50 protein-coding genes and 1 pseudogene (1 of these 51 only partly in view) are annotated in these 56,719 nt (G+C 72.4%); 19 read left to right on the forward strand and 32 right to left on the reverse strand.

The features are described 5' to 3' along the window. Positions 1-279: 279 nt before the first annotated feature. Together ACZ6R6_RS23830 and ACZ6R6_RS23835 are read left to right on the forward strand one after the other, a co-directional pair. Positions 280-1,650, forward strand: coding sequence for a vanadium-dependent haloperoxidase (locus ACZ6R6_RS23830; protein WP_470096683.1), 1,371 nt, complete (start codon positions 280-282; stop codon positions 1,648-1,650). 1,431 nt (positions 1,651-3,081) lie between these two features. After that, a complete protein-coding gene (locus ACZ6R6_RS23835) occupies positions 3,082-3,744 on the forward strand; it encodes an RICIN domain-containing protein (protein WP_470096685.1) in 663 nt (220 codons plus the stop codon). A 7-nt stretch (positions 3,745-3,751) separates the two neighbouring features. On the opposite strand, the gene ACZ6R6_RS23840 is transcribed toward ACZ6R6_RS23835, so the two are convergent. The 13 genes from ACZ6R6_RS23840 to ACZ6R6_RS23900 form a co-directional block, all read right to left on the reverse strand. Next, positions 3,752-4,864: a glycoside hydrolase family 26 protein gene (locus ACZ6R6_RS23840; protein WP_470096687.1), complete on the reverse strand. Its 1,113-nt coding sequence runs from the start codon at positions 4,862-4,864 to the stop codon at positions 3,752-3,754. A 338-nt stretch (positions 4,865-5,202) separates the two neighbouring features. After that, entirely contained in the window at positions 5,203-6,294 is a 1,092-nt protein-coding gene (locus ACZ6R6_RS23845) for a GNAT family N-acetyltransferase (protein ID WP_470096689.1), read from the reverse strand. Next, the gene (locus tag ACZ6R6_RS23850; protein ID WP_470096691.1) at positions 6,291-7,205 is read right to left on the reverse strand and encodes a glycosyltransferase family 2 protein; all 915 of its coding nucleotides are present in this window, start codon (positions 7,203-7,205) and stop codon (positions 6,291-6,293) included. Before ACZ6R6_RS23850 ends, ACZ6R6_RS23845 begins: the two co-directional genes overlap by 4 nt. Before the next feature lie 55 nt (positions 7,206-7,260). Then, entirely contained in the window at positions 7,261-8,499 is a 1,239-nt protein-coding gene (locus ACZ6R6_RS23855) for a cytochrome P450 (protein ID WP_470096693.1), read from the reverse strand. Further along, a complete protein-coding gene (locus ACZ6R6_RS23860; protein WP_470096695.1) occupies positions 8,500-10,668 on the reverse strand; it encodes a lipopolysaccharide biosynthesis protein in 2,169 nt (722 codons plus the stop codon). Continuing rightward, the gene (locus tag ACZ6R6_RS23865) at positions 10,661-11,485 is read right to left on the reverse strand and encodes a polysaccharide deacetylase family protein (RefSeq protein WP_470096697.1); all 825 of its coding nucleotides are present in this window, start codon (positions 11,483-11,485) and stop codon (positions 10,661-10,663) included. Before ACZ6R6_RS23865 ends, ACZ6R6_RS23860 begins: the two co-directional genes overlap by 8 nt. Then, positions 11,482-12,423, reverse strand: coding sequence for a glycosyltransferase family 2 protein (locus tag ACZ6R6_RS23870; RefSeq protein WP_470096699.1), 942 nt, complete (start codon positions 12,421-12,423; stop codon positions 11,482-11,484). Before ACZ6R6_RS23870 ends, ACZ6R6_RS23865 begins: the two co-directional genes overlap by 4 nt. 2 nt (positions 12,424-12,425) lie before the next feature. Beyond that, positions 12,426-13,256: a glycosyltransferase family 2 protein gene (locus tag ACZ6R6_RS23875; protein WP_470096701.1), complete on the reverse strand. Its 831-nt coding sequence runs from the start codon at positions 13,254-13,256 to the stop codon at positions 12,426-12,428. Between the two features lie 174 nt (positions 13,257-13,430). After that, positions 13,431-14,549: a GNAT family N-acetyltransferase gene (locus ACZ6R6_RS23880; protein WP_470096703.1), complete on the reverse strand. Its 1,119-nt coding sequence runs from the start codon at positions 14,547-14,549 to the stop codon at positions 13,431-13,433. Beyond that, entirely contained in the window at positions 14,546-14,917 is a 372-nt protein-coding gene (locus tag ACZ6R6_RS23885; protein WP_470096705.1) for a hypothetical protein, read from the reverse strand. Before ACZ6R6_RS23885 ends, ACZ6R6_RS23880 begins: the two co-directional genes overlap by 4 nt. Before the next feature lie 150 nt (positions 14,918-15,067). Beyond that, a complete protein-coding gene (locus ACZ6R6_RS23890; protein WP_470096707.1) occupies positions 15,068-16,816 on the reverse strand; it encodes an RNA polymerase sigma factor in 1,749 nt (582 codons plus the stop codon). A 180-nt stretch (positions 16,817-16,996) separates the two neighbouring features. After that, the gene (locus ACZ6R6_RS23895) at positions 16,997-18,760 is read right to left on the reverse strand and encodes a substrate-binding and VWA domain-containing protein (protein ID WP_470096709.1); all 1,764 of its coding nucleotides are present in this window, start codon (positions 18,758-18,760) and stop codon (positions 16,997-16,999) included. 176 nt (positions 18,761-18,936) lie between these two features. Beyond that, on the reverse strand, positions 18,937-19,572 hold the full coding sequence (locus ACZ6R6_RS23900; RefSeq protein ID WP_470096711.1) for a cation diffusion facilitator family transporter: 636 nt from the start codon (positions 19,570-19,572) through the stop codon (positions 18,937-18,939). 169 nt (positions 19,573-19,741) lie between these two features. Here ACZ6R6_RS23900 and ACZ6R6_RS23905 point away from each other — a divergent pair, with 169 nt between their 5' ends. The 4 genes from ACZ6R6_RS23905 to ACZ6R6_RS23920 all read left to right on the forward strand — a co-directional run bounded on the left by ACZ6R6_RS23905 (position 19,742) and on the right by ACZ6R6_RS23920 (position 23,157). Then, positions 19,742-20,515: a DUF4184 family protein gene (locus ACZ6R6_RS23905; RefSeq protein WP_470096713.1), complete on the forward strand. Its 774-nt coding sequence runs from the start codon at positions 19,742-19,744 to the stop codon at positions 20,513-20,515. Continuing rightward, positions 20,508-21,332: a TrmH family RNA methyltransferase gene (locus tag ACZ6R6_RS23910; RefSeq protein WP_470096715.1), complete on the forward strand. Its 825-nt coding sequence runs from the start codon at positions 20,508-20,510 to the stop codon at positions 21,330-21,332. The genes ACZ6R6_RS23905 and ACZ6R6_RS23910 overlap by 8 nt, the downstream gene beginning before the upstream one ends. A gap of 107 nt (positions 21,333-21,439) precedes the next feature. Next, a complete protein-coding gene (locus ACZ6R6_RS23915; RefSeq protein WP_470096717.1) occupies positions 21,440-21,970 on the forward strand; it encodes a GNAT family N-acetyltransferase in 531 nt (176 codons plus the stop codon). 95 nt (positions 21,971-22,065) lie between these two features. Next, positions 22,066-23,157, forward strand: coding sequence for a winged helix DNA-binding domain-containing protein (locus tag ACZ6R6_RS23920; RefSeq protein WP_470096719.1), 1,092 nt, complete (start codon positions 22,066-22,068; stop codon positions 23,155-23,157). A gap of 33 nt (positions 23,158-23,190) precedes the next feature. Here ACZ6R6_RS23920 and ACZ6R6_RS23925 read toward each other — a convergent pair whose 3' ends face one another. Beyond that, positions 23,191-24,126, reverse strand: a complete 936-nt coding sequence (locus ACZ6R6_RS23925) for a D-alanyl-D-alanine carboxypeptidase family protein (protein ID WP_470096721.1) — start codon at positions 24,124-24,126, stop codon at positions 23,191-23,193. A 97-nt stretch (positions 24,127-24,223) separates the two neighbouring features. Next, positions 24,224-24,703 (reverse strand): DedA family protein, encoded by a 480-nt coding sequence (locus ACZ6R6_RS23930; RefSeq protein WP_470096723.1) that lies wholly within the window; start codon positions 24,701-24,703, stop codon positions 24,224-24,226. A 207-nt stretch (positions 24,704-24,910) separates the two neighbouring features. Here ACZ6R6_RS23930 and ACZ6R6_RS23935 point away from each other — a divergent pair, with 207 nt between their 5' ends. Next, entirely contained in the window at positions 24,911-25,432 is a 522-nt protein-coding gene (locus ACZ6R6_RS23935; protein WP_470096725.1) for a hypothetical protein, read from the forward strand. On the opposite strand, the gene ACZ6R6_RS23940 is transcribed toward ACZ6R6_RS23935, so the two are convergent. From ACZ6R6_RS23940 to ACZ6R6_RS23950, 3 genes are read right to left on the reverse strand one after another with little or no spacing between them, the layout of a single operon-like run. Next, the gene (locus ACZ6R6_RS23940) at positions 25,422-28,805 is read right to left on the reverse strand and encodes a BTAD domain-containing putative transcriptional regulator (RefSeq protein ID WP_470096727.1); all 3,384 of its coding nucleotides are present in this window, start codon (positions 28,803-28,805) and stop codon (positions 25,422-25,424) included. The two genes, ACZ6R6_RS23935 and ACZ6R6_RS23940, sit on opposite strands and share 11 nt — an antisense overlap. 41 nt (positions 28,806-28,846) lie before the next feature. Continuing rightward, positions 28,847-29,908, reverse strand: a complete 1,062-nt coding sequence (locus tag ACZ6R6_RS23945) for a lysylphosphatidylglycerol synthase transmembrane domain-containing protein (RefSeq protein WP_470096729.1) — start codon at positions 29,906-29,908, stop codon at positions 28,847-28,849. 34 nt (positions 29,909-29,942) lie between these two features. Then, entirely contained in the window at positions 29,943-30,734 is a 792-nt protein-coding gene (locus tag ACZ6R6_RS23950; RefSeq protein ID WP_470096731.1) for a PIG-L family deacetylase, read from the reverse strand. A gap of 102 nt (positions 30,735-30,836) precedes the next feature. On the opposite strand from ACZ6R6_RS23950, the gene ACZ6R6_RS23955 reads away from it, so the two are divergent. Then, positions 30,837-31,946, forward strand: coding sequence for a glycosyltransferase family 4 protein (locus ACZ6R6_RS23955; RefSeq protein ID WP_470096733.1), 1,110 nt, complete (start codon positions 30,837-30,839; stop codon positions 31,944-31,946). Between the two features lie 174 nt (positions 31,947-32,120). On the opposite strand, the gene ACZ6R6_RS23960 is transcribed toward ACZ6R6_RS23955, so the two are convergent. Then, on the reverse strand, positions 32,121-32,507 hold the full coding sequence (locus tag ACZ6R6_RS23960) for a hypothetical protein (RefSeq protein WP_470096735.1): 387 nt from the start codon (positions 32,505-32,507) through the stop codon (positions 32,121-32,123). A gap of 134 nt (positions 32,508-32,641) precedes the next feature. Between ACZ6R6_RS23960 and ACZ6R6_RS23965 the strand changes: the two genes are divergently transcribed. Beyond that, positions 32,642-34,012 carry an APC family permease gene (locus tag ACZ6R6_RS23965; protein ID WP_470096736.1) on the forward strand — a complete coding sequence of 457 codons (1,371 nt, stop codon included), beginning with the start codon at positions 32,642-32,644 and terminating at the stop codon, positions 34,010-34,012. 199 nt (positions 34,013-34,211) lie between these two features. Here the strand turns inward: ACZ6R6_RS23965 and ACZ6R6_RS23970 are convergent, their stop codons facing one another. Further along, positions 34,212-35,270, reverse strand: coding sequence for a hypothetical protein (locus ACZ6R6_RS23970; protein WP_470096738.1), 1,059 nt, complete (start codon positions 35,268-35,270; stop codon positions 34,212-34,214). Between the two features lie 562 nt (positions 35,271-35,832). On the opposite strand from ACZ6R6_RS23970, the gene ACZ6R6_RS23975 reads away from it, so the two are divergent. Further along, positions 35,833-36,198 (forward strand): STAS domain-containing protein, encoded by a 366-nt coding sequence (locus ACZ6R6_RS23975; RefSeq protein WP_451930839.1) that lies wholly within the window; start codon positions 35,833-35,835, stop codon positions 36,196-36,198. A 129-nt stretch (positions 36,199-36,327) separates the two neighbouring features. On the opposite strand, the gene ACZ6R6_RS23980 is transcribed toward ACZ6R6_RS23975, so the two are convergent. Continuing rightward, entirely contained in the window at positions 36,328-37,434 is a 1,107-nt protein-coding gene (locus tag ACZ6R6_RS23980; RefSeq protein ID WP_470096740.1) for an ROK family transcriptional regulator, read from the reverse strand. A gap of 45 nt (positions 37,435-37,479) precedes the next feature. On the opposite strand from ACZ6R6_RS23980, the gene ACZ6R6_RS23985 reads away from it, so the two are divergent. After that, positions 37,480-38,661, forward strand: a complete 1,182-nt coding sequence (locus ACZ6R6_RS23985; RefSeq protein WP_470096742.1) for an MFS transporter — start codon at positions 37,480-37,482, stop codon at positions 38,659-38,661. A 229-nt stretch (positions 38,662-38,890) separates the two neighbouring features. Continuing rightward, entirely contained in the window at positions 38,891-39,862 is a 972-nt protein-coding gene (locus ACZ6R6_RS23990) for an alpha/beta hydrolase (protein WP_470096744.1), read from the forward strand. Here the strand turns inward: ACZ6R6_RS23990 and ACZ6R6_RS23995 are convergent. Together ACZ6R6_RS23995 and ACZ6R6_RS24000 are read right to left on the reverse strand one after the other, a co-directional pair. Continuing rightward, the gene (locus ACZ6R6_RS23995) at positions 39,804-40,913 is read right to left on the reverse strand and encodes a helix-turn-helix domain-containing protein (protein ID WP_470096746.1); all 1,110 of its coding nucleotides are present in this window, start codon (positions 40,911-40,913) and stop codon (positions 39,804-39,806) included. The two genes, ACZ6R6_RS23990 and ACZ6R6_RS23995, sit on opposite strands and share 59 nt — an antisense overlap. A gap of 121 nt (positions 40,914-41,034) precedes the next feature. Continuing rightward, the gene (locus tag ACZ6R6_RS24000) at positions 41,035-41,826 is read right to left on the reverse strand and encodes an acyl-CoA thioesterase domain-containing protein (RefSeq protein ID WP_470096748.1); all 792 of its coding nucleotides are present in this window, start codon (positions 41,824-41,826) and stop codon (positions 41,035-41,037) included. Positions 41,827-41,945: 119 nt separating this feature from the next. Between ACZ6R6_RS24000 and ACZ6R6_RS24005 the strand changes: the two genes are divergently transcribed. Further along, positions 41,946-44,210, forward strand: coding sequence for a polysaccharide lyase 8 family protein (locus ACZ6R6_RS24005; RefSeq protein WP_470096750.1), 2,265 nt, complete (start codon positions 41,946-41,948; stop codon positions 44,208-44,210). Positions 44,211-44,233: 23 nt separating this feature from the next. Here the strand turns inward: ACZ6R6_RS24005 and ACZ6R6_RS24010 are convergent, their stop codons facing one another. The 3 genes from ACZ6R6_RS24010 to ACZ6R6_RS24020 are packed head-to-tail and all read right to left on the reverse strand — an operon-like array spanning position 44,234 to position 46,408. Then, positions 44,234-44,371 carry a hypothetical protein gene (locus ACZ6R6_RS24010; protein ID WP_470096752.1) on the reverse strand — a complete coding sequence of 46 codons (138 nt, stop codon included), beginning with the start codon at positions 44,369-44,371 and terminating at the stop codon, positions 44,234-44,236. Further along, on the reverse strand, positions 44,368-45,789 hold the full coding sequence (locus tag ACZ6R6_RS24015) for a pyridoxal phosphate-dependent decarboxylase family protein (protein ID WP_470096754.1): 1,422 nt from the start codon (positions 45,787-45,789) through the stop codon (positions 44,368-44,370). The genes ACZ6R6_RS24010 and ACZ6R6_RS24015 overlap by 4 nt, the downstream gene beginning before the upstream one ends. Further along, positions 45,782-46,408, reverse strand: a complete 627-nt coding sequence (locus ACZ6R6_RS24020; protein ID WP_470096756.1) for a helix-turn-helix domain-containing protein — start codon at positions 46,406-46,408, stop codon at positions 45,782-45,784. Before ACZ6R6_RS24020 ends, ACZ6R6_RS24015 begins: the two co-directional genes overlap by 8 nt. 284 nt (positions 46,409-46,692) lie before the next feature. Here ACZ6R6_RS24020 and ACZ6R6_RS24025 point away from each other — a divergent pair. Both ACZ6R6_RS24025 and ACZ6R6_RS24030 read left to right on the forward strand, forming a co-directional pair. Then, positions 46,693-46,821 (forward strand): annotated as a pseudogene (locus ACZ6R6_RS24025) (DNA-binding response regulator); the annotation flags it as partial. A gap of 75 nt (positions 46,822-46,896) precedes the next feature. Beyond that, positions 46,897-48,036, forward strand: a complete 1,140-nt coding sequence (locus ACZ6R6_RS24030) for a hypothetical protein (RefSeq protein ID WP_470096758.1) — start codon at positions 46,897-46,899, stop codon at positions 48,034-48,036. 71 nt (positions 48,037-48,107) lie between these two features. Here the strand turns inward: ACZ6R6_RS24030 and ACZ6R6_RS24035 are convergent, their stop codons facing one another. Continuing rightward, positions 48,108-49,013, reverse strand: a complete 906-nt coding sequence (locus ACZ6R6_RS24035) for an alpha/beta fold hydrolase (RefSeq protein WP_470096760.1) — start codon at positions 49,011-49,013, stop codon at positions 48,108-48,110. 115 nt (positions 49,014-49,128) lie between these two features. Here ACZ6R6_RS24035 and ACZ6R6_RS24040 point away from each other — a divergent pair, with 115 nt between their 5' ends. Together ACZ6R6_RS24040 and ACZ6R6_RS24045 are read left to right on the forward strand one after the other, a co-directional pair. Then, on the forward strand, positions 49,129-49,830 hold the full coding sequence (locus ACZ6R6_RS24040) for a winged helix-turn-helix transcriptional regulator (protein WP_470096762.1): 702 nt from the start codon (positions 49,129-49,131) through the stop codon (positions 49,828-49,830). 300 nt (positions 49,831-50,130) lie between these two features. Next, positions 50,131-50,859: a DUF427 domain-containing protein gene (locus ACZ6R6_RS24045; protein ID WP_470096764.1), complete on the forward strand. Its 729-nt coding sequence runs from the start codon at positions 50,131-50,133 to the stop codon at positions 50,857-50,859. Here ACZ6R6_RS24045 and ACZ6R6_RS24050 read toward each other — a convergent pair whose 3' ends face one another. From ACZ6R6_RS24050 to ACZ6R6_RS24070, 5 genes are all read right to left on the reverse strand, one after another. Beyond that, positions 50,860-51,282 carry a PIN domain-containing protein gene (locus ACZ6R6_RS24050; RefSeq protein ID WP_470096766.1) on the reverse strand — a complete coding sequence of 141 codons (423 nt, stop codon included), beginning with the start codon at positions 51,280-51,282 and terminating at the stop codon, positions 50,860-50,862. It lies immediately after the preceding gene. Then, on the reverse strand, positions 51,282-51,533 hold the full coding sequence (locus ACZ6R6_RS24055; RefSeq protein ID WP_470096768.1) for a type II toxin-antitoxin system Phd/YefM family antitoxin: 252 nt from the start codon (positions 51,531-51,533) through the stop codon (positions 51,282-51,284). The genes ACZ6R6_RS24050 and ACZ6R6_RS24055 overlap by 1 nt, the downstream gene beginning before the upstream one ends. A 258-nt stretch (positions 51,534-51,791) precedes the next feature. Then, entirely contained in the window at positions 51,792-52,766 is a 975-nt protein-coding gene (locus ACZ6R6_RS24060) for a ketopantoate reductase family protein (RefSeq protein ID WP_470096770.1), read from the reverse strand. Beyond that, a complete protein-coding gene (locus ACZ6R6_RS24065) occupies positions 52,693-53,571 on the reverse strand; it encodes a glycosyltransferase family 2 protein (RefSeq protein WP_470096772.1) in 879 nt (292 codons plus the stop codon). The genes ACZ6R6_RS24060 and ACZ6R6_RS24065 overlap by 74 nt, the downstream gene beginning before the upstream one ends. A 366-nt stretch (positions 53,572-53,937) precedes the next feature. Continuing rightward, positions 53,938-54,222, reverse strand: coding sequence for a hypothetical protein (locus ACZ6R6_RS24070; RefSeq protein WP_306865806.1), 285 nt, complete (start codon positions 54,220-54,222; stop codon positions 53,938-53,940). Positions 54,223-54,448: 226 nt separating this feature from the next. Between ACZ6R6_RS24070 and ACZ6R6_RS24075 the strand changes: the two genes are divergently transcribed. Next, entirely contained in the window at positions 54,449-55,882 is a 1,434-nt protein-coding gene (locus tag ACZ6R6_RS24075; protein ID WP_470096774.1) for a helix-turn-helix domain-containing protein, read from the forward strand. Then, on the forward strand, positions 55,882-56,719 hold the 5' portion of the coding sequence (locus ACZ6R6_RS24080) for a phosphotransferase enzyme family protein (RefSeq protein WP_306865810.1). The gene runs 68 nt beyond the window's last position; 838 of the gene's 906 nt are visible here — the first part of the coding sequence; it begins with the start codon at positions 55,882-55,884; the stop codon falls past the right edge of the window. The genes ACZ6R6_RS24075 and ACZ6R6_RS24080 overlap by 1 nt, the downstream gene beginning before the upstream one ends.

Raw genomic sequence — 56,719 nt, forward strand, 5'->3', positions numbered from 1 at the left:
CGGGTGGTCGAATCGTCGATTACCTCTCCGGCCTCCCTGCCCTCCACACGCACCCTTTCCTGAGCCGGTCGATGCGAATGCCTGGCCCTGACTTTACTCCGCGGGATTCTTCTCCGCGCCCCTGCCTGACAGGGCCACGGCCTGGATGTTCCGGCACTGTTCCGAACTGTTCGGAACAGCGTCGATCTTGTGCGCCCTTCCGTTTGTCGCTCACTATCCATCATGTTTCTCCCTATTTGGCCTTATGCCCTCATCGAGGCCACAGGATGGAGGTCGCATTTGAAAAGATCGTTCACTCGAAGACGCGCCGGGATTCTGCTCGCCGCCACGTTCGCCGCCGCATGGGTGACGACGGCGGTGCCGCAGACGGCGACCGCGGCGGTCACGGGGCCACCGCCGCAGGCGTCTTCGTTCGATCACGTTCTTCACTGGAACAACGTTCTACTGAAGGCGTTCCGCGCCAGCGTGAAGGAGAAGGCGTCTCCGGGGCGGCTGGCACGGGCCGCGGCGATGATGAACATCGCCATGCACGACGCGAACTGGCCGGCTGCGCCGAGGACCTACCTCCCCCGGATCACGCAGCAGGATCCGGACGACTCCATCGAGGCGACCATGGACGCCGCCGCGCACGGCGTCCTGACGAATGTCTTCCCCGGCTTCGACTTCACGTCGGCGCTGCGGGAGGCGACCGACCAGATCCCCTCCTGGGTCGATCCCGTCCACATCGAGGGCGGCAAGGCCGACGGGACGAAGATCGCCAACCTGATGATCGCGGAACGCTCGGGGGACGAGCCCGCCTTCTCACCCGCCTACGCCCTGGACGGGGTCCCGGGGTCCTGGCGCCCGACCGGCGCGGACGGCGCGCTCGACCCGAATCTCGGGCGGCTCAAGCCGTTCGCCATGACGTCGGGCACCCAGTTCCGGCCGCCGCTTCCGGCCGGGTTCACCTCCTACGACCGGCTTCTCCGCAGCCCGCAGTACGCGGCCCAGGTCAACGAGGTCAAGCTGCTCGGATCCGGGGGGCCGACGACCCCCACGACCCGCACTGCGGAGCAGACCCAGGTGGCGCACTTCTGGGCCAACGACCTCGACGGCACCTACAAGCCGCCGGGGCAGCTGCTCGCCACCAGCATCGAGATCTCGAAGCTGAAAGGACTCAAGCAGAGCGAGAACGCCGAGCTGTTCAACCTCGTCTCCATGGCACTGGCCGACGCCTCGATCGTGGCCTGGGACGCGAAGTACGCCACCCCGATCGATCTCTGGCGGCCCCAGTCCGCCGTCCGGGGCGCCGGCACCGACAACAACCCGGCGACCGCGGCCGACCCGGCGTGGGTGCCCCTGTCGAAGAACCGGGACGGCGTCCCCTTCTCACCGCCCTTCCCCGCCTACATCTCCGGGCACGCCACCTTCGGGGGAGCGTGGGCCGGGGTCATGCAGCGGTGGTTCGGCCACGACCTCACCTTCACCGTCCGCACCGAAGACCCCTACGCCACGGTGCGGGAGCGCACCTTCACCAGCTTCGCCGCCGCCGCGGAGGAGAACGCGCGCAGCCGGGTCTACCTGGGCGTGCACTACCAGTGGGACGCCGACGGCGGGCTGGAGTCCGGATTCAACCTCGGGGAGTTCGTCTACACCACCCGCCGGGACTAGTGGGCGGCCCCGGCGTGGGCGGCACGTAGCCGGCAGATGAACCTTGACGCCCTCCGGGCCGGCGTGGAGATCGTGGGGACTCCGCGTTGACCTGGAGGGTGGCATTTTGTCACCGATGGGGGTTAGTGTTCCGCTGGTCAAGCATCGTCGGTGACCGGGGAGGCTGCGTTGTCGTACATGATCGGCACCCCTCCCGGGCCGGACGACGCCACGGATCCAGCGGGATTCGTCATGGCGCTGGGGCGGCTGAGGCGCTGGTCGGGCCTGAGCTACCGGCAGCTCGCCGCCAAGGCGGAGGCGTCCGGCGACGTCCTTCCCCCCAGCACGGCGGTCGGGGCGCTCAGCCGGGCGGCGCTGCCGCGAGAAGAGCTGGTCGCCGCCTTCGTCCGGGCCTGCGGGGTGGATGAGACGGTCGTCGCCCACTGGGTGGCCGTCCGCAGACATCTCGCCGCCTCCGCCGCCCCACGGCCGCCTCTGCCCGTCGAGGGAGCCGACGCCGCACCCCTACCCGCCGATCCGCGGCGGGATCCCGGCCCCTCCGGGCCTGACTCCACGGGATCGGGCCCCTCCGGGGCGGCCTCAACGGAAGCGGGTCTCTCCGTATCCGGCTCCGTGGGGGCCGGTGTCTCCGGGGCGGCCTCTACGGGGTCCGGTCTTCCCGGGCCTGACTCCGTGGAACCTGACCTCTCCGGGGCGGCCTCTACGGAAGCGGGTCTTCCTGGGTCCGGCTCCGTGGAACCTGCTCTCTCCGGGGCTGACTCCGTGGGATCCGGTCTCCCCGAGGCGGGTTCGGCGGGATCGGTCTCCGCTGGTTCCGGTCTCACCGGGGCCGATTCCGCCGGGGCGGACTCCGCGAAAACGGATTCCGCCGTGTCCGGCCGTACGGGATCTGATTCCCTCGACTCCGACTCCGACTCCGACTCCGACTCCGACTCCGACTCCGACTCCAACTCCGACTCCGTCGGATCGGTTCTCACTGAATCCGAGCCCGACGGTGGATCTGAGCCCACCGGGTCCGTTTCTCCGGGCGATTTCTCCGCCGCTCTGGATTCCACCGCTCTGGATTCCGCCGAGCGGTATCCCGCCGGTTCAGATTCTGCGCGACCGAATTATCCCAATACGCCCTCCTCTAATACGGGCTCCGTTGATTCGGCATCCGCCGGCTCGGTCCTTGTCGGGCAGGCTCCGGCTGCCCCGGGCCCGGCCGCTCCGGGCCCCACCGGTCTGGATCTCGCCGAGCCGATCTCCCCGGGGCCGGACCCCGCCGCTCCGGACCCCGCCGGTCCGTCCCCCGCCGGTCCGTCCTCCAGTGATCCGGTCTCCACCTGCCAGGTCCCCGACGAGTCCGGGCCCGACGGTCCGGGGCCTGACGCTCCGGTCTCCACCGGCTCGGCATCCGCCGCCCCGGGGGCGAGGTCGTGGCGGCGGCCCGTGGTCGCGGTGGCGGGGGCCGTCGCGGCACTGGTCGTGATCGGCGTCGCGGTGATGGCGGCGGCTGCGGGGACCTCCGCGCCCGGTTCTCCGACGGTGGAGGCCACGCGTTCCGCCTCCCCGGGATCGGTGCTCGCCGACGGCTGGTACCGGATCGTCCCCTCCCACGTCGCCGACCGCGACCTGTGCCTGGGAGAGGGACGTGAGCGCAACCGCCGCACCGACCGGGAGTTGGCCGTCCAGCGCTCCTGCCGGAGCCTGTCCCCCGACACCTACGTGGCGGCCGTGGGCCGTGACGTCTACCAGATCGAATGGCACCACCCCGTCCACGGCGTCGGCTGCCTGACGGTCGACCAGCCCTCCGACGGTGAGCCCGCCAAGAGCGGGGCCCCCGTCTACGGCGAGGCCCTGGTCGGGCCGTCGAACTGCACCGGGGCCGCCAACCAGCGTTTCCTCCTGGAGCGGGCCGGCGCGCGGGCGTCCGGGGGCTTCACGGTCCGGCCTGTGCACAGCGGCCTGTGCCTCGGCGCCCTGGGCGGGGTGGCCGACGTGGACGTCGGGGCCGAGCTGGTCCAGCACGACTGCACCGGCGACGCCGACCAGGTGTTCCTCTTCGTCCCCGCCTCGGCGCCGGGGCGGGGCGGACAGGCCCCGGCGCGGTGATCCCCCGTCAGCCGGCGGGCTGTCCGGCCAGGGGCTGCCGGATGGCCAGGGGCTGCCGGAAATAGGGATCCTTACCGGCTTCGGCGAACGCCTCCAGCACGCCGGGGCCGGTGAGTGAGAAGTCGCACTTGTCGGCGTCGGTGTTGTTCCACTGGATGATCGCCTTGAGGTTGGGCATCGTCTTCATCGCCTCGGGGATGTCGCGGTACCAGTCGGCGCGCGCCGAGGTGTCGCTCCGGTGGCTCTCGGTCCCGTATTCGGCGAGGATCAGGGGCTTGCCGGCGAAGCCGTTCTGCTGGAACCACTCGTAGGTCGGCCCTACGGTCTCCTTGAAGTCCTGCCAGTCGGCGCCGCGGCAGGTCGCGAAGTTGTAGGGGTCGTAGCTGATCCAGTCGACGTAGTCGTCACCCGGGTAGTAGGCCTTCCACCGGTCCCGGAACGGGTAGTAGCCGGTGACGCCCCAGACCCAGAGCGCGTTGGTCGCGCCGGCCTGCCGGAAGCCGTCGACGATGCGCTTGTAGGCCGCGATGTACTCGGCGGAGGTCTGCCCGCTCTCGTCGCGGTCCTTCTCCCCGTCGAAGCCGACCAGGACGGGCCTGCCGTAGCTCTTCACCCGGGCAGCCTGGTCGGTGATCGCCTGGTCGTAGTGTCCGGCCGCGATGTCGCGCCAGGCGATGTCGAGGTTCTCGTCCCAGATGCTCGACTCCCAGCCGAGGAACAGGATGCGGTCGGTGCCGAGCTCGCTCTCGTCGCCCCGGAAGAACCGTCCGGCATCGCTGTCGGACATGTCGTGATAGCTAATGGTGATGTCGAGCTTGCGGCCGATCTTCTGCTCCATGGCGGTCACGTCGGGGACCAGCTTGCGGTCGCGGCCCGGTGGCACGTGCATGCCCCACCAGGCCCCGCAGGGCGGCACGAGCCCGGTGGTCGGGGCGCACGAATCGGGTGGGTTCTGGGCGCCGGGCACCACCGGCGGCCGGTCGGCCGTGGTCTGCCGGCCGGAGGAGGTGTACGCGTAGACGCCCACCGCGACCACGAGGACGCCGGCCAGGCCGATGAGGATCCATCGCGACGTCGAGGACCTGCCGCCCGTCCGGGCGTGCCTTCTCTTACCGGGCATAGTCATGTGATCATCCAGGCGTCTGGTGCCGGCGGACCGGTTGTGGCCAACATGGATCGCGACTTTCCACTTGCTCGAATTTTAAATTAATTTTTCTCAAGAATCGTGGCGATCGATGGCTATGGTCCGCATAAGGGAAAGATGTCGGCGTCACAGGAAGATCGCTGTCTGTGACATTATGCCCCCCAGCCCCGGATCGGCGGTCGCGTACGCGTTTGGCCTGGTCAACGGCGTGGCGACACGATCAGTGTGGGGTGGGTCAACCGGGGAGGCCGCGGCGGCACGCGCTCGCGGGCCCATTCCCTGGCACAGGGCTTACCGGTTCCCTGGCACAGGGCTTACCGGGCCCTCATCCGGGTCCGCAGGTGGCCGTAGCGCTTCATGGCACGGTCGGCCGCGCCGTACAGGACCGGGCTGTCGAGGATGAACCGCCGCACCCGCCGGACCGGTGCGCTGCGCAGCCAGTGCACCGCCGCGCCGGCCGACCGCCGCCGCACGCACCCCTCCGTCACCGGCTCGCCCCGGCTGCGCAGCGCCTCCTTGTACTCGGAGCCGGTCCCGATCCCCAGGTCCATCGACCGGATCCCGGCCGCCGCGGCCGCCTCGGCCATCCTCAGATGCTGGATCAGGCCGGGGGAGTATCTGGCGAAGGCCGGGTCGTAGGCGGGGAACCAGCCGACCAGGACCGTGTCCGAGCGCAGGCCGAAGTGGCCCGCGACCGGCCTGCCGTCGCAGTAGAGCATGGACAGGGGCCCCGCGAAGTCGGCGGTGTCGACCGCGTGCAGCCGCTCGGCGAGCTCCACCACCCACGGACTGCCGAACCGGTCCTGGCGGCCCATCCGCAGATACTGCTCCGACTTCCAGCGCCGCAGCAGCCGGAACGACTCCTCGTCGCGGACCGTGAGATCGAAGGTGAGCTCGCCGATGTCGCGACCGAGCTTGCGCTCCTTGTAAAGGGTGGACTTGAGGAACTTGGGGGAACGCTCGCGCAGCCCCTCCACGTAGGCCGGATAGCCGTCCGCGAGGTCGAGGACGACCGCCTCCTGGCGCAGGGTCTCGAACGGCTGGAACCACGGCTGCCCGTCGACCATGCAGCCGAACTCCCACACGTGCAGCCCGCAGCCCGTCAGCAGCGCCCGCGCGTCGAACTCCGCGCCGGGCGCGTGGACCACCCCCTGGCAGAGCGACACCCAGGCGCCCAGGGCGGTGCCCGCCCCGCCGGGGCGCCGTTCGAAGGGGAAGAACCCGGTCGGCCCGCTCGCCTCGGAGATGACCGCGACCCTGGCCTCGGCGCTTACCTCGCCCATCGCGATCGCGAAGTCGGGGCTGAGGAAGGGGTTGGCCAGGCGCGGGGTGGCGCGCTGCATCGCGCGCCAGGCGCTGATCTCGGCCGTGCCGAGCTCTCCCGGCCGGATGACGTCGATCCTCATATTCCGCGACCTATCCGGTGCAGCCGGCCGACGATCGCGCGGGCGGGCACCCCCGCGGTGACGGCCAGCGCCAGGTAGGCGCGGGGCTCCCAGGGGCGCCGCCGTACGGTCCGGCCGATCCAGCGCAGGGCCTGCGCGCTGCGCCCCAGGGCGGCCTCGGCGAAGGCGATCTTCCCGGCGACCTGGGCGTAGCCGCCCGGCGTCGCCGCGAGATCCGGATGGCGCTCCAGCATCCAGCGGAGCGCCGAGGAGATCGTCTCGCTGGACTCCACGAAGGAGAAGTAGGAGGAGCTGTGCAACCTGACCCGCACGCCTGTGGCGGTCAGGTTGGTGATCGGCCCGATCCGGGCGGCCCGCAGCAGCAGCTCGTAGTCCTCGCCGTACCCGCCGGGCAGTTCCTCGCTGACCAGCCCGAAACCGTCGACCAGCGCCTCGCGGCGCATCAGGTAGGTGGAGGGATGCATCGAGGGGAGCTGCCTGCGCAGCAGGTCCCGCAGGGTCACCGTCGGGGTGGGCACCGCCCTGGCGAAGGTGGTCTCGTCGTTGAACAGCTCGATCCCGCACGTCGCGAAGTGGCCGCCGGCCCTGAGCGCGGTCACCTGGGAGCGCAGCTTGTGCGGCAGCCACAGGTCGGTGTCGTCGCAGAAGGCCACCAGCTCGCCGTCGTCCAGCAGCACGCCGGTGTTGCGGGCCCCGGCGATCCCGGGGCTGCGGGTGTTGGCGGTCACCACGACGCGGCGGCCCGGGGTGTCGGCGGCGAACGACCCGTCCGGCCGGCTCTGGTCGAAGACGGCGACACAGGTCAGGTCGCCCGGGTAGTCCTGGCCGAGGATCGAGGCGATCGTCTCCTTGAGCAGTCCGGTGCGGTTGCGGGTCGGAATCACCACGGTGATCGTCGGCCAGTCGTCCACGGCGGGTCCTTTCGTCGGGAGGCGGGGTTTCCGGCTCGCGGGAGGGGGCGGCCCTTCAGAAGTCGAAGCCCAGGCGCTGGATGCCGTTGTCGAAGTTGGAGGGCAGGTATTCGGGGTCGCCCACGGCCCGGATGTCGGGGAGCCGGGTGAACAGCTCGTGAAAGATCACGTTGAGTTCGCGCCTGGCCAGGTGGGCGCCGAGGCAGAAATGCGGGCCCGGGCCGCCGAACCCCACGTGCGGGTTGGGCGAGCGGGTGATGTCGAAGGCGTCCGGATCGGCGAAGACCGACCCGTCGCGGTTGGCCGAGACATACAGCAGCGCGACCCGGTCCCCGCGCCGGAAGGCGTGGCCGTTCAGGTCGCAGTCCTCGGTGACCGTACGGCGGAACTGCATGATCGGCGTCGCGTGGCGGACGATCTCCTCGATCGCCGTGGGGATGTGCCGGTCGTAGTCGGACAGCAGCAGCTCCCGCTGCCCGGGGTGGGTGGAGAGCAGATGGAGCCCGTGGGCGATCGCGTTGCGGGTGGTCTCGTTGCCCGCCACGAGGAGCAGGGTAAAGAACGAGCCCAGCTCCCGCGCGGTCAGCCGCTCACCGTCGACGTTCGCGTGGACCAGGGCGGAGACCAGATCGTCGGACGGCTCGTCCCGGCGCCGCCGCCCGAGGCGGATCACCAGGCGCTGCAGGCTCATCAGGGCCGAGGCGTTGCGCACCCCCATGCGCAGCGCCCGCACCAGGTCGGAACGGACCCCGGAGTATTCCGTGGAGGTGTCGACGTGCCGGTGCACCTCACCCCGGAGATCGCCGGGGATGCCCATCATGTCGCAGATGACGTTGATGGGCAGCCGGGCGGCCACGGCCCTGACGAAATCGCGGGGGCGGTGCGCGAGCACGTCGTCGACGATCTCCGCGCTGGTCCTGCGCAGGTCCTCCTCCAGCTTGGCCAGCATCCGGGGGGTGAACGCGCGGGCCACGATCCGCCGGAGCCGGGCGTGGCGGGGGTCGTCCATGTCGACCATCGCCTCGCCGAAGACGTGCCGCACCCATCCGGGAGGCTGCGGGCTCGACACCGAGGGCTCGCTGCTGAACACCGCGGGACGCCTGCTGGCCTCCACCACGTCCGCGTGTCTCACCAGGGCGTGGAAACCGGTGCCCGAGCGGAGGAACGGCACGCGGCGCTCGGCGAAGAACCTCGGTGCCGGAAGCTCCCGCAGCCGGGCGAAGACCGCGAGCCGGGCCTGCGGGGGCTGCGTCCAGAACGCCAGGTCGGCCAGGTCGTCAGTGGTCACATCCATTTAGGCCGCCGTTCTCATCGTCTGACCGTCGTCGGCCGCAGCCTTCTCGGGACGCCGCCGTGCCCCGCGCGCCGCCGCCAGGGTCAGGGCGAGCGCGCAGAGGCCGAGCAGGCAGAGCAGGGAGATCTGGACGCGCTCGGCCGGCGCCAGCCAGAGCCCGACCGTCACCAGCATCGCCGCCGGCCAGTGGAACCGCTCGTCACGGTGGACGGCCCTGGCGGCCAGCAGCGCGGGGGCGAGCGCCGCCACGGCGGCGGCGACGGGCGCCCACACCAGCAGCGGGGTGGGATCGGTGAGCCCCATGGCGCGGGCGAGGAAGGCGGGCAGGGCGAGGAGCCAGTCTCCGCCGGCGGCCTTCCCGGTGGCCATGATCTGTGTCACCTTCCCGGTGAGGCTCCCGGCCGAGCCGGCCATGGCCTCCGTCCCGTGCAGGCACAGGGTGACCGCGACGAGCTGCGCCCACAGCAGCACCCGCCTGCGCCGCATGGCCAGCTCCGCGACGGAGGCCACGATCACCAGCCCGACACCGAGGGCCGTCGCGACGGCCCTCGGCAGGACCGGCGGCCCGTCGGCCGCGGCGGCGAGCGCGACGACCGCCAGGCCCTCCACGGTGATCAGCGGGGGCAGCCACCGCCCCGCCCGCACCGGCCACGGCACGCCGGGCCGGACGGGCTCCGCCGCCTCGGCGGTCGACGTCCTGGCGGGCCTGGCGGCCAGGGTGGGATGCGCGTCGACGATCATCATCACCAGCGTCGGAGTCTCGTCCGGCGACCTCTCGATGGCCGGCGTCCGCGCCCCGCGCACCACCTTGACCAGTCCCGGGCCGACGACGAGCATGACGATCACCTGGGCCGCGAGGGTGCCGAGGCCCACGCCGGTGATGCCGTATCTCTGAAAGAGGAGGAACGACAGCCCCACGACCAGGACGCACAGCAGCGCCTGGAGCACGAGCAGGGTCCGCGCCCTGCTGCGGGCGCGGAGCACCCCCAGATAGATCTCGATGACCGCGTGCGGGATCGACGCCAGGGCGAGCAGCCGCAGCACGCCGGCGCCGTGCTCGGCGAACGACGGGCCCCAGCCGAGCCGGAGGATGAGCGGCGCGGCCAGCGCGGCCACCAGCACCACGGGGACCAGGAGCATCATGGTCCGCCGGAGCGCCAGCACGCACTTGCCGGCCAGCAGCGCGGGATCTCCCGACCCCTCGATGGTCAGCGAGATGGCCATGTTGACCGCCAGCATGTCGAAGACGCCGACGAGCGTGACCGCCGCGGCGTAGTAGCCGGCCGTCCGCGCGTCCACTCCCGCGAACACCAGCACCGGCATGAGATAGACGCTGGCCAGGATGAACAGCGTGCCGGGGAAGTCGCCGGCCAGGAAGCGGCCGATGCGGCCGGACCGGGGCGGGGCCCGGTGGGCGCTGCGCGCGGCGGCCAGCGGGGCCAGCCTGCCGAAGATCGCGATGCTGACCGGGACGACCGTGACGGCCACCGGGATCGTCCAGGCCAGGAAGATCCCGGTACCGGGGAAGGCCGGGGCCAGCACGGCCAGCAGTCCGATCTTGGTCACCCCGACGGCTATCCCGATCAGGGGCACCCACGTGGCCTTGCCCAGCGCGGTGAGCACCACGTCCTGGACGGTGAACACGCACCACAGGAAGACCGACAGCAGGAACCAGCCGGCCATGCCGGGGCCGGCCAGCCCGCTGAAGTTGGGTCCCCACATGTCGAGCGTGGACAGGAAGAACACGGTGGCGACGGCCGCCGCGCCGCCGCCCACCAGATAGGTGCAGCCGACCAGGCGTCCGGTCGCCCGTCCGCCCTCGGGCAGGAAACGGGTCAGCGCGCCGACGAACCCGAACGCGGTCAGCGCCGCGAGCAGGCGCATCGCGGCGATCAGCGCGGAGGAGCGGCCGTAGTCGCCCTCGCTGTAGAAGCGCACCGCGACCGTCCAGTAGGCCAGGCCGAGCACTCCGGCGGCCCCCGCGTTGACGATCAGCGAGTAGGCGTTGCGCAGCAGGGGGTCGTTCAGGTCTTTGGGCAGCCGGCTCCACAGGCTCCGCGGGGCTCCCCGCCGGTCCTGCCGCCGGCCTCGGCGCAGGCTCTGGCGCCGCTGCCGCCGCCGCTCCTGCCGCCCTCGTGCCGTCCCGCCGGACAGACCCGTGTCAGTCACCGTCCGTTACCCGTCCCGGCGCGTATGTCGAGAGGATCCGTCGTAGCCCGTAACGTGTCCGCCGCACCAGCGCGTATCCCTTGGTGAGAGCCCGTTCACGCAGGTAGAGCACCGGGAGCCGCTGCCCGGCGACCGCCCTGCCGAACTTGGTCATGGAGGTCTGCTCGGTGACCGTCAGGCGGGGCAGCGCCAGCAGGTCGTCGCCCTCGCGGAAGGCGTCGTTGGCCACCGCGCAGGCGGTCCAGTAGCCGGCCCTGCGCACCTCCCGGCGGACCCGCGCGCTGGAGTATCCGTAGGGGTAGGCCATGGTGGCCACCGGACGGCCGAGCCGGTCTTCGAGCAGGGCCTTGTTCGTGCGCAGCTCGTTGCGGAGCTCCCGGTCCGGGAGCTGGTCGAGCTGCGGATGGCTGTGGCTGTGGCCGCCGACCTCCATGCCGCAGGAGACCGCCTCGCGCACCTGGCTCCAGGTCAGCATGGGGGCCGGCCGCCGCCCGGCCGCCACGGGGCCGGAGTCCTGGACCCAGCCGCTGGTCACGAAGACCGTGGCCGGCCAGCCGAACCGCGCCAGGATCGGCAGCGCCTGGCTGTGGAAGTCGGCGTATCCGTCGTCGAAGGTGATCGCGACGGGCCGGTCGGGCATCGCCGCCGTCCGGTGCATCCCGGCGACCAGGTCCGACAGGGTCATCGGGGTGAAGCCCCGGTCGCGGAGCACGCCGAGCTGCTCGGCGAACCGTCCCGGCGAGACCGCCAGCGGCCGGGTCTCGTCGTTCGGGCGGTCGTTCACCGAGTGGTACATCAGGATCGGGACACGGATCATGACCGCCCCAGCTTCAGTCGCGCCGTGCCCACCGCGTAGCCCCAGGCGGTGCAGGCCAGGCCGGCGACGATGGCCGAGGCCCGGCCGAGACCCGGCAGGTCGCCCCGGAGCGCCTCGCCGACGCCGCGCAGCACGCCCAGCGGGAGGGTCCTCATCACGTACGCCCGTTCGCTCGACAGCCCGTCGCCGGCGCCGACGCTTGAGGCGACCAGGGCCTTGGACAGCCCCTCGGCGTAGCAGCGCGACCTGAAGTAGGCGAACCCCGCCCGCTGCGCGGAGACCTTGTGCCCGATCACCGCGTCCGGCTCGAACAGCATCACCGCGCCGGGGCGGCGCTGCGACAGCCGGATGCAGAACTCGGTCTCCTCACACCCGAGCGGGCGGCTCCGGCGCCCCTGCACGCTGCGGCCCATGCCGGTGTGGAAGCCGCCGATCTCGCCGACGGCCTCCCTGCGGAAGGCGGCGTTGCCGCCCATGACGTTGCGGATCCGGGCCCGCCGGGTGGGCATGCCCCGGTAGGCGCACCCCACGGTCCAGTCGAACTCGTGCGGCAGCCACCGGGGACGGCGCCCGGTGGCCCACAGCGGCCTGGTCAGCCCGCCCACCCCCACGATGGTCGGGTCCTGGAAGCCCTCCTCCAAAGCCTCCAGCCAGCCAGGCTCCGCCACCGCGTCATCGTCGAGATAGGCCACGATGTCGCCCGAGGCGGTCGCCGCGCCGGTGTTCTTGCCGCCGGACAGTCCCTTCTCGTGCGTGTTCGCCACCACGGTCATGCCGGGATACTCCTGCTTGAGCCTCAGGTGCAGGTCCGGGTTGTGGTCGACGACCAGGATGATCTCGTACGGCCTGCGCCGCTGGCCCTCGACCGACGCGACGGCCGCCCGGATGTCCTCCCAGCGCTCCTCGGTGTAGACGCATATGACGACGCTGCTTCTCATGGCTACGCCGCGCCCTGATCCGCCGCCGGCGTGGCCTGGGGCTCCGGGACCGGCGCGGCCGGCCGCTGGTGCCACTCCCGGATGATGGTCCTGAGCACGCGCAGACCGTCGCGGACCGCGCGCAGGTTGCTCTCGCCGTGGATGCGGCACCGCTCGTGGCTGGGCACCTCGTGGACGCGGAGCCCGGCCTTGGCGGCGCGGATGTTCATCAGCGTCTCGACCTCGAAGCCCTCGCAGTCGAGGTCGAGTGCCTTCAGGTGGCGGGCCCAGAAGGCGTTGTAGCCGTAGCACAGGTCGCTGTAGCGGGTGCCGTAGATCAGGTTCACCAGCGTGGTGAGGACCTTGTTGCCGGCCCGGCGGCTGAAGGTCAGGTCGTCGCTGCCCCCGCCGGCGGCGTAGCGGGATCCTTTGACGAAGTCCGCCCCGGTGACCAGGGCGCCGACGAAGTGGATGATCTCACGGCCGTCGGTGGATCCGTCGGCGTCGATCATCACGATGATGTCCCCGGTGCACGCGGCGAAGCCGGCGGCGAGCGCGTCGCCCTTGCCCTTGCCGGTCTGGGTGACGATCCGCACGTTGGGCCGGAGCCTCCTGGCGACGGCGACGGTGTCGTCCACCGAGTTGCCGTCGACGAGGATGATCTCGTCTATCCACTGCGGGAGTGTGGCGAAGACGTGCGGGAGGTTCTCCGCCTCGTTCATCGCGGGCACGACGACGCTGACGGTCGGGGAAATGGCCATGTGAGGGGTGAGCGGGGTGAACCGCTCGAGAGGCGGCATGGAACGTAACACGCCGAGCTGCTTACCGTTCTGTCTGACGGTGTCGGGATTCATGATGGCGGATATTCCTTCTGTCCTTCCGTTGCGACCGCTCCCGGCGTGAGTGAGAACGGCGCGACTGTGATCGAGGGATGCCTTGCGTCGGGAGGGTAAAGGGATGTGGGTCGGGAGTGAAGGATGTCGGAGAAGCGCTTATCGGGAATGAGGTGGTTGCTGGGAAAAATGTGGCTATTGTGCCTTGGTTGACTGTTCTGCGGCGGGACGGGGTAGGAGGAGGGATCTCGCTCTGCCGTAACTCTTGAGCAGCCGGTCGGCGGCCCGGAAAAGGGAGGGGTTGTCCACTACGGCGGTGCGGAGCCTGCTGACGGGGACCCGGCCCACCCACTGGACGGCGGCCACGGGAGAGGGGCGCGAAATGCGGGCCTCTGCGACCATCAGGGCATCGGTTTTGAGCCATTCCTTGTATTCGCGTCCCCCCTTGCCCATGTCCACCCGGCGCAGCCCCGCGCCCGCGGCGTGTTCGGCCATGTGCAGGTGGTGGATGATCCCGGGGGAGTAGCGGGCGAAGGAGGGGTCGTAGGCGGGGAACCAGCCCACCAGGGTGCCCGCCGTACGCAGGCCGAAGTGCCCGGCGACGGGGGTGTCTCCGGCGTAGAGCATGGTGAGCACGCCGGCGAAGTCGTCGGATCGCCGCGAGTGCAGCTCTTCGGCGAGCCGCACGATCCAGGGCTGGGCGAAGCGGTCGACCCGTCCGGTCCGGCGGTATTGATCCGACTTCCAGTCCATGACCGTGCGCAGCGTCCCGGCGTCGGCGCAGGCCCATTCGAGGCGGACCTCGCCCTGCTCGCGGCCGAGCTTGCGCTCCTTGTAGCGGACGGTCTTGTAGTTCTTCGCCGAACCGGCGCGCACCCGCTCGACGTAGGCCTCGAAACCGCCGCTGAGATCCATGACGGGGGCCGGCCGTACGTCGGTCTCGTAGGGGGCGAAGGTGGGCTGGCCGGCGACCAGGTGGTCGAAGTCGATGGCCGACAGCCCGCAGGCGCGGAGCAGCTCCCGCGGGTCGAGCTTCAGCCCGGGGACCGAGATCAGCCCGTGGCAGGTGGTGAGGTAGCCGCCCAGCGGCCTGCCGAGGCCGAAGCCGTGCCGTTCGTGGGGGAAGAAGCCGGTGATCTCGCCGCCGTCTTCGATCACCGCGACCCTCACGTAGTCGCGCAGTGTCCCCATGGCCATGGTGAAGTCGACCGAGAGGAAGGGGTTGTCGAGGGCGGGGGAGGCTCTCTGGATCTCGCGCCATCGGAGGGACTCGGCCGCGCCGAGATCCCGCGGGCGCACAACAGTGATCTTCACCCTGACCTGGCCCCCTGTTCGGTCTGCAGGTTTCCGCTTCCCCGGTGCGCCAGGCGCAATACATATGTGAAGCCGCCGAGCACCGCGATCGTCGCCACTCCGGCACGGGGCGACCATGATTCAAAAGACAGCATCGCTGCGGCAAGAAGAACGTTTACGAGGAGACTTGCCGCCACCCCAATTGATATTGCAGTAAGAGGGTCACGATCACGCAACAGTCCTACCGCGGCGACCCCGGGGACCGATAGGAGGAACAGCGGGGTAAAGATCATCCGTAGTGGGGTCTCGATGTCGGCGAGTGCGGTCGCGGCCCCCGTGGCGCATGCAAGGCTGACCGCCCATTTGAGCAGCTTGCGGTCTGTCGGCATCCCCGGCTCCCGGCTGATGATCGAATAGCTGATCGCATATTCATGTGACCAACCACTCCGCATGCGAGTCAATGCCGACGCATGGCAGCAGCCCATGGTTTACCGGATTGCAAGGTTAAGTCAGGAGCCACTCCGACCCGGAGTAAAGGATCATGTTTTCTCCGGTTCCGCACTGGGCGCCGTGGAGGGGGTCGGCGCCGGCGTCGGCAGCGGAGCCGGGTCGCCGGGCGGATCCGACTCCTCGGGACCGGGACCCTCCCAGGAGATCGCGCAGCTGGAGCCGCCCCCGGCGGCCTTGAACGCGACCCGCCCCGTGCCGCCCTCCGCGGGGTCGGCGGCGGTGACCCAGATCATCGCCCGGGCCCCGGCCTTGAGCCGCCCCTGCCGGGGGTGGACGTCCAGCCCGCCCGAGGTGGTCGCCGACCAGGAGATCGCGGCCTCGCGCGCCGAGAGCCGGATCTGCCCCGCGCCCTCCCCGATGTCGGCGGGACACGAGACGGCCAGCCGCCCGGCCGGGGGCGGCGGGGCGGGCGTGCGGGTGGCACGCGGCCGGTCGGGGACCGGCCGCCGGGTCGCCGCCCGCCGGGCCGGACCGGGCGTGGGCATGGGGGGCGGCGTCCTGGTCTTGACGGCCTTCGCGGTCCTGCCCGGAGCCGGGGTCGGCTCCGGGAGGGAGGCCGGATCCACCGACGAGGGTTCCGCCGGGCCCGGCGCCGGGCCCGGCTCCAGCGTGATCAACGCGGGTCCCCGCTCCGGCGCGGCCTCGGCCCGCTGCGCCGGTCCGCCGGTCAGGTCCTGCCCGGTTGTCACGATCATGACCACGGCGGCCGCCAGCACGCACGCGGCGGCCGCGACGAGGGGCGGTGTCCGCCGGGCGGGTGCGCGCCGCCGGGACTCGGCCGCCTGCCGGCGGCCGCGGGTGTCCGGGGCCGTGCCCCGCGGTCCGGTCACCGCCCGCGGCCTGTCCGGCGTCTCCTGGGCCGGCAGCGGTCGGGTGTCCTCCTGGCGCGCCCGTCCCGTCCTGGCACGCCTCGCCGGGGGCCGCCGGGGGGACTTGGCGCGCCGCTCGGCCGTGACCGGGAACCCGGCCCGGTCGAAACGGTCACCCGCCTCGACCACGGAGGCGCGCATCCCGGCGAGGTCGGGGTTGACGCAGGTCTCGACGGTCCGGCGGCGCAGGGAGAGCGGCGGGAAGGCGACCGGCACCATGTCGAGCAGCCGCCCGGCCGCGACGTGCCGGTCCCGTCGTTCCAGGCAGACCTCGCAGCGGCCGATGTGACCGGACAGCCGCCTGCGCAGCATCGTGGTGAGCGGACCCTCCCACGAGTCGACCATCGCCGACAGGTCCGGGCAGTGCGCCCGGCCGACCCTGGCCAGGACCACGGCGGCGGCCGAGTTCTCCAGGTGCTCACGGGCCCGGCCGAGCCGGGCGGCGGCCTGCCGGGAGGTCAGCCCGAGCACCGTGCCGACCTCGCCGGCGCTGAGATCGTGGCGCAGCGACAGCTCCAGGACCTCACGCTCCTGCCCGCTCAGCTCGGCCAGCGCCTCGTGCACCAGCGCGGCCAGTTCGGGGTCGTCGGGGGTGTCGTGGTCGTCGAGCACCGGTGTCGGCGCCGGGCCGCGCGCCCCGGCCGCGCACCGGGTCCGGACCAGCGCGTACAGCCACGGGCGCAGTCGGCCCGGCTCGCGCAGCCGTTCCACGCGTCCGCAGGCGATGACCAGGGCGTCGTGTACGGCGTCGGCCGCGCCGGTCCGCTCGCCCAGCAGTGAGTAGGCGTAGTCGTTGAGACGTTCGGCATAGGAGTCGTAGAGCTTTGCGGGCGCCGTGGTGTCGGCACGCCGGAGTGCCCCCACAAGTCGCTGATCGTCGGTTCGGCCGACGGCCGGCCATCCGGGCACGGACATTCCTCCCCGCGAGACGGGTACGCGTTCACGGGCCATGCCCGAGACCCCACACGCGTAGGACGCCACCTGTCCGTGGCGGGTTGTCCTAACCGGTCGATACCATGCCGACACGGTATGAACTGGTAAAACTGCGACAGGTGGGGCCCGTGTGACGCCGGCCGTACCGGGGGGAGGTCAGCAGTTGGGCGCGCAGAGACGGCGCTCCATGCCCTCCAGGAAGAACTTGCGGACCTGAAGGATGTCCCGGGCGATGAACGCCTCGCCACCGGTCGCCTTGGCCAGCGCGTCCATCTGCTTCTTGCCCTTGGCCGCGTCCGGGCCGAAGGCGATGAGCAGGATGCTGACCGGCTTCTCCGGGTTGTAGGTCTTCTTCAGGTATTCCAGGATCTCCTCGTTGGAGATGCCCTCCGGGTCGTCGTTGCCGGCGCCGTCGGTGAGGACCAGCACCGTGTTGATCTTGTCGCCCTGGTATTCCTTGGTCATCTGCCCGTAGGCGGCCTTGAGGGTGTCGTTCAGGCCGGTGTCGCCGGTGGGCTTGGCCTGGATCGTGGCGAGCTTCTGGGCGAGCAGGTCCTTGCGGAGCACGCCGCCGATGTTCTCCGTCAGCGGTCCGACCGGGACCGTCCTGCGGTAGTCCACGCCCTGCCCGGTGAGGTGCGTCGAGTATTCCCACACGCCGATCTCGCTCTTGGCCGGGAACAGCCGCATGCCCTCCATGGCGATCTTGGAGATCACGCGCATCCGGTCCGAGCCGGTCCCGGGGACCGGCAGCGCCATCGTGCCGGAGACGTCCAGCAGCGCCAGCAGCCGTGTGCCCAGGTTCAGCCGGGACCACGACTGCGACATCCGCGTGACCGTCTTGGCGTCGGGCGTCCGCAGCGTCTTGGGGGCCTTGGTCTGGAAACCGCCGTCGGCGACCGCCGCGCCGCCCTTGCCGTCCGGAGTCCGGAAGCCCAGGTCGTGAAGTGTCTTCCGGGCGGCCTCGGTGCCGAGCTCCTTCTGGAAGGCTTCGGCGGCCTTGCGGACCGTGGCGTCCTCGGTGGTGATCACCATGGGGTAGTCGAGGTTGAGGGTGCCCTCGGCCGGATAGAGCGGCACCGCCGGGACCTCGGGCTTCTTGGTGGTGTTGAACGCCCAGACGCCCTGCTCCGAGGCGATGCCGAGCGGGGCCCGGGTGCCCTTGACGCCGAGGCTGGACAGCAGCGCGTCCTGGTCGCGGACCGCCGACCCGGACAGCGTCTTGAGCGCTCCGACCAGTTGCGCCTGACCGGTGCCCGAGGCCGTGGCCACCCCGGAGGCGGCCAGCAGGGCGCCGAGCCCGGCGGCGTTGAAGGAGGGGTCGGGCGCGAGCACGCGCACCTTGCGGCCCGGACCCTCGACGTTGGCCACGTTGGCGGCGTTGATCATGCCGCTCCAGCTCGCCTCGCCGAAGCTCTTCTTCAGGTTCGGGACCACCGAGCCGGAGGCCACCATGACGATGGGGGAGCGGGCCACGGAGGCGCCGGCGGCGGGCGCCTGCGGGTGTTTGGCCCGCAGGTTGGTCACCCACAGCCCGGAGTCCGGGATCCACACGTCCATCGCCGCCGCCTTGCCGCCGGCCAGCCCGGAGGCCACCGTCGCCGGGACGCCCTCGGCCACCGTGACGTCGGCGCACCCGCCGCCGACGTCGTGGCCGGCCTTGTTGAAGCGCTCGGCGATCCGGGACAGGGCGGGCTGGATGTCGGGGGAGGCGGTGACCCGCAGCGTGACCCGCTCGCCGGCGCATCCCCGATCCCGGTTGATGATCACAAAGGCGGCGACGCCGAGGAGCACCGCGAGGGCGACGGATCCGGCCAGCGGGACCAGCACCTGGCCGCGCCCGCCACGGCGCCGCCTGGGCGGTTCCTGGTGGGAGGCATAGCCGTCCTCTAGTTCATCCGACCGGTGACGTCCGCCCACGATGCCTTCTTCGGTGTCGATGTCCTGAAGTTAGCGGGTTACCCTACCGGGAGTTTCTCCGCAACATTCACGGAACTGTACTGGGAACACTTACCGTGGCAAAACACCCCTCACGGTGCGGATATCACCGTACGCGACAGTAACTAACGTCTGTGATCTCTGTGCGTAAGTCCAGCTCAGTGGTGGCAGGAGTGCCCGCGCCAGGCCCTCCGGCCCTCCCGCACGGCCACCGCCGCCAGCAGCACCGCCACGGCGGGATCGGCCCACCACCACCCGGCGCCGTTCAGTGCGAGACCGGCCAGCACCCCTGCGGCCATCAGCGCGCACAGCAGGTTCTGGGTCCCCTCACCCGTGGTCGCCGCCGAGTGCAGCCGGGCGCCGAGGCGCCGTTTGGCCCGGCCCAGCAGCGGCATGCCGACCAGGGCGGCCGCCGTCACCGCGATGCCCAGCGGGCTGGGCACCGCCCGGTGCCCGGCGTCGAGGTCGTGCGCCACATGGACCAGCAGGTAGGGCGCGAGCAGCCAGAAGCTGACCGCCACCGCCTTGCGGGCCCGGTCCTCGGCCCCGGCCGAGCGGGTCCGCGATCCGGTGAACCGCCAGACCACGACCAGGCTGGCCGCCGCCTCCACCAGCGACGACGTGCCCCAGCCGATGAGTGCGACGGAGTGCGAGCCCAGCCCGGCGGCGAGGCCGAGCACGCTCTCGGCGCCCAGCCAGGCCAGGGTGACCAGGGAGAGCGCGCGTGCCCTGCGGGCGTCGCGCAGCCACTCGTCGCTCGCCGCCGGCCGTGCCAGCACCATCTGGTCAGCCACGATGCCTCCCGGACTCCCCCTGTCGCAACGGTAAGCAACATACACGTCACCATGTGTGATCTGGGCGTGAAGCCACAGGTGCCCGGCGCCGGCCGGAACCGCGTAGTCTCCCGGCCAGGGCGGCGCGGTCTCCGGGAAGGAGCGCGCCCAGACTCTCGGGGGGAAGTCCGTGCCGTTCACGCCCAGCCACATCGCCGCGGTGCTGCCGCTGGTCTCCTCGGCGCGGACGCGCCGGGTGCTGGACCCCTGGGCCCTCGCCCTGGGCGCGATGGTGCCCGACCTGCCGATCTTCCTCCCCTTCCTGCCGGACTACGCGATCTGGCACTCCGGCTGGGGTGTCCTCACGATCGACCCGCTCGCCGTCGTCGTGCTGCTCGCGCTCTTCCACGGTCTGCTCCGCGACCCGCTGACCGCGCTGCTCCCACCGGGGCTCTCCGGACGCGTCGCCTCGCTGTTCCCCGGCGAGTACGGCCTGCGGCAGCTGCCCGCCGTGATCGCCGGCGGTGTCGTCGGCGCCTTCACCCACAAGCTGTGGGACTCCTTCACCCACCACTACAGCTCGGCCTTCTGGGGCTGGGACTGGCTGGACACGCGGGTGGCCGGGCTCCTGCCGGTCTTCCGCCTGCTGCAGTACCTGTCCACCGTCGGCGGCCTGGCCGCCGTGGCCTGGTGGGCCCTGCGCGGGCTGACCCGGATGCCGCCGCAGGCGCCGCCGGAGCGCCTCCTGCTCTCCGGCCGGACCCGGTACGGCGTCCTGCTGGCGGCCGTCCTCGCCACCCTGCTGGGCGGGGCGCTCTGGCCGCTGGCCTTCCCGCCCCACGGGCTGGCCGAGACGGTCACCAGGGTGGGGGCCGGAGTGGTGGCCGGCTGCGGCGCCCTGCTGCTCCTCTACGCGGGAATGTGGCAGCTCAGGCGGCTCATGGCAGTATTCGAAGGTGTTTAACGTCTCGGATCCCCGCCTCGCCGACTACGCCAACCTGCGCGACGTCGAGCTGCGCAAGAGCCTGGAGGCCGAGCACGGCCTCTTCATCGCCGAAGGGGAGAAGGTGATCCGCCGGGCCGTCGCGGCCGGTTACCCGGTGCGGTCGGTGCTGCTGACCCGGCGCTGGGCGGACCCGCTCGCCGACCTGCTCGACGGGCTCGGCGACCGGGTCTACGTGGTGGACGACGACGTGATGGAGAAGATCGCCGGATTCCCGGTGCACCGGGGCGCGCTCGCCGCGATGGAGCGGCGCGAGCTGCCCGCGGTGCGGGAGATCCTGCGCGGAGCCTCCCGGCGTGTTCTCGTCCTCGAAGACCTCGTCGACCACGGCAACGTCGGGGCGATCTTCCGGTGCGCCGCCGCGCTGGGCGTCGAGGCCGTGATCCTGTCGCCCCGCTGCGCCGACCCCCTCTACCGGAGGTCGGTCAAGGTGTCGATGGGCGCGGTCTTCGCGATCCCGTACGCGCGGATGACCAACTGGTACGACGGGCTGGAGGAGCTCCGCGCGGCGGGCTTCCAGACGCTGGCGCTGACCCCTGACCAGTCCGCCGCGCCCATCGACGGGGTCGCCATGGCCGACCGGGTCGCCCTGCTGCTGGGGTCGGAGGGGGACGGGCTGTCCTCCCGCTGGCTGCACGAGGCCGACCGGCCGGTCTGCATCCCGATGAGCCCGGCGGCGATGGACCTGGGCGTCGACTCCCTCAACGTGGTGGCCGCCGCCGCCATCGCCTGCCACGGCCTGATGCGCGGCGGTCCGGCCGGCCCGCCCCGCCACTGACCGGGCTCTCCGGCGGACGGCGCCGGTGGCGAAGGCGCCGGGTGCGCCGGTTCCGGCGTGATGCCAGACTTCACATTCCGCCGATCCCGGTCAAGGAGGACCCCGCTGTGTCCCGCGTAACGTTGCGTCCCGTGGCCGAGAAGGACCTGACGATCTTCGAGGATGAGTTCTACAGCCCGGAGGGCACGGGGCCCTACCAGTGGTTCGGCCACCGCACCCCGGGCCGGGAGCGGCGCGCGTTCGCCGAGACGGGCCTGCTGAGCGACGACCAGGGCACGCTGGCCGTCTGCTCCGAGGAGGAGGTGGCCGGGCGCGTCGAGTGGTTCAGGGCGTCCTGGGGACGGCCGCTCACCTCCTGGTGCTGGGAGATCGCCATCGGCCTGCGGCCGAGCTTCCAGGGGCGCGGCATCGGGACCGAGGCGCAGCGGCAGCTCGCCGCCTACCTGTTCGAGCACACCCGCGCCCACCGGATCCAGGCCTTCACCGACATCCGGAACCTGGGCGAGCAGCGCGCGCTGGAGAAGGCCGGATTCCAGCGGGAGGGCGTCATCCGCGAGGCGCAGTGGCGCGGCGGGCGCTGGCACGACCAGGTCCTCTACTCGCTCCTGCGCCCCGGCGCCGGCCCTGCCGAGCCGTAGCCGGGGTGCCGCCGGGGCGTCCGCGCCGGTGGGATCCGCCGCCCGGGCGCGCGTACCTGCCATCAGGTGTCAGGTACGGCTGTCAGCATGAGCGCATGGAGATCCTCACGACCCGGCGCCTCAACCGCGCGACGCTGGCCCGCCAGATGCTGCTCCAGCGGGAAAGGGTCGACGTCGTCACGGCGGTGGAACGGCTCGGCGGCATGCAGGCGCAGGAGGCCAGACATCCCTTCACCGGCCTGTGGACGCGGGTGGCGGGCTTCCGCCGGGAGGACCTGCACCGGGCCCTGCACGAGCGCCGCGTCGTGCGGGCCACGATGATGCGCGCCACGCTGCACCTGGTGAGCGCGGCCGACTACGCGGCGTTCCGGCCGACGCTGCGGCCGGCGCTCGCCTCCGCGGTGACCGGCCGCGGCGAGCTGTTCGCCGGGCTGGACCTCGACAGGCTGCTGCCCGTCGCCCACGCGCTCCTGCGGGAGCGGCCCCGTGACTTCACCACGCTGCGCGCCCTGCTCCAGGAGGAGTTCCCCGAGGCCGACGAGCGCGGGCTCGGCTACGCCGTACGGACCCAGCTGCCGCTGGTCATGGTCCCCACCGAGGACCGCTGGGCGTTCCCCCCGGCGGCGGACTTCACGCCGGCGGACGTGTGGCTGGGCCCGGAGCCGACGGGCCGGCCGGTCGAGGAGCTGGTGCTGCGCTATCTGGCGGCTTTCGGCCCCGCCACCGCCGCCGACGCGCAGACCTGGTCCGGGATCAAGGGGCTGCGCGCCGTGCTGGACGGCCTGCGCCCGCGGCTGCGCGTCTTCCGCGACGAGCGGGGCCGCGAGCTGTTCGACCTTCCCGACGCCCCGCGCCCGGATGAGGACGTCCCGGCGCCCGCGCGGTTCCTGCCGGACTTCGACAACCTGGTGCTCGCCCACGCCGACCGCACCCGGCTGATGGCCGAGGAGCACCGCGGGCGCGTCACGACCAGGAACCTCCGCGTGCGGGCCACGTTCCTCTGGGACGGCTCGGTGCGCGGCACCTGGCAGGTGGAGCGTAGACGCGGGGCCGCCGTCCTGCGGATGACCCCCTTCGAGCCCCTGCCCGGGGCCGCGGTCTCCGAGCTGACCCAGGAGGGCGAGGCCCTGCTGGGCTCGGTGGAACCGGACGCCGCGACCCTGGAGGTCCGCTTCGAGGACTCCTGACGGCCCGAGCGCACCCCGGACCGCGGCGGCCCGCTAGACGTCTTCGCGGCCGTCGCCCTCGCCCTCGCCCGCCATCTGGTCATCGGCCCACTCCAGCAGCCGGCCGGCGGTCTGGAAGCGCCGCTCGGCGCTGGAGTCGCCGAGAACGACGCCGATCATCCGGTGGCCGTCGCGGTCGACGGCGAACGACAGGCAGTAGCCGGCCGCCCGGGTGTAGCCGGTCTTGACGCCCAGGGCGCCGGGCTCCTTGCCGAGCAGCTTGTTGGTGTTGGTCCAGACGTGGGCCCGGTGCACCCTCGTCTTGCGCACGACGTAGCGCCTGGTGGCGGCGATGGTCCGCAGCACCGGATCGGCGAGCGCGGCCTCGGCCAGCCGGGCCTGGTCCTGGGCGGTGGAGTAGCCGGGACTCGGCTCGGGCAGCCCGTCGGAGTTGCCGTAACGGGTGCCGGACAGGCCCAGGGAACGGGCGGCCGCGTTCATCTTGGCCACGAACCTGCGCTCGCCCGGCCCGTAGACGCGCGCCAGCGCGTGGGTCGCGTCCGCCCCGGAGGGGAGCATCGCCCCGTAGAGCAGCTCCCTGACGGTCAGGCGCTCACCGGCGCGCAGCGCCGCGGCGGTGGCGTCATTGGTCGCCGCGTGCCGCACGTCTCCCGCGTTGACGGTGACCGTGTCGTTCAGCCCGGCCTCACGCAGCACGATGTAGGCCGTCATGATCTTCGTCAGGCTGGCCACCGGCATCCGCCTGGCCGCCTGTTTGCTGAAGTGGACCGTTCCGGTGCCGGTTTCGACCAGGTAGGCGGCCCGCGCCGAGACCGTCGGGGCGGCCCGGTGGGCGGTGGCCGGGCGGGCCGACCGCTGAACGGTCTGGCCGGCGTGGGCGGATGTGACGGGCGTGAGGAGCCCGGTGGCGACAGTGGCCACAGTGGCGCAGACGATGAGGCGTATTCCCCCGGTTTGCATGGGAGACATGGTGACAGAGTCGACCGTCAATATGCGGATCTCGGGGGTTCGGCTATCGAAACGTTGACATGCGCACCCGCCGGGCACACCGGATGATCCCGGTGGTTCACCCGACGGGCAGGCTGTCCTCCGCGCGCCGGGCCGCCCTGCGGCGGCGGCGCCGGTGGACGAGGGCGGCGGCCACGGTGATCACCACCACGGCGGCGGCGCCCGCCAGGAGCGGCGACTCGGCGGCCAGTCTCAGCCAGCCCCAGATCACCGAGTAGAGGCCGAAGGACGTCACCGGGACCCAGGTCAGGCAGCCGAGCGCGCTGGCCACGACGTACCAGGGGTAGGAGATCCGCAGCACCCCCGCCACCCAGGGCAGCGTGTGCCGCAGGCCGGGCACCCAGAAACAGCCGTAGACGGCGAGCGCGCCCCACCTCCGGAGGGCGTTCTCCACCTTGAGGATGTTCGCCTCGCCGACCTTCCGGCCCAGGCGGGAGGCGTAGATCCTGGGGCCGAGCTTGTAGCCGACCCAGTAGTAGACCTGGAACACGCCGAACAGGGCGATCCCGCCCAGCAGGACCCAGAGCCACAGCGGCATGTTCAGAACGGAGGCGGACGTGGGGTCAGGGATGCCCGTCACAGGCGATCGCATCTGAAACATCACCACCCCTCCGCTCGGGCCTGCCGCATTTGATATTAGGACAGGCTTACCTGATCCGGTAACGCGGATCCCCTGCAAGCGGACGTCAAGCGGAGATCAACCATCGCGGCATACACCTGTAGTGACGAGAGAAAGGTGTCTGTCATGAGTCCGGGTAGCAGTGTGGCGCCGGTGGTGGCGAGCGGGACCGCGAGCGTCGTGAAGCTGCTGGTGGCCACGTTGGCCTTCGCCGGAGCCTACGCGGGAGTGGAGGTGGCCGACAACGCCTCCGCCCAGGTCCAGGCGGGCGCGGCGGCGCCGGCGCGGGCGGTGACCCTGTCCTCGGAAGCGGTGCCGGCCATCACGGTCGCGGAGCCGGCCGCCGGCACGATCGCCGTCAGCGCGCTCACCGCGCCCCGGCCGTGCGAGCGGCCGTATCTGGTCCAGAGCGTGATCGACAACCCCCGCCCCGGCGGCTCCGTCTCCTACAGCTGGCGGCTGCGGCGCTGGAGCGCGGGCACCCGGAGCTGGCAGACCTACCTCGCCGCGAACTCCGGCTTCGCCGGCCGGAGCCGGACCGCCGAGTGGCGGCCCAGCATCGTCGACAACCCCGGTTGGTACCGCGCCGAGCTGTCGGTCTCCGGCCGCACCCGGCTGCTCGGCGAGAAGTTTCTCGTCAGCTGCTGAGTGAGCGCTGCGCCGCCTCGACCCACCGGGGCACGCCGACCCGCTGGGCCACCGCGAGGGCCTGGTCGTAGTGGGATCTCACCGCGTCGGTGAAGCCCAGCCGCAGGGCCAGGTCACCGAGGGTCAGCGCGACCGGCCACAGCGCCACCACGCCGGTGCCGGCCCCCGCGATCCGCTCGGCGAACGGCTTCAGCGTGTCATATGCCTCGACCATCCGCTCCCGGTCGTCCAGCAGCATGCCCGCCAGAGCCCGCCAGATCATCGCCAGCTCGTAGAGGAAGTCGGGACGGACCGGGGTCTTGACCGCGATGACCGCCCGCGCGTCGCGCATGTGCCCGGCCGAGGCCAGGGCCACCGCGTAGGCGTCGAGGGTCCACTTGGCCCCGCGCTGGTGGGCCTCCGCCAGGGGCTCCACCATTTCGGCGGCCCGGCCGTTGACCAGGTGCAGACAGAAGGCGGTGATCAGCGGCAGGTCCTGGCGGCCCTCCAGCATGCCGGCCCGGGCCGTCAGCCGCGCGGCGTCGCGGTAGGCGCGCTCCGCGCCGGTGAAGTCACCGGCGATCATCAGGCGCTGCCCGGCGTACCAGGCGCCGACGGCCGCCGGCGCGGGCAGGCCGTACTGCCTGGCCAGCCGCTCGGCGGCGGCCACGTGCGCGTCGGCGTCGGCGAACGCCCCGGAGGCGGCCGCGCACTCCATCAGCACGAGGTGGGCCAGGGCCTGGACCGAGACCTGACCGGTCGTCTTGCCCACCTCCAGCAGCTCCCGGCCGATGACCTCGCGCTCGCCGACCGGGGTGATGCCGTAGGACTGGCGCAGCCGGCCGCTCAGCGCGGTCGCCAGCAGGGCGGGGTCGCCGCTCCGCCGGGCCAGCTCCTCGGCCTCCAGCGACGCCTGCTCGCCCCGGCGGGTGGCCGAGCCCTCCAGCTCCAGGGCGAGCGTGGCCAGCAGGCTCGCCCGCAGTGACTGCTCGGCGGCCGGCAGCTCGACCAGCGCCTGCTCGGCGACGTCGACGATCTCCCAGGCGGTGCGGGTGAAGTCGCGCGCCATGCCCTTGTGCGGCACGGCCAGGGAGGCCGCCACCCGGGCCGTGAGCTCCAGATTGCCCAGCGGCAGAGCCGCGTCCATCGCCTCGCGCCGCCGCCTGCGGGCCGCGGCCATGTCGCCGCAGAGCGCCAGCGCCTTGATCAGATTGAGGGTCAGCAGCAGGCGTTCTCTGGTGCTGTCGGGGGTGTGGGTGATGCCGGACCGGTCGAAGGCGGCGATCGCCTGCTCCCACAGCGAGGCCGCCTCCCGGTGGGCGAAACGGCGCTCGGCCTGCTCGGCCGCGAGCCCGGCGTAGTGCACCGCCTTGATGGCCGTCTCGGCGGTGCCGGCCGCGTCGTAGTGGTGGGCGAGCGCGGCCACGTCGCCGGGGTTGCGGCGCTCGATCACCGCGGCCACCGAGGCGTGCAGCCGGGAGCGGCGCAGCCGGGAGGCGTCGGAGTAAAGGGTGTCGCGGACCAGGTCGTGGTCGAAGCGGAGCATGCCGGGGCCCGGCTCGGTGACCAGCCCGGCGAGCAGCGCCGCCTCCACCGCGTCGACCACCGCGTCCTCGTCGCCCGTCACGTCGACCAGCACGTCCACGTCGACGTCGCGGCCGATCACCGCGGCCTGCAGCAGGATCTGCTGGGCCGCCGCGGGCAGCCGCGAGATCCGCCGCCGCAGCACGTCGCGGACGCCGGAGGGCACCCCGGAGAGCACCTCGGCGGCCGTCGCGCGGTCGCTCACGGCCTCGGCGTCGAGCAGGCGCACGGTCTCGCGGACGAAGAAGGGGTTGCCGCCGGTCCGCTCGACGATGCTGCTGACCGCGTCCTCGTCGACCTCGCGCACGCAGGTCGCCCGGACCAGCTCGGCCACCGCCTTGGGGTCCAGACCCGTCAGACCCACCCGGACCGGCCCGAGCCGGGCCAGCGCGGCCAGCACGTCGGCCTGCTGGTCGCTCAGCTCGCTGTCACGGCAGGTGACCACCAGCAGCACCCGGCTGGTGGCCAGCAGGCTCGGCAGCGCGCGCAGCAGCGCCAGGGTCTGGTCGTCGGCCCAGTGCAGATCCTCCAGCGTCAGCAGGATCGGGGTGTCCTTGGCGACGGCCGCCAGATAGCCGCCCACCGCCCGGTGCAGCCGGAAACCGCCGGAGACCTGGTCGTCGTCGGGCGCCGGGGCCGCGTCGTCCAGCAGCGGGGCCAGCAGCGGGGCGTATTCGCCGGGTCCGGCCGCGTTCACCAGGGTGCGCAGGATCTCCACCCAGGCCCAGCCGGGAGGGGTGGCGCTGCTGTCGGGGCAGGCTCCGGAGGAGGTGCCCCAGCCGTCGTCGGAGAGCCGTTTGGTGAGCTGGCGGACCAGCGTCGTCTTGCCCGCGCCCGCGTCGCCGCTGATCACCGCGACGGTGAAGCGGCCGGTCCGGGCCGCGGCGGTGGTCAGCCGGGTCAGCTCGGCGTCGCGGCCGACGAACGGCTCGGGCTCCAGCGGCGGCAGCTCCACCGGCGCCGCCGTGGGCCGGGGCGGCCAGGTGTCGGCCGGCACCTGGGGACGCTGGCGGCCAGGCGGCGGGGCGGCGAGCTGCAGGCCGGGGTCCTGGGCCAGGATGTCGGACTCCAGCTTGCGCAGCGCCGGTCCCGGGTCGATGCCCAGCTCGTCGGCGAGGATCGTACGGGCCTTGCGCAGCGCGGCCAGCGCGTCGCCCTGCCGTCCGCACCGGTAGAGGCCGAGGGCGAGCAGCCGCCAGCCCTCCTCGCGGAGCGGGTGCTCGGTGGTCAGCGCCTCCAGGTCGGGCACCGCCTCGGCGGGCATGCCCAGGCGCAGGCCGCTGTCGGCGTGCCGCTCACGGGCGACCAGGCGCAGCTCGGTCAGCCGGTTGACCTCGGCCTCGGCCCACGGCTGGTCGGCGAAGTCGGAGTAAGGGGTGCCGCGCCACAGCCCCAGGGCCTTCTCCAGGCGGACCCGCGCCGAGGAGGGGTCGTCACCCTCCAGGTGCTCTCCGGCCGTGCGGACCAGCGCCTCGAAGCGGAGGGCGTCGACCTGGTCGGGGGCGACCCGCAGCGCGTAGCCGGAGGCGACCGTCACCAGCAGCCGGTTGGGTCCCCCGCGCGGACGGCCGGGCTCCAGGACCCGGCGCAGGCGGGAGATGTAGACCTGGAGGCCGGACTGCGCCCCCTTGGCGGCGTCGTCGTCCCACAGGTCGTAGAGGAGGGAGTCGACGGGCACGACCTGCCCGCGCGACACCAGCAATCGGGCGAGGACGGCACGCTGCCGCAGCCCGCCTAGGTCGAGCCCGTCATCGTCGGAATGCGCCTCGACCGGACCGAGAACCCGGAACGCCACCATGTCAGCCGCCACGCTATGCGGGCCTTCGAATCGCGCACAAGGTATTTCCCAATCTAGCGGCTGATCGGCTCCTTCGCGGGGGCCGGAGCGGCGTTCTCACGCCGGCGCAGAAGCGCCCACGCGCCGAGCGCCAGGCCGCCGAAGGGGATTTCGACAGTGTAGGTCCAGAAGCCGAAAAGCAGCGCAGCGGCTGTTGCGGAATCCAGCGGCGCCCCGAAGAAGACCAGCGCGCCGACGGTCCCGGCCTCCATGATCCCGGTCCCGCTCGGGGTCACCAGGGCGGTGGTCAGCACCCTGGACAGGGCGAACACGGCGATCGTCTGCGCCGTCCCCGGGTAGGCGCCGGTGGCGTGCAGGCAGCAGACCAGGAGCAGCCACTGCAGCCCGAGGAAGAAGACCATCCCCAGGGTCAGCCCCGGCCAGCGGCGCCGTACGACCTCGGAGGTGTCGGCGCGCAGCTTCTCCAGCGCGTGGGAGAGGGTGTGCTCGGCGGGGCGGATGCCGCGGGGCAGCGGCCGCGCGGCGGCGTCGAGGGCGCGGCCGAGCGCGGCGGCGGCGCGGTCCCAGTAAAGCGCGGCGGCCACCACGGCGACCAGGGCGAGGATGGACAGCGAGCCCACCCAGCCCGCTCTGGTCACGGCCGGGCTGAGCTGTTGCCCGCTGACCAGCAGGGCCACGATCCCCACGGCGGGCAGGACGAACCGGAACAGGGTGTTCCAGATGCCGCTGGAGAGCGTGGAGACCACGACGGCCCGTAGCGGGAACCCCCAGCCCTTGGTCATGGCGATCGTCATGGCCACCCCGGCCGCGCCGCCGAAGGGGAGCAGGTTGCTCACCGCGCTGCCGGCCGCGTTCAGTGTCAGGGCCTGCGAATGGGACAGACCCGGCAGGGAGGCGGTCAGCACGAACGTGTAGGCCATCAGGCTCGCCAGCCAGACGACGGCCATCAGGGCGACCATCTCCCAGCTCAGCCGGGAGAACTGGGCGCCGATCTGCGTCCAGGAGACGTGCTTGCCGGTCAGCGCCGCCACGATCTGCGGCAGGAAGCGCACGAGCGTGGCGGCCAGCGCCAGAGACGCGACCGAAAGTCCGATTTGGACCCACTTGTTCTTCATGTAACCCCCCCGACCCAGTTTGCCGGTCCCCGGCTCATCCTTTGGGAGGAACTTCGAACGGATGTCTCAGTCTCGTGCCGGGCGGCAGGCCGCGCCGGACGTACCACTCGGTGCCGAAGACGAGACGGTAGAGGGGCTGGGGGACTTTGAGCATCACGCCCAGCGTACGGGTGTCCGCGCCGGTGGCCTGGGAAGCGTGGGCGGCCATGCTCGCCCGCTTCTGGCGGGCGAAGCGGCGCACGCCGACCCGGTGGGTGATCGCCTCGCCGGGGGAGTAGGCCCGTTCGAAGGCGCGGACGTCCAGCTGGGGATAGAACCTGCGGATCAGGCGGAGCCCCTTGAGCAGGGGGTCGCGGTTGACCGTGGCCTCCAGCACGATCGGGGTGCCCGCGATCTCGGCGGCCCGGCCGCCGACCCGGTGCACCTGGACGTGGTCGGGGTGCCCGTAGCCCCCGGCCGGGTCGTAGGTCGTCAGCAGGTCGGCCTTCTCCTCGGTGAGGATCGCCGCGAGCCGCCGGGCGGCCTCCTCGGCGTCGGCGTCGATGAACGCGTTGTCCGGCCGGTCCTCGGCGATCCCGCCGCCGGGGGCCAGCCCGGAGTCGCCGTAGCCGAGGTTCACCACCCGGGCGCAGCCGAGCGCCGCCGCCGATCTGTACAGCTCGGCGATGCGCGCGGCGCCCAGCGCCTCGCCGGGGTCGAGGTCGGCCTGGCCGCGCTCCCCGGAGGTCGCCACGACGAGGACCACCCGGTGCCCCTCGGCGGCGAGCATCGCCATGGTGCCCGCGGTGAGCAGGGCTTCGTCGTCGGGATGGGCATGGAAGAACACGGCTGTCTTGACGGCGTCGATCGTGGTTCACTCCGTTCGGGTGGTCCGGGCCCGTTGCCGCGGGCATGCAGGCATGATCTCACGCGGGGCTACGCTGGCACGGTGAGGATCCTCCACGTCAGTGACTGTTACCTGCCGCGCCTCGGCGGCATCGAGGTGCAGGTCGGCGATCTGGTCCGGATGCAGAGGGAGGCGGGTCACGATGTCGAGGTGGCGACCGCGACCCCGGGCGAGCCCCTGGCCGGGGTGCACCGGATCGTCGCGAGACTCCCCTTCGACCTGCCCGTCCATCCGTTCGGGGTGGGCCACCTGCTGCGGTTGATGAGGGCGCGGCGCCCCGACGTGGTGCACGTGCACACCGGCGCGGTCTCGCCGTTCGCCTGGATGGGCGTCCGCGCGGCCGTGCGCATGGGGCTGCCGGTGGTCGTGACCGTGCACAGCATGTGGGATCCGGTCACCCGGGGCGTCTACCGGGGGCTGCGGCTGCTATTCGAGTGGCACCGCTGGGGGCTGGTGGGCACCGCGGTGAGCGAGGCCGCGGCCCGGCCGATCCGCGCGGTGGCCGGCCGCGGGGTGCCGGTGCACGTGGTCTCCAACGGCCTCGACGTCTCCGGCTGGCGCTCGGCCGACCCGGTACGGCGCGAGCCCGGCGACGAGACGGTGCACATCGTGGCCGTGGGACGGCTGGCGCCGCGCAAGCAGCCGGTCCGGCTGCTCAAGCTGTTGAAGGAGGCCCGCGCCCAGGTGCCGCAGGAGACGCCGCTGCGGGCGACCGTCGTCGGGGACGGCCCGGCGCGTTCGCAGATGGAGCGTTACCTGCGCGCCAACGGGATGAGCGGCTGGGTCTCGCTGCCCGGCCGCTACAGCCGCGACCGGATCCGCGAACTGCTCGCCTCGGCGGACGTGTTCGTCGCCCCGGCGCCCCGGGAGTCCTTCGGGCTGGCCGCGCTGGAGGCCAGGGCGGCCGGGGTCCCGGTGGTCGCGCGGACCCAGAGCGGGGTGGCCGACTTCGTGCGTCCGGGCAAGGAAGGGCTGCTCGGGCGGAGCTTCGAGGACCTGGTCGCGTCGGTGGCCGGCCTGGCCGGCGACCGCGAGCTGCGCGAGTCGATCGCGGCGCACAACCGCGAGACCGAGCCCGTCCGCAGTTCGTGGCCGGCGGTGCTGCAGGGCTTCGAGGAGTGCTACGAGCAGGCCCGCACGGGCCGGGGCTGACCCGGCCGCGGCCGGCGGACCGTACGGGAGGGGGCGAGACGCGGCGGAGCCCCTGCCGTGCGGCGGCAGGGGCTCCGAGGACGTCCGGCACGGCCGTCGCGCCGCGCTGCCCCCCGCAGGCGGAGCGACGGCCGTGCCAAGTGTGCCTCCTCTTCCGAGGAGGCACGGGCTCCGCTAGGCGCAGGCGCTGCCGAACTTGGCGACCGCCTCCTGGGTCTTCTTGCCGATGTCCTGGAGGGCCGCGGCGGACGCGGCCGGGTCCTTCTCGTCGATCTTGAAGGAGGCCCAGGTGGCGGAGAAGTCGTTGAGCGCCGAGGCCAGCTCGCCGTCGGCCTTGCCGGCCAGGGCCTTGAGGTTGTCGGCGAGCTTCTGGTTCGCCTCGTTGTACTTGCCGAGGTCGGTGCCGAAGGAGGCCGCGGACGTGCTGTAGTCGGTCATCAGCTTCGCCGCCTCGGTGCAGAGTGCGGCGTTGCCGGACCCACCGCAGGCGGCGGTGAGGGAGATGAGAGCGGCTCCCGCGAGGGTGGCGGCGATCCGGCGGGAGAAGAGGGCGCTACGCATTTCTGCCTTTCATTGCTTTTTGTGACGGACGGAACGCTAGGGAGCCATCCTTGCGGATCACTTTCATGCCGCTAACAGAAACAGACCAATCTCACGGAGGGTGATTCTCGCGCTGCGTTGGGTAAGGGAAGTGCATGGCTGAGGCGATCATTGGTTCTGGTCCACCCCAGCACTCGCTCAAGCGGGTGATCGGGCGCAGGGTCCTGCTGCTGTTCGTGGTAGGCGACATCCTCGGCGCGGGGATATACGCCCTGGTCGGGAAGGTGGCCGGCTATGTCGGCGGGGCGCTGTGGCTGCCCTTCCTCATCGCCTTCGTGCTGGCCGCGCTGACGGCGTCCGCCTACGCCGAGCTCGTCGGGAAATATCCGCAGGCCGCCGGGGCGGCGCTCTATGCGAATAAAGCGTTCAATATTCCTTTTGTCACGTTTGTCGTGGCCTTCGCCGTGCTGATGAGCGGGATCACCTCGGCGAGCGCCGCGGCCCGGGCGTTCGGCGGCCGATACCTGGGCGAGTTCGTCACGCTGCCGGTGGTCGTCGGCGCGTTCATCTTCCTGGGCCTCGTGGCGCTGGTGAACTTCGCCGGGATCTCCGAGTCCGTCAAGGTCAACGTCGTCCTGACGGTCATCGAGGCGTTCGGCCTGCTGGTCGTCATCGCGATCGGGGTCTACGCGCTGCTGTCCGGAGACGGCGAGCCCGCCAGGGCCCTGTCGTTCCACCCGGCCAACGGCGCGTTCCTCGGCGTCCTGGGCGGCACCGCCCTGGCCTTCTACGCGCTGCTCGGCTTCGAGGACTCGGTCAACCTCGCCGAGGAGTCCAAGGACCCGCAGCGCGACTATCCCCGGGCGCTCTTCGGGGGCCTGGTCGTGGCCGCGACGATCTACATGGCGGTGGCGTTCACCGCGACCATGCTGGTCGACACCGAGACGCTGACGAACTCCTCCGGCCCGCTGCTGGAGGTCGTCAAGGTCGCCGGGCTGGCCTTCCCGCCCAAGCTGTTCGCGCTCATCGCGCTGCTCGCGGTGGGCAACACCGCGCTGATCAACATGCTCATGGCCTCACGCCTGGTGTACGGCATGGCGCGCGAGGGGATCGTGCCGAAGGTCTTCGCGGCGGTCCACCCCACGAGGTCCACCCCGTGGGTGGCCATCGTGTTCACCGTGGGCATCGCGGCGGTGCTGGTCGCCACCGGCGACGTGAGCAGCCTCGCCGACACGACGGTGCTCCTGCTGCTGTGCGTGTTCGCCCTGGTCAACGTGGCCGTGCTGGTCCTCCGTAAGGACCGCGTGGAGCACGACCACTACCGGGCGCCGAGCTGGATGCCCGTGGTGGGCGCGCTGGTCTGCCTGGTTCTGGTGCTGCCGGTCACGGGCCGCGGCGGCGACGTCTATCTCCGCGCGGGCGTGCTGGTGGCCGTGGGTGTGGTTCTCTGGTTCGTGAACCGGCTGTTCCTGGCGGGAGGGGACGGCGGTCTCGGCGGTGTCTCAGAAGGGGAGAGTCCGTCCTGAGGGCGTGCGCAGGTCGAGCGGGGCGGGCTTGCGGGGCGGGCGGGGCGTATGGACGATTCGAACCCTTTTCATCTCTTACTCCTTTTTGTTGGAGTTTGAGAGAGACTACGCCAGCCCCCCGACAGTTACGCACCTCTCCCGACGGCCGCGCCACGGGTCCTGACGGCCGTGCCACGGGCCGGCGGGAGGGCCGGCGGCCTCAGCGCCGGAGCACGAAGTCGGCCTCGTCGTCGCCGACGCCGACCGACCCCACCGTCCACAGCGCCCCGGTGCCCGGCACCCGGGCGATGCCGGTGCGGTTGACGTCGTCGGTCTCCTCGTACTGCTGGCCGTCGGCGTGGGCCCGCAGCAGCGGACCGTACTCGCGCGACCACCTCGCGCCGTCGAAGCGGAGGAAGAGCACCTGCCCCGAGTGGTCGGCGTCGACCCCGCTGATCCACAGGTCGCCCGGCCCGGAGGCGGTGACGCCATGCAGGGCGCCGAGGCGGACCGGCACCTCCACCCGGCTCCAGCTCGACCCGTCCCAGCGCAGGACCAGTGGCTGTCCCACGCGCTCACCGGGACCGGTGACGACCTCCCCGACCGCCCACGCCTCGGACGGCGAGATCTGCCAGACCCGGTTGAGCCTGCCCCCGGGGACCTCGGGCGTCCGAGCGGTCTCCCACCCGCCGCCGGCGGTGCCGTGCCAGATCAGCGGTGTGTTCCGCTCGCTCGAACCGGCCAGCCAGACGTGCCCGTCCTTGGCGGTGACCGCCCTGAGGGCGCCGCCGGTGCTCAGCACGTTGCGGAAGCCCCCGCCGGCCCACTCCAGGACCACCGCCTTCGACGGGCCGTTCGCGGCGAACCACGCCGTGCCGCCGGCCGTCGCGACGTCCGCCATCCGGTAGTCGTCGGCCACCCCGAAGGGTCTCTCCCAGGTCCAGCGCCGCCCGTCCCAGTGCGCGGCGGAGGCGCTCCCGCCGTTGCCCACCACCCACACGTCATCCGGCCCGCCCGCGCTGACCCCCTCAAGGCGGTGGACGCCGTCCCCCGCCAGCGGCACCTCGTGCCAGCGGCGCCCGTCCCACCGGAGCGCGGCGGGCGTACCCTCCCGGTCCTCGGCGCCGTCCTTGAACCCGACGGCCCAGGCGTCGCGGGGGCCGGTCGCCGCCACGTCGAGCAGTGCGGAGCTCCCCGACAGCTCGGCGCCCTCGGCGGTGGCCCACGCGGCCGAGGCGGTGACCGGCCCGGTGGCCGCGCCGCTCGGCGCGGGGCTCACGGATCCCGTGCGGCCCGGCGCCGGGGTCCGCGAGAGCGCCGGGGTTCGTGGGGGCGCGGGGCTCCGCGAGAGCGTGGGGGCCGTCCCCGGCGCGGGCGCCGCCGTACGGTCCGGGCCGCACGCGGCCACAAGAGACATCCCGATGAGCGCGACCGCCGCCAGCCGCGGCTTTCCCATCCCGGCCATCCTCCCAGTGTGCCTGCCCGCCCACCCCGGAGACCTGTCGCCGGGATCACAGGTCGGTGCCGGAATAGTCCCGTGTGTCCTGGGCACCTCAGACAGGGAAGAGAAGAGAGGCTCCGGTCCTCGCAGGCACGCGGGCTGCCGTGGAGCGGAGATCCCGCAGGCTCAGGGTGGGGTGTCGCCGGCACGACGGAGGGTGTGGCCGGCGCGTCCGCCGCCAAGAGCCGAGCTCCGGCAGGCCGGGGCGCGGTGCGGGGACGGGGGGCCCGCGCGCCCGGTCTGGCAGAGGACGGGGGGCCCGCGCGCCCGGTCTGGCAGAGGCATTTGTCCCATGTGGGAAAGTTGGATGGCTGGGAGAGGCCGGGGTAGAGGGTTGATCATGTTCGTGGGAAAAGAACCGGAGTCGAGTTTCACCGCCACGTCCGGACTGCACGGCACGACGCTCGTCGTGCAGGCCAGCGGTGAGCTGGACCACTATCACACTCCGGTGTTACGAGCGGAGATGGACCGGGCATGGAAGGCCCTGCAGTCGCCGACCCTCATCCTCGACCTCTCGGACCTCACCTTCTGCGACTCCTCGGGGATAGGCGAGCTGCTCCAGGCGCGCCACCACGGCCAGGTCGAGGGAGTGCGGTTCATCATCACCGGCATTCAGGGGAACCTCGCGCGACGGCTCAACCTCGCCGGCCTGACCCAGGTGTTCGAGGTGTTCCCCTCCGTCGCCGAGGCGCTTGAGGCCGCCTAGGAGCGCACCGGAGATCGTGGGCCGGGCCCCGCACGGCCGGGCTCAGTACGGCCGGGCGCGCCCTGCGCCGGGCGTTCCGCGTCCCCCGAGGGATCGGATCCCGTACCGGCGCGACGGTCCGCCGGCCCGCTAGGCGGGCACCTCGCCGAAGAGGTCCCGGTGGGCGATGGACAGGGCCGTGAACAGGGCCCCGTGAAGAATCGCGTTGCCCTCCACCGTGCTCGCGCGGACCTGGGTCGGGACGGGGGAGAGCGCGGCCAGGTGCTCGCTGACCCGCGCGGCCAGCGCGTCTCCGCCGGAGCGGCCCGTCTTCCCGCCCAGGATGACGAGCCCGGGGTCCAGGACCGCCACCGAGGCGAAGGCCCCCTCGGCGATCCTCGCCGCGAGGGAGTCGTCGTCGAGCCCGGCGATGAACTCGGCACTCACCAGATCGCAGAACGCCCCGCCCCGCAGGCCGAGGGTGCCGACCTCGCCCGCGGCCCCCGAGGCTCCCCGGCGCAGCCTTCCGTCGAGGGTGACCGCCGCGCCCACACCGTCGTCCAGCCAGAGCAGGACGGAGTCCTTGCGTCCCCGGGCGGATCCGGCGCGGTGCTCGGCGACGGCGGCGAGGTTGACCTCGTTCTCCAGGGTGACCTGCGCGTCGATCCGGTGGCGCAGGGCCTGCAGCAGGTTCGGCCGCCAGCCGGGCACGCCGTTGCCGGTGGCCAGCTCCCCGCTCCGCGGGTTCACCATTCCCGGGGCGCCCACGACGACCGCGTGCATCTTCCGGCCGCCCGCCGCCTCCGCGACGGTCCGGGCGATGATCTTGACCAGGTCGTCGCCGGGCTCCCCGGAGCGCCCGTCCTCCGTGCCGGACGCCGCCCCCGCGGGGCGTCCGGCCTCGGACGGACCCGCGCCCGCCAGTGGGTGCGTGGCCGAGCCGAGGGTCCGGCCGGTGATGTCGGCGACGGTCACGTTGACCATGTCGCGCCGCACGTCGACCCCGGCCACGTGGGCGCGGTCGGCGACGATGCCGTAGACGCGGGCGTTGGGCCCCCGCCGGTCCCCGCCGCTCTCGCCGACGACCGAGATCAGCCCGTTCACCTGCAGGCGCTCGAGGAGGTCGGACACCGTCGGGCGGGACAGGCCGGTGAGCGCGCGTAGCTGGGGAGCGGTCAGGGCGCCGTGTTCCAGCAGCAGGTCGAGGGCGAGGCGGTCGTTGATCGCCCGGGCCATCTGCGGGGTCGCGGTCTTCATCTGTCCTCTTTTAATCAGGGAGCCTTCCTGTTAATTTCTAGCATCATGCACAACGACAATCAACGTGCTCGCATTGCGATCTCGGCGGTGTTCGCCACCCACGGCGTGGTCTCGGGAAACCTGGCGACCCGCATCCCGTGGCTGCAGGAGCATCTCCAACTGGGGCCCGCCGCCCTGGGCGTGGCCCTGTTCTGCTCCGCACTGGGCGCCTTCGTCGCCATGCCGATGGCCGGGCGCCTGGTCCACCACTACGGGGGGCGCGCCGCAACCCGGGTCCTGATCGCCCTGTTCTGCGCGGCGCTGGCCCTCCCCACGCTCGCTCCCGGCCTGCCCTGGCTGTGCGCGGCGTTCCTCGTCTACGGCGCGGCGGCCGGCATGAGCGACGTCGCGATGAACGCCCAGGGAGTGCTCGTCGAACGGCGCCTGGAGCGCTCGATCATCTCCGGCCTGCACGGCATATGGAGCGCGGGCAGCCTGACCGGCGCGGGGATCGGGGTGGTCGCGGCGCAGGCCGGGCTCGACGCGCGCGTCCACCACTCGGTCGCGGCGCTGGCACTTCTGGCCGTCGGCGTCGTGGCCGGCCGTGACCTGCTCGACACCCGGCCCGAGCCCGGTGAGCAGGCGCCACCCCGGTTCGCCGTGCCCCCGCGGGCGATCCTCGCCATCGGGGCCGTCGGGTTCTGCGCCACCATCGCCGAGGGCGCCAGCGTGAACTGGGCCGCCGTCTACGTCAAGGACGTCACCGGCGCCGGTCCCGGCGTCGCCGCCGCCAGCTACGCGATCTTCGCGCTGGCCATGGCGGTCACCCGGCTGTCCGGAGACCTGATCGTCCGCAGGCTCGGACCGGTCGTGACCGTCCGTGCCGGCGGCCTGATCGCCACCGCCGGCGGGATCGTGATCGTCGCGGCCCGCACGCCGCTGCTGGGGATCATCGGCTTCGCCCTGGTCGGACTGGGCGTGGCGGTGGTCGTGCCGCTGTGCTTCGCCGCCGGGGGCAACGCCACCGCGACGCCCAGCCTGGGGATCGCGGGGGTCGCGACGATCACCTATCTGTCCGGGCTCGTGGCCCCCGCCGTGATCGGCTGGATAGCCGACGCGACCTCGCTGCCCACCACGTTCGGCCTCCTGGCGGCTGTCACCCTGACGGGGGCCCTCCTCGCCGGGGCCCTGCGCCCCGCGGCGGGCCGGAGCGGCCGTCCCCTGGCGGAGGTCGAGGCGGAGGTCTGACCGTCCGGCCGCCTGCTGATCCGGGACGGCCGCCTGCTGCCCGGGGAGGGGCCTCCCGGCCCGCCGGCCGGGTAGGGGTGGACGGCCGCCGACTGGCGGTCAAGTGCCCGCTCATCGCGGCCATGTTGCGGTTGTGAGACGGCCGTGGGCTCACGCATGCTCTGGGCAAGACCGATCGCGCGTACGGCACGCCGTCTTCCCGTAGGTGACCAATCCAGAGGTGAGTGACATGGCGCTTCATCCGAACATCGATCCCGGACTGGCCGAGGCCCTCGCGGCGGGCCCGCTCCCGGTGTCCGACCTGCGCGGCATGCGGCCGGAGGACGTGCCCGGTCTCCGCGTCCAGGTGGAGGCGGCGTTCGCGGCGATGGCCCCCCTGGAGCTGGACGGACGGGTGGCGATCGAGGACCGGATGGTGCCGGGCCCGGAGGGCGCTCCCGACCTCCGGCTGCGGATCTACCGTCCTGCCGGGCAGCGGAGAGCGGTCCCGGGGATCTACTGGATCCATGGCGGCGGCATGATGTTCGGCAACGTGGAGACGGAGGACCCGTGGCTGGTGGACTACGCCGTCCAGGTGGGGTGCGTGGTCGTCTCGGTCGAATACCGCCTCGCGCCGGAGCACCCGCACCCGGCGCCGGTGGAGGACTGCTACGCCGGTCTGCTCTGGACCGCCAAGAACGCCGCCGAGCTCGGCATCGATCCCGAGCGCCTCGCGGTGGCCGGGGTCAGCGCCGGAGGCGGCCTCGCCGCGGGCACCGTGCTGCTGGCCCGCGACCGGGGCGCTCCCGCGCTGGCCTTCCAACTGCTGATCTGTCCGATGCTCGACGACCGCAACACCACGCCGTCCAGCCACGAGTTCACCGAGGCGGTGGTCTGGGACAGGGCCGCCAATCTCCTCGGCTGGGCCTCGCTGCTGGGCGACGACGCCGGCACCGACGGGGTGTCGCCGTACGCCGCACCCGCCAGGGCGACCGACCTGTCAGGCCTGCCGCCGGCCTATGTCGACGTCGGCGAGTTGGAGGTCTTCAGGGACGAGTGCATCGACTATGCCCAGCGGCTGGTGCGGGCGGGCGTCTCCACCGAGTTCCACCTGTATCCGGGGGCCTTCCACGGCTTCGACATGGTGCTGCCCGACGTGGAGATCAGCCGCCGGGCCGTCGCCGAGCGGATGGTGGCGCTCCGCCGGGCCCTGCTCCGCTGACACCCGCGCGCAGCCGTACGAGTTGGAGGGCCAGGTGCGCCCGGAGGCGTCCGGCGGGGTCGGCCAGGGAGAAGCCGAGAACGGCCTCGGCGCGCGCGAGGCGCGCCGCCAGCGAGCTGTGGTGCAGGTGCACGGCGGCGGCCGCCCGGCGCACCGACCCCTCGGCGCACAGGGCCCGCACCGCGTCCAGCGCCTCCGCGCCGTACGGCCGGCGGGAGAGCTCCTCGACGGCGCGCACGTCGGCGAGGCCGGAGATGGCCTCGTCCGGCACGTGGGTCGCGAACAGGGCGAGCGCCCCGAGATCGGCCCAGTTCACCACCCGGTCCGCGGGGTGCGGGCCGGTGAAGCGCAGCGCGGTCCGCGCGCCGGCCCAGGAGGCGGCGACGTCCGTCCCGTTCACCGACGGCCCGACGCCGGCGCGCCACGTCCCGGGCAGCCCGTCCACGCCGGGGCTCACCAGCAGCGCCGCGATGTCGCCCACCGTGGCCGTCCGGACGTGGTGGCCGGCGGCGCGCAGGTGGGTGGCGAGGGCGTCCCCGTCGCCGGCCGGACCGGCGAGCACCTGGAGCCGGGCGGCGGGCCCGAAGCCGAGCAGGCGCAGCGCCCGTGCCCGCTCGGCCTCGCAGGCGTCGGCCGACAGGGCCAGCTCCACCAGGGCCGGATCGTTGCCCGCCTGCGCCAGGGCGGCGGCCCGTTCAAGCGTGATCTCCGCCGCCACGGCGAAGCGCTCCAGCACGATCTCGTCGAGTCCGTGGGCCCGGCCCTCGCGCTCCATCCACACGGCGCCGAGGGACGAGCCGAGCGGGCGGTCGGCCGCCGACTCGGGAGGAGCCCCGGACCGCTCGGCGTTCCCACCGGGGGAGACCCGCAGCCGCCTGCCCGTGACCGCGTCGACGAGACCCACGGGGCACTGCGCCAGCCGTGCCGTCGCCTGCAGGAGCACCGGGACGCTCGCGTGGTTGCGCACCAGTGAGTCGAAGTAGGCGATGACGCGGACGGCACTCTCCGCGTCGGCGTCCAGGGTCGACAGATGCAGCAGTAATCCCCGCACGGCTCCAGACTAGGCGCCGCGGCCGGCGGGTGTGCCGGATCCGGGGGCTGCCCGCCCGGTGCTCCGGGTGCTCAACCGGCGGCGCGGCCGGGGCGGGTGGGCGGCGGCCGGCTCCACCTCCTCAGCCCGCTTCCTGGCGGCCGAGGACGCTTCCCGGGTTGACCACGGCGGTCACCAGGCAGTAGCCGATCGGACCCGAGGTGTCGTGCAGCGTGCAGTGGCCGGTCGCGATGCCTCCGTCGCTCAGATGGCCGCTCGACTCCATGCCCAACTCCTCGCCGACCGGCGGGCGGCTGAGGGCGAGGGTGTAGTCGGCGTTGATGAAGTGCAGGCCCGCCGTACCGGAGTTGCTCAGCGGGCTGGCGAAGTCGGCGACCAGCGCGGCGCGCACGAACGGCGACACCGCCTCGCCCTCGACCAGCGGGTGGGTCTCCCTGAGCCAGACCCGGTTGGGGCCGCCCTCGGCCCAGTCGGTCAGCCGCCAGAGGTCGAACGGCAGCGCCACGGCGTCCGGCGGGGGCGGGCCGAGCTCCGCGGGGGAGGGCGCGTCCCAGGCCGGGGTGGACCACGTCTCGCCCGCCGGCTGCCCGCTCCCGCGCAGGAGCACGGCACTGGCCCGTGCGACCACGCCCTGCTCGCTCCGCACGGTGGCGTCGGCCACCCGGATCCTGCGGCCCTCCCGCACCCTGACCGTGTCCACGCTCAGCGGCAGGAGCGGGCTGTTGCGGAACAGGTCGACGGTCAGCCGGGCGAAGTGGAGATCCGGATCGCCGTGCTCCGCCTCGATCGCCCTCGCGGCCAGGCCGCCGAGCAGCCGGCCGTGCAGCATGTCCGGTGACCATGGGCTGCGGGCATGGGGGGCGGGGACGAGCACGTCGTTCTTGAGGACGAAGAACGCACTGTTGTCTTTCACAGAATCAGATTCTAGTGTCCGCGTCCGGCGCGGCCCTGTCCCCGAGGAGGCCGGAGGGCGGTCCGGTCCGGCGGAGAGACCGGTGACGAGGCTCTGGATCTTCGCGTGATAATCGACGCGTGAACGGATGTTCCCGGCGAATATTTCTCCAGCTCAGCGGTGCCGCCACGGTCGGCGCGCTGATCCCGGGGCATGCCGCGCCCGCGGGAGACGATCCCTTCGCCCTGCTGCGCCGCCGCTGGCGGGACGTGACGGCCGGGTCAGGATTCGACCCGGCGGCCGAGCCGTACCTGACCCGGCTGGCGGGGTTGGGGGCGGCGGCGGCCGGCTACCGGGACGCCATGGCGCCGACCGGCGCCTCGCTCTGGCCCGACCTGGCGTTCCCCTCCTTCACCGGCACCCCGGCGCGGCTGCGGACCATGGCCCGCGCCTACGCCCTGCCGGGGACCGGTCTGACCGGCGACGCGGGCCTGGCCGCGGCCGTCGCCACCGGCGTCGACCACTACCGGCGGCACGTGTACGCCACGGGCGCGGACCCGGTCGGCAACTGGTGGGACTGGCAGATCGGCGCCCCCAAGAAGCTCCTCGACGCGGCTGTGCTGATCGGTCCCCACCTGGCCGAGCGGCAGAGCAGGGCGCTGCGGGACGCGGTGGACCACTTCCTGCCCGAGTGCCGCCTGGACGACTACAGCGGCACCAGCACCGGGGCCAACCGGGTGGACCTGTGCACGGTGACGCTGCTGCGCGCCGTCCTCGGATCCGACCCGGGCAAGGCCGCGCTGGCCGCCTCGGCGCTCTCCCCGGTCTTCCCCTACGTCCACGAGGGCGACGGGCTCTACCGGGACGGCTCGTTCCTCCAGCACACCTCCGTCCCCTACCAGGGCGGATACGGAGCGGTGCTGCTGTCCGGGCTCGCGACGCTGTTCGCGGTGTTGCGCGGCTCGCCGTGGGAGATCACCGACCCGGCCAGGCAGGTCGTTTTCGACGCCGTCGAGAGGTCGTTCGCGCCGGTCGTCCACGACGGCTTCTGCATGGACCTCGTCAGCGGCCGCGGGATCGGCAGACAGCCGTACGGTGACCACAGGAGAGGGCGGGAGATCGCCTCCTCGATCCTGCTGCTGGGGGAGGCGGCCTCCGCCGCCGAGCGGGCCCGCTGGCAGGGCATGGTCAAGGGGTGGGCGCTGCGGAACACCTGCAAGCCCATGCTCAAGGCGGCCGAGGGCAGCGATCTGGGGTTCCACGCCCGTCTCGCCGCGGTCCTGGACGACGACGCGATCCCGGCGGCCGACGAACCCACCGGGCACCGACTGCTGGCGATGAGCGCCCGCGCCGTCCATCGCAGGCCGGGCTGGTGCGCGGGGCTCAGCATGGCCTCCTACCGGATCGGCCACTACGAGTACGGCAACGGCGAGAACCTACGCGGCTGGCACACCGGATCGGGGATGCTCTACTGGTGGGGCGAGGGCCACGGCGACCAGTACTCCGACGCCTTCTGGTCCACCGTCGACCCCTACCGCCTGCCGGGCACGACCGTCTCCACCCGGCGGCTGGCCGACGGCGCCGGTGAGGAGTGGGGCGACACCTGCCCGCCGGGCCGCTGGGTAGGCGGCGCCACCGACGGCACGTACGCGACGGTCGGGCAGCACCTGAACGGCTTCGGGAGCACGATGGAGGCCTTCAAGTCGTGGTTCTTCCTCGACGACGCGGTGGTCTGCCTGGGCGCCGGGATCGCCGGCGGGGACGGCGTGCCGGTCGAGACCATCGTGGACAACCGCAGGACCGACGCGCCTCTCACCGTGGACGGCACCGAGGGCTGGGCGCACCTGGAGGGGCACGGCGGCTACGTTCTGCCCTGCGCCCGCCTGCGCACGCTGCGCGAGGAACGCACCGGCGGCCCGGACCCGGTGACCCGCGGCTACGTGACTCTCTGGCTCGACCACGGCGTCGACCCCGCCTCGGCCGGTTACGTCTACCTGCTCCTGCCGGGGGCGAGCCTGGCGGAGACCCGGGCCCGCGCCGCCGATCCCGGCTGGGCGCGCGTGCTCGCCAACACCGCCCGTCGGCAGGGCGTCCAGGTTCCGTCGCTCGGGATCACCGCCGTCAACTTCTGGAACGACGGGGCCGTCGGCGGCCTGGCCGCCTCCGCACCGTGCGCGGTCCTCGTCAGGGAGAGCACCGACGGCACGGCCACGCTGACCGTGTCGGACCCCCGGCGCGAGCTGAGCGGGCTGACCGTGACCTGGGACCGGCCGGTGGCCGAGGTGCTCCACGGCCACCCGCTCCTGACGGGCGCCGAGACCGGGGCGGGGCTGACGCTCGCCTTCGGGCGGCTGGCGGACCGGGGTGGCGGCTCGAAGACGGTCACCGTACGGCTCGGCCGCTGAGCGCCCCGGGCCGTCCCGCGTGATCAGGTGGGGGGCGGCTCCGGCGTGGCGTGCTCGCCGAGCGTGTCGGCCAGGGTGTCCGGCGTGCGGAACCGGACAGCGTGCCATCCGCGCCGGCGGGCCACCCCACCGAGGTCGCACACCAGCACGCGGGCGGTCACCAGGCGATCTCTTTCGCGGCCGCGCGGATCTCGTCGAGCAGGACGGCCAGGTCCTCCTCGGTGGTGTCCGGATGGAGGATGCAGGCGCGCAGGGCGTCGTCCGTGCCCAGACGGGTGCCGGTGAGGAAGGCGTTGCCCCGCCGCTGGACGGCGATGGGGATGGCGCGGTTGAGCGCGTCGAGCCGGTCGCCGGTGACCTCCGGTGCCGGGCGGTACCGGAACGCGGTGATGGAGGTGGTGACGGGGGCGAGGAGGTCGAAGTCGTCGGCGTCGTCGACCATGACGGCCAGGGTGCGCGCGAGCCCCGCCGTGTGGTTCACGAGCCGGGCGATGCCCTGCCGGCCGAGGTGCGACATCGTCGCCCAGGTCTTCAGCGCCCGGAAGGGGCGCGTCTGCTCCGTCCCGTACTCGGAGAACCAGCCGAGCTCGTCGGCGTTGTCGTCCTGCAGGTAGGCGGGCACCAGGCTGAAGGCGTCACGGGCCGCCGACGGGTCGCGCAGCAGCGCGCACCCGCAGCCCACCGGGACGCCGAGCCACTTGTGCGGATCCAGCGCCAGCGAGTCCGCCCTGTCCATTCCCGCGTAGCCGGGGGCGGCGCCGTCGGCCAGGACGCCGAGCGCGCCGTAGGCGCCGTCGATGTGGAACCACAGCCGGCTCTCGGCGGCGACGTCGGCGATCTCGTCGAGCGGGTCGACGGCGCCGGTGTTGACGGTGCCCGCGCTCGCGGCCACGCAGAACGGCCGCAGGCCCGCCGACAGGTCCTCGGCGATCATCGAACGGAGCGCGCGGACGTCCATGCGGTAGGCGCCGTCGACCGGCACCGTGCGCACCTGCCGCGCCCCCAGGCCGAGCAGGTCGGCGGCCTTGCGCAGGCAGCTGTGCCCTTCGGCCGAGACGTACAGGACCATCGGCGCCCGCCCGGACAGCCCTTCCTCGCGCGCGTCCCATCCGTCCTGGCGTGCCGCCCGCTGCCGGGCGGTGGCCAGGCAGACGATGGTGGCCATGGACGCTCCGCTGGTCAGCAGCCCGCCGCCCGGCGGATGGGGGTAGCCGACGAGGTCGGCCAGCCAGCGCACGACGGTGCGCTCCAACAGGGGGCCGGCGTGCTCACCGCCCGCGCAGCTCGGATTCAGGGCGGCGGCCAGCGGCTCGATGAGCACGCCCGCCGGGGAGGGCGGGGAGTTCACCCAGCCGAAGAACCGGGGATGCCCGTTGCCCATCGGATGGCGCATCACCCGGCTGCGCACGTCCTCCACCAGCTCCTCCAGCCCCCGGCCGGTCTCGGGCAGCCGCTGGGCGGTCAGCCAGAGGCGGTCGTCGGCCGGCACCGGCCGCCAGACCGGCTCCTGGCGGACGCGACCGAGGTGGTCGGCCATGAGGTCGGCCGCCTTCCCGGCGGCCTGGCGCAGCTCATCCATCGAGCATCCCCTTTCGCGGACCGTGGTGCGCGGCCGAGGGGCCGCCCAACTCCATGGCCAGGTAGTACACACAGTCGGTGTCGCCGTCGTTGGCGAAGGCGTGGCGGCAGTCACCCGGGTAGTAGGCCGAATCCCCGGCGTGCAGGGCATGCGGCCGGTCGTTGAGCGTGAGCCGCAGCCGGCCGGACTCGACGGCCACGTATTCCCGCGATCCCGGCGCGTGCGGGGCGAACTCCCCGGCGTCGACGCCCGGGTCGATGGTCGTCCGCATGAACTCGAACTCCACCTCCGGCAGCACGGGAGACAGGATGCGCCGCTCCCATCCGGACGGGTCGCGCAGCACGCGCTGCTCGGCCCGGCGGAGCACCCGCGGCGTCTGGCGCCCGGGCTCGTCCAGCAGCCGCGCGATCGAGGTGCCCAGCGCCGTGGCCAGCCGGTCCAGGACGAGCACGCTCGGGGTCTTGGCCCCCCGCTCCACCTCCGACACCATGCTCCGGCTGATCCCGCTCGACTCGGCCAGCCGTTCGATGGACAGTCCGCGGGAGCGGCGCTCGGCCCGGATCCGCGAGCCCAGCTCGGCCATCGACAGGCCACTGGAGAGAACTCCGTCGTCTTCCACGCTCTCCACTATAGCGGCGACATTTCCACGATAGTGGAGGGGTTGGGTCGGCGGCGGATGAGGTGATCAGGGCGGGGACGGGCGCGAGGGCGCGGGCGCACCGGGGCCCCAACATACTTCCTCCGGTGTAGCCCGTACCTCGGACGGTGCAGGCCCGGATGACGGCCGGCGGACGACGCGGCCCGGACGCGGCCCGCCCTAGCGTGAGGTCACCGCTCTCCCGGTCACCGGTTCTCCCGGTCACCGCTTCTCCCCGAGGAAGGACCCCGCATGGCCGAACCGTCGCCAAGACCCACATCACCAGGGCCATCGCCAAGCTGGATGTGCGCGACCGCGTCCAACTGGTCATCCTGGCCTACGAGAGCGGCCTGACGCGGCCCGGTGACCTCGGCCCGGCCCCAGGGCGCCGGTAGGACCGTGGCAGGCGTGCCACGCCGAGGCCGACGGCGCTGATTCTGAAATGCCGCCAAGCGGTGACCTGTCATTACGTGCAGGGCGTCACGGCGCCCCTTGATCCCGACGGGGACGATCCGGCAGAGTTGATCGGCGCCTGCGGGCTGATGCCGGGCATGGACCGATCAGGAGGGTGCGTGGTCGCAGCGGGGTGGCGGGTCCGGGGCGTGCTGACGGCGCTCATGGCCGTCGTCTTCCTGGCCGGTTGCTCCACGGGCGCAGCGCCTCCGAAGATCCCGCGGTCGCAGCCGTCCTGGCATTTCCTGGGCGGCGATGGTTCGCGTGTCGCGGCCGACGATCTCTGTCCGAAGGGCGAGGGGCCGAGAGGATTGGACTGCCGCTCGAAAGCTCCGGGATACAGGGCCTGTGTCAAGCGTCATCCGGTGAGAACCTCCGCCACGTTATGTCAGCAGGCGTTGATCGTCCGCATTGAATGCAGATTCGGGGAGCGGGCCCCCTTCCGTGGCGGAGAGGACTGCGCCGGGTCGTTCGACTCCTATCTGGCGTGCCGGACGGGGACTCCCAGCCGCTCTGACGAGGTGTGCGCCGCGGGTGAGAGGGAGCTGTCGCGCTGTCCGGGCCATTTCGATCCGGCCAGCGACTTCGACTGCGTGAAGGCGCGGGAGGCCTACTACGAGTGTCGCGACGACGGGCGGGGCGACAACGCGTTCTGCTCGACATATATCGAGGTCCTCGGTCTGTGTCGCACATTGAGGGTCGGCTGCTCCGACCTTCTCGACAAGTATCTTGTGTGCGCGGGTGAGGGGCTCTCGCCGAACGAGTGCGCGTTCGGGCTCGATATGAGACTCAACTGCCTGCGGGAGCTCGGAGACGGCATCTTCCGGCAGGCCGCGACATGTGACTCCCTCTGGCGTGATTCCGTCAGAGACTGCGATGGCACTCGGGGACTTGAGGCAGACGGCCCCACGCCTTGTACGGGTGGCGCGACTTGGGACGTGGCGAGCTACTCGATCTGTGAAAAACAGGGCGAACCTGCCGAAACGGTTGGTGTGGCCTACGTGTATCCGTTGAGCGGAGGCTCCAGCCATGAACCTGTCTGCTGGGCGCCTGAGGACGGGGATCGCCCCATGATCGAGGCGGCCACGCACGCCTCCGGCGGACGGGGTGTCCGCGCCGTACACCACCACGGCGAGACCCGCTACGAACCCATGTGATCACCCTCTGCGGCGCCGTGCGCGCGGGGCGGCGGCGGTCGGGCCGGGATCAGGGGTCGCCCCGCGGCCGGTCACCGCACGCCGCGTTCGGTGTGCCCGACGATCGCCGGGATGACCGTGTCCCACACCTGGCGCGGCGGCATCTGGTGGCCCATGCCGGGCAGCGGGACCAGCCAGGCCCCGGGGATCTCGCGGGCCAGTGCCTCGGCGTGCCCGTAGGGGAAGAGCGGGTCCTCGGTGCCGTGCAGGACCAGGGTCGGTGCGGTGATCTCGCCGAGGCGGGGGCGGATCGGCCCGCCGCCCTCGATCATCCAGTGGTTCGACGCGGCGGCCGGGACCGGGCTGCGATCGAACACGCGCCCGGCGGTGCGGCGTACGCACTCCTCGTCGACCGGGATCGTGCCGGAGAAGGCGTGCTCGGCGGCGAGGAAGTACGCGATGACCGCGTCGCGGTCGGACCAGTCGGGGCCGGGGGCCGGCTCCTCGAACATCTTGGCCAACGGCTCGCTCATCGGCGGCAGGTCGGGACTGTCCGGACCGCCGGGCCCGCCGGGGCTGGTGGACATCAGGGTGAGTGACAGGACCCGTTCCGGGTGCTCGAGGCCGAGCCGCTGTGCCAGCCCCCCGCCCATCGAGATGCCCACGATGTGCGCTGCGGCCAGGCCGTAGGCGTCGAGCACGCCGATCGCGTCGGCGAGCAGGTCGTCCTGCGTGTACGTCGGCGCGCCGACCGGGAACGTCGTGGAGCGGCCGGTGTCGCGGGTGTCGTAGCGGATCACGTAGCGGCCGGACGCGGCGAGTCGGGCGGTGAAGTCGTCGTCCCACCAGTCCATCGACGACTCCGCGCCCGAGATGAGCAGGATCGCGGGGGCGGCCGGGTCGCCGAAGGCCTGTACGGCCAGGTCGACGCCGTTGGCGTGCACCGTCTCCTGGGGGGTGGCCCGGGACGGGTCCGTGGTCGGCTGGCTGTCGTGCATGGTGTGCCTCCTCGGCCGGGGACGAGTGTGTCTGGCCGTAACCATACTTCGATAATCAAAGTAGATGCTACTATTTTCGTAGTTAAAATTGGTCTCGGCTACGGACGAGGTGGCGATGACAAGCGCGAAGAGCCCGGAGAAGCCCTCCGGGCAGGCCACAGAGAAGGCAGGGAAGCGGACGTACGGGCAGGCGTGCCCCATCGCCCACGCGCTCGACATGATCGGCGAGCGCTGGGCGCTGCTGGTGGTGCGCGAACTGCGCCTCGGGCCGCGCCGCTACGCCGACCTGCAGGCCGCCCTGCCCGGACTCGGCCCCAGCGTGCTCGCACAGCGGCTGCGGGACCTGGAGGCGGTCGGCGTGCTGCGCAGGCGCACGCTGCCACCGCCGGCGGCCAGCAGGACGTATGAGCTCACCGAATGGGGCGCCGAGCTGGAGCCGGTGTTCGCGGCGCTGCGGACCTGGGGCATGCGCTCCCCGGTCGTGCCGCTGACCGGAGGGATCAGCGCCGACACCGTACTGCTCGGCCTGCGCGCCTTCTTCGTGCCGCAGCCGGACGCGCCGTGGACCGCGACGTACCGGATCGCCCTGGAGCGCGACGTCTACCGCGTCGAGGTCGTCGACGGCGAACTCGTCACCGTCGCGCGCGGCCAGGCGTCCGGCCCGGCTGACGCGTGCCTTGAGAGCGACCACCTCGCGCTGCAGTCCGTGCTGAGCCACGAACGTTCACTGGCCTCGGCGATCGGCGACGGCGTGCTCACGGTGACCGGCGACCTCGAGGCGGTCAGACGACTGGTCGACGCGGTCCCCCCACGCTGACGGTCACCCGCGGCTGTCCCGGCGGGCCCGGGCGCAGACCTACGAGACGGTCCGCCCCCCTGAGCCGCCCACCGCCGGCGAGCTCCGCGACCTGATCGCGGAATCCGGGGTTGTCGAGTGTCAGGTCCTCATCTCCGCGCGTCCAGGACATGTCGGCATGCCGTGGCTCCTGCTTCAGGACTCCGGCACGCGCGCCCGATGCGAAGGGCCACGGTGAACCGTGATACGGCGGCCGGCCTCTTCCCGGCCCGGCCCCGGTCCGCTGGAATAGGCCTCCGCCGTGCGGGGTTGGCGTGGGGTATGGAGCCGATCACGCGTGGGCGGGTCCGCGTCGAGCGGGCCGCCAAGAGGGTACGGATCGTCCTGGGCGGACGGGTGATCGCCGACACCACCCGAGCGCTGCTGGTCTGGGAGGTGCCCTACTACCCGACCTACTACTTCCCCCGTGCGGACGTCGCCGTCGAGCTGGAGCCCAACGGCCGCGGCGCGCACTCGCCCAGCCGGGGCGAGGCGGTGCTCTACGACGTCGAGGGGGTGGCCGACGCGGCGCTGGCCTATCCGGACTCGCCGATCGAGGAGCTGCGCGGGCACGTGCGGTTCGAATGGGAGGCGGCCGACGCCTGGTTCGAGGAGGACGAGGAGGTCTACGTCCACGCCCGTGACCCCTACACCCGGGTGGACGTGCTGCCCTCCTCCCGCCACGTCCGCGTCGAGGTCGGCGGCGTGACCGTCGCCGACTCCCACAGCCCGCGGATCCTGTTCGAGACCGGCCTGCCGCCGCGCTACTACCTGCCCAAGACCGATATCCGCCTGGACCTGCTCACCTCCACCGACACCGTCACCCGCTGTCCCTACAAGGGGACGGCCGAATACTGGAGTGTGAACGGCCACGCGGACCTGGCCTGGTCCTACCGGACCCCGCTGGAGGAGAGCCGGCGGATCGCCGGACTGATCGCCTTCTACGACGAGAAGGTCGACGTCTACGTGGACGGCGTCCTGCAGGAGCGCCCGGCGTCGAAGTTCGCCTGATCAGCCCAGCACGTCGAAGGGGTTGAGGACGGACACCCCCGTGCCGGCGAAGTCCTTGACGTTCCGGCTGACCAGGGTCCAGCCGTTCACCCTGGCCGTTGCGGCGATCAGGCCGTCCGTCGTGGGAAGCGGGCGTACGGCGTTCAGCCGTCCCCACTCCTCGGAAACCGCCGAGGTGACGGGGATGATGCGGTCACCGAACTGCCGGTGAAGGTCGTGGAGCCAGCGTTCCAGAGCGGATGCCTGCGCGGGGTCCTTGCGTCTGCGGAGCTCGACCCCGCAGCGGATCTCGCCGACAGTCAGGCTGCTGAGGTAGAGGGTGGGCCCGTGAGCCGCGGCGATCCACTCCTTGACCTGGGAGCTTCCGTTCCGCTTGCGTGCCTCGGAGATCACGTTCGTGTCGAGTAGGTAGCCGATGCCCATCAGTCGAGATCGACTTCTCGGGGAAGGTCCTGGTTCCGGGGGAACGCGATGTCGTCGTCCCAGTCGGGATCGGAGAGAAGGAACTGCCTGAAGTCGGGGGCGCCGCCTTTGAGGCGCCGGTATTCGGCGATGTCGATGACCACGGCCACCTCCTCTCCGTGCCGGGTGACCACCTGGGGGCCCTCGGTCACCGCACGTCGTACGACCTCGCTGAAGCGCTGTTTCGCCTCCTGGACCTGCCATCCGCTCATGGACGGCCTCCTGTCTAGTCTGTCTAGACATAGAGTAACTCCAGGATGAGATCACGCGGGTGATTTTCGCCCCTGCCTGACGGCTGCCGCCTGGCAGGTCCCGCGCTGACCGAGCGCGTGCTCTCCGCTGGAGAAGCACCGGGCCGGCCGCCTTCTGCGACGAGAAGGTCGACGTCCACGTGGACGGCGTCCTGCAGGAGCGCCCGGCGTCGAAGTTCGCCTGATCAGCCCAGCGCGCCGAGCGGGTGGCCGGCGCCGTCAGCGGGCGCCGGAAGCGGAGGCGTGGGCGTCGATCAGTCCGATCAGGGTCTGGGGGGACATCGAGCCCGGCAGGAGCCGCTCGCGGGCTGAGCGGTTGGCCTCGCGCCGGAGCACCTCGTTGGCCGGTGTGGGGATGCCCAGCTCCCTGCCGAGCAGGACGATCTCGCCGTTGAGGTAGTCGGCCTCGATCGTGCCGCTGCCCCTGGCCAGACTCTGCCAGGACGAGCCGCCGCCTCGCGGGTCCCCTCCGACCGGCTCGATCCGCACCTGGTCGCCGCGCCTGGCGGCCTCCTCGGCGGGGGAGGCGTAGGCGATGCCGGCCGCGTCGAGGACCGCTCTGCCCTCGGCCGCCACCCGTTCCAGGATCGGCTCGTGGCCGGGCGCGTGGCCGCAGAGCGCCTCGTAGGCGTTGCCCAGGTTGCCCAGCAGCTTGGCGTACTTCCACCGCATCACATCGGGTACGGCGGATCCGGCGAAGAAGCTCTTGCGGAGGTCGGCGGCGAGCTGCTCGGACAGCTCGTCGGTGCCCCCGGGGTAGAGCCCGACCTGCAGCATGCCGGACATGGGAGCGCCGTAGGCGGTCACCGCGCCGGGTTCGAGATGGGAGGAGGGCAGCCAGACGCACATGCCGTACACGTGGTCGAACCGCCGCAGGACCATCCGCTCGTTGGCCACCCCGTTCTGCGCGCACACCACGGGCAGGTGCCGCGGCCAGGGGTCCAGCGCGGCGACCGTGTCCTGTGACTTGACCGCGAGGATCAGCACGTCGTCGTCACGGAGCCGGACCGGCCCGGAGGCGGCCGGGATGTCGAGCGTCTCGGTGGAGGCGGGGGTGGCCAGGCGCAGGCCGTCGCGTCTGAGCGTGTCATAGTGCGCGCCGCGGGCGACGAGCACCACGTCATGCCCGCTCTGGAACAGCCTTCCTCCGATGGTCCCGCCGACGGCCCCGGCCCCCACCACTATGTAACGCATGATCCAAGCCTGCCACATTCCGTTCCGGCGGGGCCGGCAGGGACGTCCGCGGGAGCCCGGCGGGCGCGGCCGGGGTGGACGGGGGGGCGGCGGGCAGAACCGCGACGGGCCGGGCCGTACGGCGGGCGCGTTCGCGCAGGATGGTCCGGAGCACCCGCAGGCCGTCCCGTACGGCGTGCAGGTTGCTGACACCGTGGATGCGGCAGCGCTCGTGGCTGGGGACCTCGCGGATCACGAGGCCGGCCCGGGCGGCGCGGACGTTCATCAGGGTCTCGATCTCGAAACCGTCGCAGTCGAGGGCCAGGGCGCCGAGATGGCGTGCCCAGAACGCGTTGTAGCCGTAGCACAGGTCGGTGTAGCGGGTGCCGTACAGCAGGTTGGTCACCAGGGTGAGCATCCGGTTGCCGAGCGAGCGGGTGGGGCTGATGTCGTCGGAGCCGCCTCCGGGGGCGTAGCGGGAGCCCTTGGCGAAGTCGGCGCCCTCGACCAGCGCGGTCACGAAGGCGATGATCTCCCTGCCGTCGGTGGACCCGTCGGCGTCGATCATGACGATGATGTCGCCGGTGGCGGCGGCGAACCCCTCGGTGAGGGCGTTGCCCTTGCCCCGGCGGGTCTGGGTGACGACGCGCAGGCCGGGACGGAGGGCTCTGGCGACGGCGACGGTGTCGTCGGTGGAGTTGCCGTCGACGAGGACGACCTCGTCGATCCAGGCGGGCAGGGTCGCGAAGACGTGTGGCAGGTTGGCGGCTTCGTTCAGAGCGGGGACCACCACGCTGACACTTGCGGTGAACGGGGTGTCGGTCATGGAGACAAAGTCCGCCGGGATGCCTGCAGGCCGCTTGACGGCCTCTTGCAGGGAGTGATCTCGCTCCTTGCAGCGCGAGATCCCGGTCTCCGCGGCGCGGGTGCCGGGCTCCCTCACGAGGGCGAGTTCGGGGGCGGGCTCGGGGACCGGCGGTGGGGGTGTCGGGCGGGGAGCGCCGGTCGACTCTCCGCCGTCGGCCTGTCCCGGCTGTCAGAAAGGCAGTTGCCTGCCTGAGGGGCTCCGCAGATCGAGCGGGGCCGGCTCACGCGGTGGACGCGGACGTTGGATGACCTGAATCCTTTTCACGGTCGCGCTCCCTTCTGGGCTTGATCAACGGGTGTTACCCATGTGAAGCCCAAGAATCACCTACCTGCGTATCACATGAAGCACACTAGCCACACGTTCCGCAGCCGTGGCGACATCTTCGGCATGTCCGATGCGTCCGGCCCAGGACAGCCAGAACCACCATTCGCCGTCCGCCTCGTGGGCGGCCAGGACGTCCTCCGTCCTGGCCGGGACCATCGGATTGATCACGTGAAGGCGGGGGAAGAGCCCCGCGGGAGCTTTCAGGCGCACCTGGAACGAGTGCGCCTCCAGCTGGGCGGCTAGCCGTCGCAGATGGTCGACGGCCTCGCCGTGCTCTGCCGTCATCCGGATCACTCCTGGCGGGCGATGGGGGCTTTCCCAGCAGAGTGCGGTTTTGCGGCAGGTCAGGCAATCGGCCCTTCTTCCAACCGGGGTGGGGATCAGTGGAATAGACCGGAAACTCACCGATGTTCCGTGGAAAACCCGCGGATAAAGGGAATGCAATGCACAGGCACGCTTACGCTGTGGTGCGCTCTCGTTAATCTTGTGTGAACAGCGACCGGGAGGCGCCGTGGCCCGAGGTGAGCATTCGCCCGCGTGTGCGCGTCGCTGGCGCGGGCAGGCCGAGGCCCGCCAGTGGACGCTCTGGCAGACCACCCAGGCCATCCACGGCTGCTGCGGGGTGAGCCTGCTCAAGGCGCACCGGCTGGCCCGGGGATGGTCGGCCAGGCAGTCGGTCCAGGAGCTGGAGGAGCTGTGCGAGCGCCAGGGGCTCGGCGCGGCGCGGGCCAGCATCGACCTGCTCAACGCCTGGGAGAACAACCGGGCCAGGCCCCGGCCGCAGACCATCGACCTGCTGGCCCGGCTGTACCGGGCCAACGCGGTACGGCTCGGCCTGGCCGACGACTACTGCGAGGACGACGGCGGGGTCAAGATCGTGGTCGTCTCCGGCGCCGAGGGCCGCCCGCCGTACCAGGCGGAGGAGCGGATCGACGACGACATGGAGCGCCGTGCGCTGTTCCACCACGCGCTGCTCGGCTCCCGGTTCGCGATGAGCGGGCGGCTGCTCGCCGAGGTCGAGCGGACCCGCCAGGACCTGGACCGCACGCTCGCCGTCGCCACCGTCTCCGAGGAGCAGCTCGACCGGCTCGACGAGCAGGTGCTGCGCTACCGCCGCGAATACATCACCAGCGCCCCGCTGCCGATGCTCTACCGGCTGATGCTGGAGCTGTCGGACGTGCGGACGCTCTCGGCCGCCCGCCAGCCCGCGATGGCCCAGCGCCGCCTGCTCAACGCCACCGTGATGCTCGCGCTGCTGTCGGCCGACGCGCTGATGAAGCTCGGCGACACCCGCCAGGCGCACGCCTGGTACGGCACCGCCCGCACCGCCTCCGACGACATGGGCGATCTGCGGCTGCGCGCCCTGGTCCGGGCGCAGCAGGCGATGCTCCCCTATTACTACGGCGACCTGGCCGAGACCGTACGGCTCGCCCGCGAGGCCCGGATGCTCGCCGGGAGCGCGCCCAGCTCCCCGGCGGCGCTCGGCGCGGCGGCGGAGGCGCGGGCGCTGGCCAGGATGGGCGAGCACAAGGCCGCCAGGATCGCGCTGGCGGAGGCCGAGCGGATCTTCGCCAGGATGCCCCCGGAGGGCCACGACCACCTGGCCTTCCGCTTCTCGGAGCGGCGGCTGCAGTTCTACCGGATCGGCACCCTGATCGAGCTGGGCGAGGACGTCGACTGGACGCCCGGCCCCTCCGGCCCCTACGCCATCGACCCGGTGCTCATCCTGCTCGACCAGGCCGCGCACCTGATCCGCGACGGCAAGGTCGAGGACGCCTGCCAGCTGGCCCAGAAGGCCCTGCTCCAGGTGCCGCCGGAGCACCGCACCTCCATCGTGGTCAACCGTGCCCGGGCGCTGCTGACGGAGGTGCCGCCCGGCCGGCACAAGGCGGTGGCGGTGCGCCGCCTGAGCGAACTGCTCGCCGACGCCACGCCGGTCAGCTGATGGGCCCGCTCGCGGAGGAGGCGTTCACGGTCCTACGCGAAGTCTGCGAGGACCTCGGGATCGACCACCGGGACGCCGAGCTGCTGCGGGTGCGCAGCAACGCCGTCTTCAAGCTGCGCAGCGAGATCGTGGTCCGGATCGCCACCGCGCCCAACGCGCTGACCCGCCTGCCGGTCGTACTCGCGGTGGCCCGCTGGCTGGCCCAGCAGGGCTTCCCCGCGGTGCGCCCGGCCGACGAGATCTCCGAGCAGCCCGTGGTCCACGACGGAAGGGTCGTCACGTTCTGGCACTACGTCCCGGCCAGCGGCCGTCCCACCACCACGGAGCTGGGTGAGATCCTGCGCAGCCTGCACCTGCTGCCGGTGCCGCCGGTGGCGCTGAAGCGGTTCGCCGACCCGCTGTCGGAGGTGCGCCGCGCCGTGGACCGCTCCGAGGAGCTCACCGCCTGCCAGCGGGCCTGGCTGCGCGACCGCATCGCGGAGCTGACCGAGCGCTGGGCGGGTCTGGGCATGGACGGCTCCCCGGTGCTGCTGCACGGCGACGCCTGGATCGACAACCTGCTGCGCTGCACCGACGGGCACGTGGTGCTCTGCGACTGGGACGGCGTCGCGGTCGGGCCGCGCGAGTGGGACCTGGTCCACACCTACCACGGCCAGCGCCGCTTCGGCCTGACGGCCGCGGACGTGGACGCCTTCGCCGACGCCTACGGCAGCGACCTGCGCTCGTGGCCGGGATACTCCACCCTCATGGAGGTCCGGGACATGTACGCCGTGGGCATCCACATCCGCAACGCCGGAGCCGACCCCTTCTCCCGCCGCGAACTGCCCCGGAGACTCG

Source organism: Streptosporangium sp. NPDC048886, from assembly GCF_055586905.1.

Coding starts and splice junctions, on each gene's coding strand:
- ACZ6R6_RS24065 (WP_470096772.1), bottom strand. CDS start 53,571: ATGACCGACACCCCGTTCACCGCAAGTGTCAGCGTGGTGGTCCCCGCT.
- ACZ6R6_RS23840 (WP_470096687.1), bottom strand. CDS start 4,864: ATGCCCGGTAAGAGAAGGCACGCCCGGACGGGCGGCAGGTCCTCGACG.
- ACZ6R6_RS24045 (WP_470096764.1), top strand. CDS start 50,131: ATGGAGCCGATCACGCGTGGGCGGGTCCGCGTCGAGCGGGCCGCCAAG.
- ACZ6R6_RS23935 (WP_470096725.1), top strand. CDS start 24,911: ATGAGTCCGGGTAGCAGTGTGGCGCCGGTGGTGGCGAGCGGGACCGCG.
- ACZ6R6_RS23945 (WP_470096729.1), bottom strand. CDS start 29,908: ATGAAGAACAAGTGGGTCCAAATCGGACTTTCGGTCGCGTCTCTGGCG.
- ACZ6R6_RS23875 (WP_470096701.1), bottom strand. CDS start 13,256: ATGAATCCCGACACCGTCAGACAGAACGGTAAGCAGCTCGGCGTGTTA.
- ACZ6R6_RS24070 (WP_306865806.1), bottom strand. CDS start 54,222: ATGACGGCAGAGCACGGCGAGGCCGTCGACCATCTGCGACGGCTAGCC.
- ACZ6R6_RS23975 (WP_451930839.1), top strand. CDS start 35,833: ATGTTCGTGGGAAAAGAACCGGAGTCGAGTTTCACCGCCACGTCCGGA.
- ACZ6R6_RS23930 (WP_470096723.1), bottom strand. CDS start 24,703: ATGCCGCTGTGGCTCTGGGTCCTGCTGGGCGGGATCGCCCTGTTCGGC.
- ACZ6R6_RS24055 (WP_470096768.1), bottom strand. CDS start 51,533: ATGAGCGGATGGCAGGTCCAGGAGGCGAAACAGCGCTTCAGCGAGGTC.
- ACZ6R6_RS24015 (WP_470096754.1), bottom strand. CDS start 45,789: ATGGATGAGCTGCGCCAGGCCGCCGGGAAGGCGGCCGACCTCATGGCC.
- ACZ6R6_RS23845 (WP_470096689.1), bottom strand. CDS start 6,294: ATGAGGATCGACGTCATCCGGCCGGGAGAGCTCGGCACGGCCGAGATC.
- ACZ6R6_RS24060 (WP_470096770.1), bottom strand. CDS start 52,766: ATGCGTTACATAGTGGTGGGGGCCGGGGCCGTCGGCGGGACCATCGGA.
- ACZ6R6_RS23865 (WP_470096697.1), bottom strand. CDS start 11,485: ATGATCCGTGTCCCGATCCTGATGTACCACTCGGTGAACGACCGCCCG.
- ACZ6R6_RS23885 (WP_470096705.1), bottom strand. CDS start 14,917: ATGCCGACAGACCGCAAGCTGCTCAAATGGGCGGTCAGCCTTGCATGC.
- ACZ6R6_RS23990 (WP_470096744.1), top strand. CDS start 38,891: ATGGCGCTTCATCCGAACATCGATCCCGGACTGGCCGAGGCCCTCGCG.
- ACZ6R6_RS23870 (WP_470096699.1), bottom strand. CDS start 12,423: ATGAGAAGCAGCGTCGTCATATGCGTCTACACCGAGGAGCGCTGGGAG.
- ACZ6R6_RS24050 (WP_470096766.1), bottom strand. CDS start 51,282: ATGGGCATCGGCTACCTACTCGACACGAACGTGATCTCCGAGGCACGC.
- ACZ6R6_RS23985 (WP_470096742.1), top strand. CDS start 37,480: ATGCACAACGACAATCAACGTGCTCGCATTGCGATCTCGGCGGTGTTC.
- ACZ6R6_RS24035 (WP_470096760.1), bottom strand. CDS start 49,013: ATGCACGACAGCCAGCCGACCACGGACCCGTCCCGGGCCACCCCCCAG.
- ACZ6R6_RS24040 (WP_470096762.1), top strand. CDS start 49,129: ATGACAAGCGCGAAGAGCCCGGAGAAGCCCTCCGGGCAGGCCACAGAG.
- ACZ6R6_RS23920 (WP_470096719.1), top strand. CDS start 22,066: ATGGAGATCCTCACGACCCGGCGCCTCAACCGCGCGACGCTGGCCCGC.
- ACZ6R6_RS23965 (WP_470096736.1), top strand. CDS start 32,642: ATGGCTGAGGCGATCATTGGTTCTGGTCCACCCCAGCACTCGCTCAAG.
- ACZ6R6_RS23980 (WP_470096740.1), bottom strand. CDS start 37,434: ATGAAGACCGCGACCCCGCAGATGGCCCGGGCGATCAACGACCGCCTC.
- ACZ6R6_RS23855 (WP_470096693.1), bottom strand. CDS start 8,499: ATGGATGTGACCACTGACGACCTGGCCGACCTGGCGTTCTGGACGCAG.
- ACZ6R6_RS23960 (WP_470096735.1), bottom strand. CDS start 32,507: ATGCGTAGCGCCCTCTTCTCCCGCCGGATCGCCGCCACCCTCGCGGGA.
- ACZ6R6_RS23925 (WP_470096721.1), bottom strand. CDS start 24,126: ATGTCTCCCATGCAAACCGGGGGAATACGCCTCATCGTCTGCGCCACT.